We start from the raw sequence: 57,671 nt of genomic DNA on the forward strand, positions 1-57,671 counted from the left end.
GTGCTCGAAGACGGTCATGTTGCGGCCGATCTCACCGAGGCCGCCCAGGGCGGTGACCCGCAGCCCTCCTTCGGGAAGGGGCGGTGCGGCTTTGAGGTCGGGGTGTGGATGACTCATACCCTGACGTTACCCGGTGAGCGGGAGGGATGATCCATCGAGGCCGCCGTGACCGCGGTGTGCCCGTGCCGGACGCTTCCGGTCCCGGCCCGCACCACCCCTCGTCCGACCGCGGAGCGATCGCTTTCGGACGTGTCACGGCCGCTCCGCTCACCGCGGTATGCCGTCGTGTGCCGACGGCGGCGGCCCGGCGGCAGGAGAGGGAACTGCCGTTTCGTCCGACGGTGACCTCGCCCGGCTCCGCGGTTCCCCCACCTCGCCGTTCCGGGCGCCACCGCACCGAGTCTGAAACTTGCTGCAAGACTTTTCATGCAGTGCCGGGTCCCCCGTACGCTGACGCTGTCCGTTCGACAAGTGAAGGGGAGCACTGTGATGAAGCGGCCTGTACGTTCAACTTTTGTGGCGTGCTCGGTGGTCCTGGCCGTGGCGTCGTCCGGCACGGCGGCTCACGCCGGACCCGCGGAGAACACGGGGAGCGAGACGCCCGCACCCGCGTGCGTGACCTTCAGCGCGGGCTGGCGCTACACGTTCGTCACCAACGGCTGTCCCACCACCCACACCGTGCGGGTCGTGTACGGCGACGGAATGCAGGTCCCTCACCGCGAGGTGCCGCCGGGAGCCGTGGTCACCTTCCCGGGGTACGGCACCACGGGGAACACGGTGCAGGGCGTCGTGCTGTACGACGGCACCGACGGATCCTGACCGGCCGGGGTGCGGGGCCCCGCCGAGGTGAGGGCCCCGCCCGGACGCGCCCGGCCCGTGCGAGGCACGGGCCGGGGCGCGTTCATACCGGCTGCGCGATCCGGCGGACCTCGATCAGCGCGAGGCTCTCCGGGTGAAGGGTCGGCGCCTGGACGCCGAGCACCGACAGGACGCGGCCCGGCAGTTCGACCCCCTCCGGTGTCCACCAGGGCAGCGGAGCGGTGACCGGACCCCGGGCCGAATCCCCCGGCGGGAGCGGGGCCACGGCGTACCGGGCGTCCTCCGCCAGGCCGGGCAGGCGCACGCGCCCCGTCGGTACCCGCACGCTCGTGGCCGTCTGCACCACCGCGTACACGGCATGGGACCGGTCGGGGGCCACGACGCCGTGCACGAGGACCGCGGGATCATGGGAATCGCCGTGCACCACGGTCCCACCGTGCAGCAGCGGCCGGAGCCGCTTGTGGGTCGCGATCCACTCGGCGAGCCGGCCGCGCTCCGCGGGCGTCGCCCGGGTGAGGTCCCACTCGATGCCCAGGTGACCGAAGAACGCGGTGCCGGCGCGGAAGTCGAGACCGTGTGTGCGGCCCGTGGTGTGCGCGGCGGGGGCGCCGACGTGCGCGCCCATCAGCTCGGGAGGCAGCAGCAGGCCCGTCCAGAGCTGGATCCGCTGCCGTTCCAGGGCGTCGATGCAGTCGCTCGTCCACACGCGGTCGCTGCGTTCGAGGATGCCCAGGTCCACCCGGGCACCGCCCGAGGAGCAGGATTCGATCTCCAGCCCGGGATGGCGCCGGCGCACCTCGTCCATCAGCGCGTACACCGCGGTGGTCTGTGCGTGCACCCCGCCGACACCGCGCGGGCCGCTGCCCGCGTCGACGAGGTCGCGATTGTGGTCCCACTTGAGGTAGTCCACGGCGTACTCGCCGACCAGGGCGTCCAGACGTTCGAGCACATACGCGTACGCCTCCGGCCTGCCCAGGTCGAGCACGTGCTGGTGCCGGGCCTCCGGAGGCAGGCGCCCGGCCGCGGACAGGATCCACTCCGGATGGGCCCTGGCCAGGTCCGAGTCGAGGTTGATCATCTCCGGCTCGACCCAGAGACCGAACTGCAGCCCGAGGGAACGGACGTGCTCGACGAGCGGGTGCAGCCCCTCCGGCCAGATCCCGGGGTCCACGTACCAGTCGCCCAGGCCTGCCCGGTCGTCGCGACGCCCGCGGAACCACCCGTCGTCCAGGACGAACCGCTCGGCTCCGACCTCCGCCGCCGCGTCCGCCAGGGCGGTGAGGGTGCCGAGATCCTGCCGGAAGTAGACCGCCTCCCAGGTGTTGAGGGTGACGGGCCGCACCGTGGCCGGATGGTGGGGACGCTGCCGCAGGTACGTGTGGAAGCGCGCCGCCATGTCGTCCAGACCCCGGCCGTACGAGCCCAGCAGCCACGGGGTCGTGTACGCGGCACCGGGCCCCAGGCGCACCTCGCCCGGCAGCAGCAGTTCCCCACCGCCGAGGAGCGAGACCCCGGAGTTCGTCCGCTCGGCGAAGGTGCGGTGGTTGCCGCTCCACGCGACGTGCAGGCTCCACACCTCACCATCGCGGAAGCCGAAGCCCCGCTCACCCACGGTGTGCAGGAGGGTGGCGTCGACACCGGTACGTCCGCGCCGGTTCTCCCGCAGATGCGTGCCGAGGGTGAACTCGTGCCGCTGCGGGGACCGCTCCCGCAGATGGCGGCCGGTCAGGTCGAGCACGTCGGCGGCGTGCTCCGGCACCGGCAGCGTGAGGTGCAGCGCCTCCAGCGTGTAGGGGCCCTCACCCCGGTTGGTGAGGCGCGCACGCTGGCGGACGAGGCCGGAGGGGGTCAGCTCGAGCTCCCACCGCAGGGCGAGCCCGGCCTGCTCGTCCACGGCCTCGGCCACCAGCGAGCGAGGCCCCGGGAACCGCAGCTCCCGGACGGCGAAGGCACAGGAGAAGTCGGCGCCCTCGCGGTGCCCGGACAGCCCCGGCGTGCCCAGCCAGCCGGCCGACTGCTCGGGCAGCACACTCACGGGCACGGGGACGTCGGGAACGCTGGTACCGAGCTCGGCGACGCTCACCGTGGCGAGCTGGGCGAGGTCGCCCGCGCCGCCGGACGCGTCGTCCCCCAGGTCGCCGAGGTCGGCTCCCCAGTGCAGGACCCGTGGGAGGCGGGGCCCCGAGCAGTCGAGGACCAGGCTGGTGCCCTGCGCGCGGAGATGGAGCAGATGGGAAGATCGGTCGGTGGTCACCTGGCTCCCCCGAGGATGTCCCGGCCTTCAGGCCGGGGGAGAATCGGACCCCTGCGAAGCAGGGCAGGAAACGGGGTTTCGCCGTCAGGGCGAAAGACCGCCCACCCGGCCGGGTGAACTGCACGCCGTACGTTGCGAGAACCAAGCGCGTACGTCGTGCTGATCGAGAACCAGGACAGCACATGCACCTCCGAGCTTTGCTGTATGACCCCGGGCTGGTTTCAACCCGGCTGGTGCTGATCGTGGAAGACCTGTCGGGTCGCTGACCCGCAGGCGGCGTGAGCCAGGAATCCCCTGCTTCAGCTGGGGGAGGATTCAAGTGTCTGCGCCTTCGAGGGGTTGTCCCGTCGGCGGGCCGGTGACGACATGCTCGCCGGGCGACGCCAGGAGATACAGGGCCCGGCTCGTCCGGGAACACGGCTCGAAGCGACCGTGGTCGGACCGGCCCTACCGTCGCCGCGGGCGGCCTCCGCCCGTCCTCCCGTCCGTCCCCGACCCACCGTGTTCCCGGATCACCGCGACATCGCCCGCGCGGAGGCGGATCTCGCCTTCGGCACGTACGCCGCTCAGCAGGTCGGTGCCCGTTGCCGGGACGGACACGTCGCGCGGGGAGTGGTTGATCAGGAACAGGTACGCGGCGTCCGGGCCACGCCTGCGGACCGCCTCGACCCCGTCCGGGACCTCGGCCGCGGCGGTGACCCCGGCCTCCCGGCAGACCCGGGCCAGCCGCGCGCGCAGGGCGTCCGCGTCCGGACGCGTCGCCACGTACCAGGAAACGCCGTCACCGTAAGCGTGCCGGGTGACCGCCGGGTGCCCCGGAACCGGGCCGCCGCACGACGGGTCCTTCGCGAAGGACAGGACCGTGTCGGCCCCTCGCGGTTCGACGAGTTCGGTCCAGACCGTGGCCCGTGAGCCGTCGGAGAGCCGGACCGTCTCCGCCTCCCGGAGCGGGAAGAACTCGTCCACCCGGATGCCGAGCATGTCCCGGTACGCCCCCGGATGGCCGCCGAGGCGGACGTGGTCGTGCTCGTCCACCACACCGCTGAAGAAGCCGACCGCCGCGTGTCCGCCGTCCGCGACGAACCCGTTCAGCGCCGCGGCGTCCGCGTCGCTCGTCAGGCAGAGGCTGGGGACGAGGACCAGCCGGTACCCGCTCAGGTCGCTCCCGGGGTGCACCAGGTCGCAGGTGACGCCCAGCGACCACAGCGCCTGGTACCAGGCGCGGACCAGGTCGAGGTAGCGCACGTCCTGTGAGGGGGTGGCGTCCATCTCGAGGGCCCACCAGGCGTTCCAGTCGAAGAGCAGCGCGACGTCCGGCACCACCCGGGTGCCGCGCACCTCCGCCAGCGCCTGCAGGTCCCGGCCGAGACCGGTGACCTCGTGCCAGGTCCTGGTGTCCGTGCCGCCGTGCGGGAGCATCACGGAGTGCCACTTCTCGGCGCCGGCCCGCGACTGGCGCCACTGGAAGTACAGGACGCCCTCGGCACCGCGCGCCACGTGCGCGAGGCTGTTGCGCCGCATCTGCCCCGGGGTCTTCGCGACATTGCGGGGCTGCCAGTTCACCGCGGAGGTGGAGTGCTCCATCAGCAGCCACGGAGCGCCGCCGCCCATGCCGCGCGCCAGGTCGGCGTCGAGGGACAGCCCGATGTGCGCCTCGGGGTCCGCGGCGGTGAGGTACTGGTCCACGGACACGAAGTCGCACTCCCCGGCGAAGGAGAATCCGTCGACCTTCTTCTCGAGGGTGACCAGGAGGTTGGTGGTGAGCGGCACACCGGGGGAGAGCCGGCGCACGATCTCGGCCTCGCGCCGGTGCAGTGCCAGCAGCGCGTCCGAGGAGAACCGCCCGTGGTCGAGCCGCTGGGTGGGATTCGGCACGGCGGCGGTGGCGCGCGGCGGAAGGACCTCCGCCCAGTCGCCGTACCGCTGGCTCCAGACAACCGTCCCCCACGCCTCGTTGAGACCGTCGAGGCTCCCGTGCCGCTGCCGGAGCCAGTCACGGAACGCCTCGGCGCTGACGTCGCAGAAGCAGTGCGCGTTGTGGTTGCCCCACTCGTTGTGCAGATGCCACAGAGCCAGCGCGGGGTGGTCGCGGTACCGCTCCACGAGCCGTTCGACGAGGTCACCTGCCGCCTCGGCGTACGCGGGGCTGCTCGGGCAGAACGTCTGCCGCGAGCCGTGACTCAGCCGGACGCCGTCGGCGGTCACCGGCAGGGCCTCGGGGTGGCGCAGCGAGAACCACGGTGGTGGGGACGCCGTGGCCGTCGCCAGGTCGGCGGCGATGCCGTTCGCGTGCAGCAGGTCCATGACCTCGTCGAGCAGGCCGAACTCGTACGTCCCCGGGCGCGGCTCCAGGAACGCCCAGGAGAAGACACCGACGGTGACGAGGTTGACGCCGGCCTCACGCATGAGCCGGACGTCCTCGTCCCACACGTCCCGCGGCCACTGCTCAGGGTTGTAGTCACCGCCGTAGGCGATGCCGCCGAGCCGGTCGGACAGGTGCCTCAGCGCGTCGCTCACGCCTTCACCGCCCCCGCCGCGAGACCGGCCTTCCAGTAGCGCTGGAGCACCAGGAAGGTGATGACGATCGGGACGACCGAGAGGAGCGACCCGGTGATGCTGAGGATCTGCAGCGACGGGTCATGGCTGACCTGGGACTGCCAGGTGAACAGGCCCAGCGTGCCTCGTAAAGTCAACACAGTCGCTCGGGAGATCACGGAATCAAACATAAACGTTATCGACCTGATCGGGGTGGAGCGCAATGGTCTCTACCAGTGGGAGTTGGTGTTGCCGATGGCCGGACGGGATGTCGAACGTTGTCAGAGAACGATTCAGCAAACGCGCATACGCAAATCTCATCGGGTGGCGGGGGTGCCCGGCGCCGCCGGGCGGGAGAATGCCGACCATGACCTCCTCACGCGTCCGCGGCCGCACGCAGATCGGTATCGTCGGGGCCGGCCCTGCCGGGCTGATGCTCTCCCACCTGCTCGCCCGGGCCGGAATCGACTCGGTCGTGGTGGATCTGCGCAGCCGCCGGGAGATCGAGGAGACCCACCGTGCCGGGATCCTGGAGCAGGACTCGGTCGACCTGCTGGCGGGCACCGGGGTCTCCGACCGGGTGCACCGGGACGGCCACCGCCACGACGGCATCGAGCTGGCCTTCGGTGGGGGCAGCCACCGGATCGACTTCCAGGGCCTGGTGGGCGCGTCGACCCAGCTCTACCCCCAGACGGACGTCTTCATCGACCTCGCCGACGCCCGGACGCGCGACGGTGGCGACGTCCGGTTCGGTGTCACCGACGTGTCGGTCGACGACCTCGTCTCCGATGCGCCGGTCCTGCGGTTCACCGACGCACACGGCCTCCGCCACGAGGTCCGGGCCGACTTCCTCGTGGGCGCCGACGGATCGCGGAGCCTGTGCCGCCACCAGGTACCGGAGGCGGAACGCACGCAGTACTTCCGTGCCTACCCCTTCGCCTGGTTCGGGATCCTCACCGAGGCACCCCCGAGCGCACCGGAGCTGATCTACAACCACTCCCCGAGTGGCTTCGCACTGATCAGCCGGCGCACCGAGCACCTCCAGCGGATGTACTTCCAGTGCGATCCCGCGGAGGACGTGGGCGACTGGTCCGACGACCGGATCTGGGACGAGCTCCAGTCACGGGTCGGGGCCAACGGCCACCGTCTGCGGGAGGGGCCGATCACCTCCAGGACCGTCCTGCCGTTCCGCAGCTTCGTCCAGGAGCCGATGCACCACGGGCGGCTGGTGCTGGCGGGCGATGCCGCGCACACGGTGCCGCCGACCGGCGCCAAGGGCCTCAACCTGGCCCTCGCCGACGTGCGCGTCCTGGCCGAGGAGCTCGAGAGGGCGGTCGCGGGCGGGGACACCGCTCCCCTCGCGACCTACAGCGAGCGGGCACTGGACCGGGTCTGGAAGGCCCAGCACTTCTCCTACTGGATGACCAGCATGCTGCACAGGTTGCCCGACGCCACCCCGTTCGACGTCCGTCGCCAGGAAGGAGAGCTGGCCGCCGTGACCGGCTCCACCGCGGGGTCGACCTACCTTGCCGAGGCCTACACCGGATGGCCGCGAGGACGATCGGCGGGCCCCCGGCGCTGAGCGCGGGCGGGCAGTCCCTCTCGTGGTGTCCGGTTCTCACTCGTACGGGGTAAATGCCTGGACCGGGAACCGCCCCTGACGGGAAACTTCCGACCTCCGAACCTCCGGGAGTGTCATGGGGACCACCGAGACACCAGGGCAGGCGCCGGGTAGGAGCGCGGTCCTTCTGGCGCTGCGCCGCTACTGCCGGGAACTGCTGCGACTGCGACTGCTGGCCCTGCCCGCACTGCTGCTGCCGGCCGTGGGCAACATCGGCATCCGTTACATCGCCCCCCTGCTGATCGCCAAACTGGCGGGACAGGCCGCCGGTGACGGGGGCCTCACCCTCGCGTCGGCGCTGCCGTACGTGCTGGGCTTCGGCGTGACGCTGCTGGTCGCCGAGGCCGTGTGGCGGGTCGGGCAGCACTGCCTGAACCGGGTGGACGCCCTCGGCATGGAGCACCTGTATGTGCGCGGCATGGACGAACTCCTCGCCAAGGACGCGGCGTTCTTCCACGACAACTTCGCCGGCTCCCTGACCAAACGGGTGCTCAGCTTCGGCAAGCGCTTCGAGGACTTCGTCGACACCCTGACGTACCGGATCGTGGGCAGCCTCGTCCCCCTGCTGTTCGGCGCCGTGGTGCTGTGGAGCTACGAACCGCTGCTCGTCGCCGGTCTGCTGGTGATGATCGCTCTCACCGTGGTGGCCGCGACACCGTTGATCCGTCGCCGGCAGAGACTCGTCAACGACCGTGAGGCCGCGATCGCCCGGGTCTCCGGTCACGTCGCCGACAGCCTGATGAACATGGAGACCATCCGGGCGTTCGCGGCCGAGCGGCGGGAGGCCGGCGAACACCGGAGCCGTGTCGCGGACTCCCGGCGCCTGATGCTGAAATCGTGGGACTACGGCAATCTGCGCGTCGACACCCTGATCGCCCCCATGTCCGTGCTGACCAACGTGCTGGGCCTGTTGGTCGCGATCGCCTTCGGCGGCCCGGGCCAGGGAGTGGAGGAGATCGTCGTCGCTTTCACCTACTACTCCAACGCGACCCAGATCATGTTTGAGTTCAACCAGATCTACCGGCGCCTGGAGAGCTCGATGACCGAGGCCGCACAGTTCACGGAGCTGCTGCTGGACCCGCCGACCGTGCTCGACCCGGAGGAACCCGAACCGCTCGCACCGCGGGACACCGGCATCCGCTTCGAAGCGGTGACCTTCGCCCACACGGCCGCGAAGCCGATCTTCCGGAAACTCGATCTGGACGTGCCCGCGGGCGCACGGATCGGACTGGTCGGCCGGTCCGGCGGCGGCAAGACCACACTCACCCGGCTCCTGCTGCGGATGGCGGACATCGACGACGGCCGCATCATGATCGGCGGGCAGGACATCAGCAGACTGCGCCAGAGCGATCTGCGCTCACTGATCGCCTACGTTCCGCAGGAACCCGCGATGTTCCACCGCAGCCTGCGGGACAACATCGCCTTCGCCCGGCCCGGCGCCACCGACGCGGAGATCCACGCGGCGGCCGCGGCCGCGCACGTCACGGAGTTCGCGGGCCAACTCCCCGAAGGCTTCGCCACCCTGGTGGGGGAGCGGGGAGTCAAACTCTCGGGCGGCCAGCGCCAGCGCGTCGCCCTCGCCAGGGCCATCCTGCGCGACGCCCCGATCCTGCTGCTCGACGAGGCGACCAGCGCGCTGGACTCGGAGAGCGAGCTCCTGGTCCAGGACGCCCTGTGGCGGCTGATGGACGGACGTACGGCGCTCGTGGTCGCCCACCGTCTGAGCACCGTCGCCGGTATGGACCGTCTTGTCGTCCTCGACCGCGGAAGCGTCGTCGAGCAGGGCGCCCACGACGAGTTGCTCGCCGCGAACGGCGCTTACGCCAGGCTGTGGCAGCACCAGTCGGGCGGCTTTCTGGGGGAGAGTACCGGGTCGGACCTCGGACGCCGGGCCCCGGAAGCAGACCCCGGCGGGGCACCCGAACCGGCTGCACGCGGTGTCACGCTGATGCGCCCCCCACGTGCGGCGAGCGGTGGAGTGCCGGACCTCCGCGCGGAAGGAGCCGTGGGCGAAGCGTGAACGACGTCGCGGAGGCCGGCAGATCCGTGCCGATCACCCGGGGCCCTGGGTTTGAGACCTCCCCCTGCGTGGGCGGTGCCGGAGGGCCTGCCTCCATCACCGGTGCAGCATCACTTCGGAAGATTTCGTCTACATCGAAACCTCCCGTTGTGTTCGTGGCGCACAATCATCCGCGTAGCGGACAATGCGCCCCCCACCGTGTTCTCGGCGCGCTTGGCCACCTTCAGGACCAGCTTCAGCCCGGATGGAACCGCCACCGGCCTTCAGAAATGACATCCACCTTGCCGTCCCTGACGCGAACGGCTGTCTCGTCGTCGATGAAGTAGATCGGGAAGTTGGCCCGCGCAGCGACGCGATCAGCCCAGGCGTCGTCCCGCTCGGGGAAATCCGGCGAGTACAGATGGGGCTTGAGGTACCAGTCGAAGAGGCCGAACGGCGGCTCCACGGTCGTTGTGCCGAGCACGTGGAGATCCGCGGTGTCCCCGATGATGTCGGCGGAGTGCCCAGTGAGATTACGGCTGAAGATCATTGAACCAGCGCTGACCCCCACATAGACCCGGTCCTCCAGCGCCTCCAGGAAGCCGTCGGCCAGGCCGTTACCGGTGATACTGCGCGCGAGGTGGTACTGGTTACCGCCCTCGACATAGATGACATCGGCGTGGAGCAGCCGGTCGAGCACCATCTGCCGGGGTAGGCCGTTCAGCTCCAGGACGTCGAACTCCCCCCAGCCGAGGCCGTGCAGCCGGTTCATGTCCGCGACGAACCACCCGTGATCCCCGGCCTCGGCGACTGATGCCGTAGGAACGAACACGACGTTCGCCGACCCGAACGGCTTTCCCAGCATGTCCCGCAGCGCATCCCGCAGCGTCTCGTTGCGCAGGCCGCTCGCCGTCAACAGAAAGTTCACCGGATGATCGAAGCACGACTGACGGGCGCGCACAACAAGGTCATGTTCCCGGTAACCACCACCTGGTCGGACATCCAGCAGAGTTGGGGTGGCTGAGCTGGACTGATCTCGGGGGCCCGCGATTTTGGTTGCTGATCGAGGGGCGGGCATGGCTGGGGCCCGACGCTGGGGTCGGGTGCTCCGGGGTTCCTCGTGTCGCGGATGGGCAGGGACAGTGCTGTGGGTCGGGTGGCTGGCCGGGCCAGGGCTGCGAGGCGGGTGAATGCGCTGGTCAGCTCGTGTCGCCAGGGCCAGATGGCGGAGATCCGTAGGTGGAGTCGGCGGCCTCCGTGCGTTCTCTGCACCAACGCGGTTGTCGGGGGTGCCCGGTGACGGGCATCGAGCAGGTCGCCACCCTGGTGACGTTCCGACCGCCACGAAGTAGCCGACTCCCCGTACCGCGCGGCGTGCTCCCTTGCCGCCTTGGGCGTCTGGTAGCCCCCGGGTGTCACCGGCCAGTTCGGTTCTCCCCATGTCACCCGGGCCGGGCGGCGTTCGCCGACCACACCGCCGGGCCCAGCGGACGGGCCGGTCAGTCCTGGGCCGGCATCACCCGGGTCACCTTGCCCTTCAGGTCGGCATCCAGATAGCCGGTGCCGTGGTCGTCGGCGAGATAGACGGCCAGTCCCAGCGGGGTGCCGAACGTGTCGTCGGCGGGGCGGACCAGGACGTAACGCATGGTCGGCCGCTTCACGTTCAGGTCTTTGTCTGCCCGCTTCAGCAGGGCAGGAAGGACGGTCCAGTCGAAGTCGTCCAGGCTGAACGGGCGGTCACCGCCGATCAGGGCGCCGCTGATGATGCCTTTCTCGACGCCCTGACCCGGGCGGTAGGTGTAGCTGTCGTACTTGGTGTCGCTTCCCTTGACCATGATCTCCGCGGACACGTAATCCGGGTAGATGGTGAGGTCGCACGCGCGGTCCGTGCCGGTCGCGGCCTTGATCTCCTTCACCGCCGTCCGGATGCCCTCCGGGGTGAGCAGATCGGTCTTCGCGTCGGCCTGGGGCACCGACGCCGCACGGGACGCTCCCGGCAATGCGGAAGTCGGGCTGTTCGTCCCGGTCGAGGACGCGTGAGGTGAATTGGCCACCCCTCCAAGATCGTTGTCCGCTCCGTCCGGCAGCAGGGTCCACACCAGGACTCCTGCCAGCACGATCCCGGCTGCGGACGAAGCCATCGCGACCCGGCTCTTCGCACGGCCGCCCGCTCGCGGCGGCGTCGGCCGTGTGGGTCCCGCCGGGTAGGGGGTCGGCGGCCCGGCCGGACCGGACACAACGCCGTGCAGAGCCGGCGGTCCGAATCCGGCCGGCGGTCCGAATCCGGCCGGCGGCCCGAATCCGGCCGGCGGCCCGAAGCCCGAAGACGGTCCGGACCCGGCCGGTGCGGAGGGCGTGGGTGTCGGCGCCGACGGAGGCACCAGCCGGTACGAGGTGGCCCCGCACACCCCGCCGGGAGCGCTCGGGACCGAGTCGCGGCCCTTGGCCGCTTCCGCGAGCATCCGGTCGGCGGTCTCCGCGTCTGCCCGCTCGGTCAGGTCCTTCACGAGCACGGCGTTCAGGAAGCCGGTCAGCACTCCGGCCTGGAGCGGCGGCGGAAGCTCCTCACTCAGAAGGGCAGCCAGCGTCGCGAGGGTGCTTCCCCTGCGCAGCGGGTGGTCACCCTCGACGGCGACGTACAGCATCATCGCCAGCGACCACAGGTCGGAGCCCGGGCCGCCCTCGTGGCCGGCGATCCGCTCGGGCGCCATGTAGTCAGGGGTGCCGATGATGGACCCTGTCGCGGTCAGGGCGGTCGACTCCCTGATGGCAGCGATACCGAAGTCGGTGAGGACCGGACGCCCGTCGGGCCTCATCAGGACGTTGGCGGGCTTCACATCCCGGTGCTGGATGCCGACGTCGTGCGCGGCGCGCAGCGCGGCCAGCACCTCGCGGCCTATCAGGGCGGCCTCCACGGGCGCCAGCGGCCCCTTCCCCAGCCGGTCCTGGAGCGAACCGCCGGTCACCAACTCCATGACCAGCCACGGGTAGACGTGCTCCCCACCATCAACCACATGGTGAATGGTCACCACATTGGGATGGTCGACACGGGCCAGCGCCCGTGCCTCGCGCAACACCCGAGCCCGGAGCATCGCCGCGCCCTGCGGATCGTATTCGGCAAAACCCGGATCGGGCGGCCGCACCTCCTTGAGCGCCACGGCCCGGTCCAGGACCAGATCGCGCGCCCGCCACACCAAACCCATGCCACCGCCACCGAGCCGCGCCTCCAGCTCGAAGCGCCCGTCGATGACCCGTCTGCCGGATTCCCCGTCACTCATGACCGGGAGCCTACGAGATACCGGTGACACGGCCGCGCGCAGGCGCCTCCAACGCCCCCGGGCCGGTGCGTTCCACGCCGACGCGCGCGCGTCGTACCGAGGATCTCGCCAAGATCCGCCTGCGCCCGACGTACTCCAGGACCGTCCGGTACACGGCTGGCCGGCGTGCCTGAGTGGGGGGACACAGGCGATATCCTCGTCCAGGACGTCGTGCTCCCGTTCCTCCGCGGGGGGAGCCCGCAGGTGCGTGCATCCGGTACGCCTGCATGATCTGTCCGCGCCTGCCGTGGCAGATGTCCCGAGCGAGCCATCCGTCGCTGTCCTGTCGAAGTGCATCTGGCAGACGATGGGCCCTTGACTTGCCCCGGTGCCAAATCCTTCGAGAACGCGGAGGATCGGGGTTCTCAAACGATCTGGCTTTCGCGGAAGCCTCGTTTCGCGCCAGAGGCAGAACCTCCGGCAGGCGGCCCTGGGAGCCCTGGCCCGGCTCGTCGTGCTCCCCGAGCTGCACCTGTGCGGCTACGACCTGCCGCGGCTCGCTCACGACCCGGGTGACGCGATCGTGCGCGCCGACCGGGGCCAACACGTCGCGGATCCCCGTCTGGACCCGCTTGCCCACACCGCAGTCCGCCACCGGATCACCGTGCTCATCGGCGTTGCCGTGCGCCACCACGACGGCAGACTCACCAACTCGGTCCTGGCGGTCCGGCCCAGCGGCATCGTCACCTTCCCCTACGACAAGCAACACCTGTGGCACGCCGAGGAAGCGGTCCTGTTCTCGGCTGGCACCCGGGCGGCGGCCCTGACCGTCGACGACTGGCGCCTCGGGCTCGGGATCTGCTACCGGGACTATTCGCAGTGCACCGGGCTTCGGCCCGGTGGTGAAGCGAATCTGAGAACTGCTCTGACCTCAGCTATGTGCATGGATCCGCACTGTTCACCTCGGCCCAGGTCGGAGCGGCCGATTTTGCTGCTCGATGTACTGCTTCACGAGGCTGAGCGGTGCGCCGCCGGCCGACCCGGCGAGGTATGAGCCGGACCACAGGCGCCGTGCCCGCCGGTAGTGGCGGACGAGGTCGGGGAACTCTCCCCCGGCCTTCGGCCGGGAGGTGCCCCCGGCCGGAGCCTGCGCGAGGACACGCCCTTGAGGGAGTTCACCAGCCTGGAGACGGCGGCCTTCGGCGGGAAGTCCACGAGCAGGTGGGCGTGGCCGGCCTCGCCGTTGAACTCGACCAGTTCGGCCTCGATGTCCTCGCACACGGCCCGCGTGATCTCCTCGCACCGCGTCAGGTGCCGGTCCGCGAAGACGGAGTGCCGGTACTTTGTCGCGAAAATCAAATGGACGTGCATGCGGAAGACGCGTGACGACCTGTACGAACGTTCTCATCGATACCCATAAACCAACTGTGTAGCGTGATCGGCGTGCAGCTTCGGTACAGCTTCCGCCTGTACTCGAGCGCCGGTCAGCGCAGCGCGTTGTCGAGGGCGTTCGGGTGTGCGCGGGTGGTCTACAACGACGCGCTCCGCGCCCGGGAGACCGCCCGCAGCCAGGGGCTGCCGTTCCCCAGGACCGGCGACCTGTCCAAGCGGCTCATCACCGAGGCGAAGAGCACCCCGGAGCGGGCCTGGCTCGGCGAGGTCTCGGCGGTCGTCCTCCAGCAGTCCCTGCGCGACCTGGACGCCGCGTACAAGAACTTCTTCGACGGCCTGAAGGGCAAGCGCCCCCGCACGGGTGCGCCCCAGTACAAGTCGAAGCGGGACACCCGGCAGACGGTCCGCTTCACCGCGAATGCCCGCTGGTCCATCACCCCGGGGCAGAAGCTGCGCTTGCCGAAGATCGGCGATGTGCGGGTGAAATGGTCCCGCGCTGTGCCCTCCACCCCGTCCACGGTGACCGTGGTCAAGGACAGTGCGGGCCGGTACTTCGCGAGCTTCGTCGTGGAGAGCGGCCCGGAGGAAGTCCTGCCGCAGACGACGCCCGAGATCGGGATCGAGCTCGGGCTCGGGCACTTCGCGGTCCTCTCCGACGGCACGAAGATCGACAGTCCGCGCTTCCTGCGCCGGGCCGCCAAGCACCTGAAGAAGGCCCAGCGTGCCCTTTCTCGCAAGGAGAAGGGCAGCAGGAACAGGGACAGGGCCAGGGTCCGCGTCGCACGGGCACACGCCCGGGTCGCGGACGCGCGCCGTGAGTTCCACCACCAGCTCTCCACCCGGCTGATCCACGAAAACCAAGCGGTCGCCGTGGAGGACCTGGCGGTGAAGGGACTCGCGCGTACGCGCCTGGCCAAGTCCGTGCACGACGCCGGATGGTCGGCGTTCGTGGCCATGCTGGAGTACAAGGCCGCCCGGTACGGGCGCACCCTCGTGAAGATCGGCCGGTTCGAGCCCACGTCGCAGGTGTGCTCGCAGTGCGGCGTCAAGGACGGCCCCAAGCCCCTGCACGTCCGTGTGTGGACGTGCAGGGCATGCGGGGCCGACCTCGATCGGGACATCAACGCGGCGGTCAACATCGCCAAGGCGGCCGGACTGGCCGTGACAGCCTGTCGAGCGCGGGTAGGACCGGGACGCGTCCCGGCACCGCGCAGCGAAGCAGGAACCCACCCGACACCGCAGCCTGCAACGGCGCGGTAGGCGGGAATCGCCGTCCTTCAGGGCGGCGAGGATGTCAAGACATGTCCTTCCCCGAACACGCCCGCGCCGCAGCGGTGTCGGGTGCGCACGTCGTTCTGTACCCGGCCGCCTTCGCCACCGGAACCGAACACCGGGCCGCCGTCTACCTCAGGGCCCGGGCCCTGGAGAACACCGTCTACACCGTGTTCTGCAATGCGCTCGGCGGCCCCGTACACCGCCCGTGCGACGGCGCCGGAGCGGTGTACGGTCCGGACGGAGCCACGGTGTCGCACGCGGAGCCCGGACAGGACACCGTTCTCTTCGCCGACCTCGACCCGAGGACGCTCACCCGCGTACGCGGCCACCTCCGCATGCTGGCCGAGCACCGGGCCGCCGTGGCCTCCGGGCGCGTGGCAGAGCCCTCCTGAGGGACGCGCGGGAATCTCGCGGGCGGCTCGCTCCCGGCCGGTCGCGCCTGTCGACACCTCGACGCCGCCGTTGCCGCGGGGGCGTGACGCGTGCCGTCGGCGGTCCCGAACACAGCCACGGCGCCCGACCCTCGGCCTTCCGGGTACGACGAGGTGCCGTATCGCGTCCGGGGTGTTCTGATGGCTGCCCAGGGCCCGTCCGGCCCATCAGGAGCGCCGGGGCAGGGGAAGGACGACCATGGAACTGTTTCCACCGATCCCGCTGGCCGAGTGGCGCGACACCAAGGAGACCCTCCACCGGTTCGCGCAGATCGTCGGGAAGATCCGTCTCGCCACCGGCATCCGGCGCAATCACTGGTGGAATGTCCCGCTGTACCTCACGGGGCGCGGCACCACCACCCGCCCCATGGGGCGGGCCGACAGCAATCCGATCTTCGCCATCGACTTCGACTTCGTCGCCCACCAGCTGGTCATGTCGGCCATGAACGGGCGGCAGGTCTCCTTCCCGCTCGCCGGCCAGTCCGTGGCCTCCTTCTACCGCGCGGTCATGGACTCACTGGCCGTGCTGGGCGTGCGGGTGCGGCTCGCCGTGCCCCGGCCCTTCGACCTCCCCGACTCCGCCCGGCCGTACGCCGAGGACACCGAGCACTCGGCCTACGACCCCGTGCAGGCCAACCGCTACTGGCAAGTCCTCGGCCAAGTGGCCTCCGTCCTGGAGGAGTTCGCCGCGGGGTACTCGGGCAAGGTCAGTCCGGTGCACCACTTCTGGCACACCTTCGACCTCGCCCACAGCCGGTTCTCCGAGCGCCACGTCGAGCAGCCTCGAGACGTCGACCCGGTCACGAGGGAGGCGTATTCCCGCGAGGTGATCAGTTTCGGCTTCTGGTTCGGCGACGACACCTTCCCCGAGCCCGCGTTCTACTCCTACACCGCCCCGGAACCGGCCCATCTGACCGAGGAACCGCTCCGGCCCGCGGCCGCCCGCTGGCTCGACCGGAGCGGCAGCCACCTGGCCGTGCTCCCGTACGACGAGGTGCGTGGCGGGCCCGACCCGCGTTCCGCCGTACTCGCCTTCTACGAAAGCGCCTACCGGGCCGGCGCACGGCGCGCCGGCTGGGAGATCGAACGGATGGCGTGCCCCGGCGGAGTGACGGATCCGCACCAGTGGGCCCACCGGCCGGGCGACACGTCCGGTTGAGGCCATGCGCACGCCCCCGGGCGGGGGACGACTCCGTAACGGTCCGACCCGGTCCCGCCCCGCGTGCTCTCCTCCGCGAGCCGCACCACACCCCGCCCGACCTCGATGTCCCCCGACGGCCCAAGTGCGATGGTGTCCGCGGCAGGTACGGCTCATGGTCGAGAGAACGTCCTCTCACGAGAACGGAGCGATTCCTTGCAGCGAGCCGCGCAGCTCCCACCTCAGGTCATGGAGTCGATCTCCACTCCCGAGCAGGTCGAGACGCACCTGGGCACTCTGGAGTTCCCGCTGGGCGTCCCCACCGAGGAGACCGCGAACCGCGTCTACGACCACGTGGATCACGTGCGCGCGGTCAGCGCGTTCCTCGACGCGTATTCCGGCGTCAGCCTTTGGGCGAGCCGTAGGGGATTCCTGGAGGCGGGGGTCCAGGACCACGACGTCCTGCTCTTCTCGGAGTTCATGGATCCCAAGACGCTCGTGCTGACCGGGAACGCGGACACCGTCTATTTCGTGACCTTCCTCGACCTGACCGAGGGCCCTGTGGTGGTGGAAGTGCCGCCCTTGGCTCTCTGCTTCCTCGATGACATGTGGTTCCGCTGGGTCGCGGACCCCGGCATGGCCGGTCCGGACCGCGGGGCCGGTGGCCGGTACCTCTTCGTGCCGCCCGGCCATGAGGGCCCGCTTCCCGAGGGCGGCTTCTTCACGTACCGGACCCGTACCACGCGGCTCATCCTGGGCGGGCGGGCGTTCCTGGAGGGCGACGACCCGAAGCCGGCCGTCGAGCGGGTCAAGGAGGGCCTGCGCATCCACCGCTACGTCCCCGGGTTCTACGGGACCAGTGTCGGAGAGATCGTCACCGGCGGCACGGCCCCGCCGCTGCCGTGGACCGCGCAGACCTGGACCGCCGCTCTGCACCGCCCCGACCCGCCGCGCTTCGTCGAGGGCTCCGGGCTTCCCCTGAACACGGTGCCGCCCGGGGACGCGACGTACTTCGACTTCGCGAGTGAACTCGTGCACGACCAGCCGGCCGAGGCGCTCGATCCGGAGATCGCCGGCGCCCTGGCCGCGGTCGGCATCGTCAAGGGCAGGCCCTTCGAGCCGGACACTCGGATGAGGAAGATCCTCACCGAGGCGGCCGCGGTCGGCAACGCCACGGCCCGCACCCTCGCCTGCCGCCCGCGCCCGGCCGAGGGGGCGCACTACTACGGTGCCTCCTCCCGGTGGCTCAACGGCCTGCTCGTGTCCGGCCACGAGTTCCTGACCCCGCCCGCGGACATCACCGAAAGGGGCGTCGAGCCCCGTCCGGACGACGGCGCCCGGAAGCTCAACCTGCGGTCCTGGTGGTGGTACCTGGGCGTGGGCATCAGCCCGGCGTTCACGGCGCCGCTGCCCGGCATCGGCTCGCAGTACGTGTTCTCGTTCGCCGACCGGGAGGGCCGGTGCCTCGACGGCGGCAGGCGCTACTGGCTGGTCCTTCCGCCGGACATCCCCGCCGCCCGGTTCTGGTCGGTCACCGCCTACGACAACCAGACGCGGTCGATGATCGACACCCCGCAACGGTTCCCACGGGCCGGCAGCCAGGGCTACCCCACCCCGGCCGCGGTCCCCGACGCCGACGGCACGACGACGGTGCACTTCGGGCCCGACCGGCCGGGCGGCGTACCGGAGGGCAACTGGATCCGGACCGCACCCGGCCGGGGGTGGCTCGCGGTCCTGCGCCTCTACAGCCCGCTGCCGCCGTTCTTCGACAAGACCTGGCGACCAAGCGAGATCGAGGCGGCGTGAGGTAGGCGGCGGTGGGCGAGGCGATCGGTCAGATCCTGTCCTACGGCGTCGCGGTGGCGCTGAGTCCGTTCCCGGTCATCGGCGTGATGCTGATGCTCGCGACGCCCAGGGCGCGCTCCAACGGGCCGGCCCTGCTCCTGGGGTGGGTCCTGGGCCTGGCCCTGGTCGGCACGATCGTGCTGCTGGTCTCCGGCGGCGCCGGCCCGGCCGAGCAGGGGCAGCCGGCCGGCTGGGTCAGCGCGCTCGACCTGGCGCTCGGCGTGCTGCTGCTGTGGGTGGCGGTGAAGGAGTGGCGTGGCCGGCCGCGCGGTGACGAGGAGGCGGAGCTGCCGCGAAGCTGGTGGGCGACGCCATCACCGATCTCTCCACCTGAGAGCGCGGGGCCCGGACGGACCGGACCCCGCGCCAGAGGGTGCTCACGCTCCCTCGCACCTCGTGCTCACGGCGTGTCGAGCACTGTCCCCGTCAGCACCGGCCGGTCGGGCAGCGGCTCGGCGTCGTAGTCGGTCAGCGCGAGGCGCATCGACTCGGTCGGCTCGGCCACCTGGTCCCGCACGGTCGGCACGACGAAGTCCTCGCCGGTGCTCCCGGCCGGGATGGTCAGCCATACCCACAGGTTCGCCTCGGACAGCGGCCGCTCCGGGTCGGGCGCGTCACCGGAATAGTCCTCGAGCCACTGCGGGTCCACGTCCTTGGTGGACAGCTCGGCGCCGTCGGTGACCGGAAGCACCCGCACGGGCTGCCAGATGTCCACCGCCACGGGTGCGTCCACGGACAACCGCCAGGTCAGCGTCTCTCCCTCGGTCACCCGGTCCGCGACGGGCGACAGGGTGATCACCGGCTCGGGGTCGTCGTTCTCGACGGTGACCCCACCCCGGTGCTTGCCGACGACGGCGTTGTGGACGGCCTTGACGGCGATGTCGTGCTGCACGTCGTCGCCGTAGGCGGTGTCGCCCCTCACCTCGACCGGTACGTCGATCACGTCGCTGCCGGGCCGTACGGTCACGAGACGGTTCTCGGCCCGGCCGCTGCCCGGGGTGAGGACGTACACGCGGACCTGCCCGCTGCCGTGCCCGGAGATCTCGACAGGGATCCGGTAGGTGCGGGTGCCCGAGTCGCCCTCCTCGACGATCGTGCGGCCCACGTCGACACGCGGCAGTGCGTGCGCCTTCACCGCCGAAGTGCCGGGCGCCCAGCCCCAGGCGTCCATCAGCCAGGCCTGCCCGGACCGCGAACGGGGCGTCAGTTCAAGGGACGTGACATGCCGGAGATCGAGCCCGGCCCGGGACGCGGCCGACAGCGGGACGCGCAGCTCCTGAGCCCAGTGGGAGGCGGTGTGCGCGGAGCCCGGGAGCCCGTCCACCCGGACCGAGCCGAGTGTCACCCGGCGCCTGGAGGAGTCGGTGACGGACACGTCGAACTTCGTGCCGGTCGTGTTCGGCGGTACGAAGACCCGGAGCGCGAGCTTCTGGGAGCCGCGCAGGGAGAGCGGCTCGGCCGGAGTGATACGCGCGGCCTTGCCCGGCACGGACCACTTCAGGTCCACCGCGCCGCGGCCGGTCTCCTGTTCCGTCTCCCACCACGCGAAGTGCGGTGACGATCCGGGAGCCTCCGGGTCCAGACAGGCCACGGCCGGGTCGGGGTCGATCGCCGAACACAGCCGGGCGCCGGTCACCTTCGCCCCGCCGTCCGGCAGGAATCCACCGCTGCGGCGGCCGCCGACCGCGTGGGTCAGCACCCGGGCCGGGTCCGCGGACCGGGCCCGCTTGCCGGAACCGTCGAGCAGCGGACGCACCCGATCGTCCCCGGCGACGAAGAGCCGGGCCGCCGCGGCGATGTACGTGGCGCCCGCCTTGTGCTGCTGGGCCGCGGTCAGCCGGGTCGCGGCACCCGGCGTGCACACCGGGTCCGGCTCCTCCGGATCGCTCCAGAAGTCGTCCATGGCCGGTGCCACGGCCTCGCCCGGGGTCCACTCGCTGTTGAAGTAGTTGTGGTTGGCGCCGACCATGTAGACCGCGCTGTGCAGTGCCGCGCCCCGCCCGATCCCGCGCGTCCCGTCGACGAAGACCTCACCCTGCAGGTCGGACACGTCGCCGTCGCAACCGGGCAGCAGCGTCACGGACGGCACGTCGGCGACCGGATTCTGGCCGAAGATCGTCGGTCCGATGAGCACCGTCCCGCGCACCTTCCAGCGCACCGGGCCCCGGTAGCCGTCCTCGGCGGCCGGCGGCGGGTAGAGGCTGTCCATGACGGCCCGGTTGACGCCCTCGCCACCGCGCGAGTGGCCGACGAGCAGGACACGGGAGAGATCCGCCTTCGCCGCCTTGCGTACGACAGCCGGGGCGGAGGAGCGATGGGCGGTCCAGTCGGCCCAGCGGGCGAGGTGCTGCCTTACCAGCGAGGAACGCGCCTGCGCGCCGGCGTCCTCGGCCTCCCAGTCCTGGGCGTTGATGCCGTTCGCCGAGATCGACACCGTCACATAACCCTGAGAGGCCAGCAGTCGCTGGTCGCGCAGATAGCCGAGGTGACTCGGGATCGGCTTGTAGCCGTCCGCGCAGGGCCAGTCGCCGGTCACGTCGTCCTCGGAGCCCGGCTTGTAGCAGGTGCCGTGACGGCCGTGCAGAAACAGCGCGAGCGGCCGGCTGCCGGTGGCACCCTTCGGCGCCACCACCTCGGCGGTCATCTCCACCGGGGTGTCGAACCCCGGCAGGCGCACCGGGTCGAGGTCGTACGTCCCGGTGACCGTGCGGTACGGGCCGGCCCTGCCCGGATCCACGCCGTTCGCCGGTGCCTGCGCGGGCACCCGTGGCACGCGCGAGCGGGACCCGCGGGTGTCGTCGGCCGCCGCGTCCAGCCGACGCCCCGCGGCCGTCACCTGAAGGTCCGTCAGCTGCTCGGACCGTGTCTCGCCGAGTGCGAGCCGGAAGGTCCGCCCGTCCCTCGCCGGCTTCGGCACCCCGAGCAGCCGGTCCCCGGTACGGAACTCGACCCGGGCATCCCCCATGGGCACGGCCTTCGGCGCACGCCAGACCAGCTCAGGCGCCCCGCCCGCCCCGTCGATCCGCCAGCCCGGCGGAAGCGGGTTGTCGTCCGTCGCACTCAACTGCCTTAACTGATACGGCTGTTCAGCTTGTGCCAGTCCGGGCGAACCCGCCAGGGCCGCCAGCACCGCCACGGCGGTCACACATATTCGCCGAGTACGGATCAATGATCCTCTCCTCAAAAACCCTGTGCGCAGACGTCCCGTCGGTCCCGGGCGCCCCTCGCGTCATCTAGGACGGGGGAGGGAGTCCGTGGGTTGTCTTCGAGGAGGCGTCACGCCGGTGCGGATTCGCGGGCGAGGACGGGTGAGGGACGAAAGCCCTTGAACGTGAGCCAGAGACCGAGCCCGAGCTCCCAGGCCGCGATCGGGAGGGTGAGCAGCAGGGCGCCGACGGAGCGGTCGTCCATGCCGCCGAAGGCGACCACCAGGGTCCTCGCGACCAGAAGGGGCGCGCCGAGCAGTCCGAGGACGGGAAGCGAGCGGGGGACCAGGCCGGCGCGGTACAGCACGGTTCCGAGGAACAGGGCGTTGACGGCGGGCATGATTCCGGGGCCGAACAGGAAGGTCCAGTCGCGGACGTCGACCAGGGCCTGGGCGACGGTGGTCAGGCCGGCCGGTGCGTCGGGGCTGCCGCCGAGGTCCTGACGGAGTGTCACGACCGACAGCACGCTGACGACACCGACGAGGATGAGGCCGGCCTCGACCAGGCGGGAGGAGAGGAACCCGAGCGCCGCGGTCCTGTCGACTCGCCGGGTCACCGGGTGGAGGGCGAGGGCGGTGGCGACGCAGGCGAACGCGGTGACCACTTCCATGACGCCGCCGAGCACGACCTGGGTGTCCTTGCCGGCGCCTAGAACGTAGTCGGCGTGGTCGGTGACCGGTTCGAGCAACGGCAGCGCGGGGATCGAGGCCGCGAAGGTGATCAGGTAGGCGATGCCCCCGAGGAGGGCGACACGGCGACTGTTGCTCATGAGCTGCTCCTGGACGTGAGGACACTGATGCGGATCTTGCGCAGGTGCGGCACGAGGCCGCGGAAGACGACCGGGACGGCGACGGCGGTGAGCACGAGGGTGCGCGGCAGCACGGACAGGGTGCTGAGCCAGCCTGCCAGCGCCGCATCGCGCAGGGCCAGAGGGAGAACACAAACGGTCCGGCGAACGCGCATGCCGGAACACCCGGCGCCGACCGACCGGACACGCGCATGGTTGTACGCGACTGCGTACTGCGGCGGCGGAGTACCTGGCGGCCACGGGAAAGTCCCGGTCCCGGTCCTTCCGACGATTCCCGAGCGGCCTGTGTGACAGGGGACGGGAGCACGGCCGCGGCCGCGGTCAGCGGCGGGTGTAGATGAAGCCGATCTTGTCGATCTCGTCGCCGGAGCGGCCGTGGAAACCGGTGATCTGCCAGCCGGGGGGCGCCGTGCGGGTGACACAGTCGGACGTGGGTGAACCGCCGGCCAGGGTGCGGCCCAAGTTCGTCGTGAACCTCGTGTGGAAGATCCGGGTGTGGCCGTCCTTCTCGGCCTGGCACAGATACGCGGTCGTCAGGTACTCGGTGGTGCCCAGCGTCAGGGAGGAGGCGGTGCCGCCGGAGCCGCCGTGGGAGAGCGTGGTGCCGTTGCTGAGGGTGATGCCCATCCGGTCGACGCGGGATCCGGCGCGCAGGGTCAGGGTGGTGGCGCGGGCCGATGCGGGGACGCTGTCGATGTCGTTGAAGTACGTGCCGTGCGGGCCGCCGAACTGGTCGCTGAGCCGGAAGCCGGCGGCGCGCGACCAGGAGAACCCGACTGCGATCGGGTCGTGGTCGGAGAGCATGAGTCCGTCGCCGGTGAGGAACCGGGCGTGCTCGTTGCGGTACGACGTGGCGTCCAGTGACACGAGCCTGCTACCGCGGTAGAGGACCTTGTCGACGACCTCGCACGTGTCGGGCACGGTGGGCTGCGTCCGGTCGCAGACGAGTGCGTCGCTGCCCTTGGCGGGCGGGGTGCCGCCGCGGACCAGTTTCACCCACGCGTCGGTGAGGCCGTGGGCGGCGGCGAACTCGGCGATGGTGTCGCCGGAGCGGGTGTAGCGGGTGTTCGTGTCGCCCATGACGACGACCGCGTTGCCGGCGGAATGGCTCTGGATGAAGGCGCTGAGCTGGTCGAGGTTGTCCGCGCGGGAGGAGAGGTCGCCGGAGCTGGTCCCGGCGTTGGTGTGGAGGTTGTAGAAGTCGACGTAGACGCCCTCGGCGAGCCGCTGGCGCATGAAGGTGAAGCCCTTGGGGGTGAGGCAGTCGCCCGAGTCGTACTGGCAGGACTTCCAGCGCACCCGCTCGAAGTCGTCCTCGTCGTAGGGGAGTTTCGACAGGGTGTTGAGTCCGCTGCCGATGCCGGCACCGCCGCTGGTCGGGGTGCGGTGGGCGTGTGCGGTATCGGCCGCGTAGAGACGGGCGTGGTAGTTGAAGTCCTCCTGCACATGGACGATGTCGTACGGCGCGATCCGCCGGCCGATCTCCGTGGTGCCGGAGTCACGGGGCGTCGGGGCGCTGGAGAGACTCCCGGGCAGGCCGGCGACGTTGTAGCTGAGCACGCTGAACGTTCCCGAGTCGGCGGCCGACGCGGAGGGGGCGGCGGCGGTGAGTGAGCCGAGGGTGACGGCAGCCGCCGCGAGGCAGGCGAGGAGCCTTCGCATGGGGAGTGCCTCCTGGGAGTGCGCGGAGCAGTGAGGGACGGGCGCGATTGCAGAGTACATGTCAAGTAATCCGACGTGGTGCGCCGCGGCCCGCCGCGCACGCGGCGGGCCGTGACGCGGGCGATGCTCACCCGGCCGTCTCCAGTGGTTCGTTCCCGCGGTCAGGCGCAGGCGTTCCCGTCGAGGGTGAAGGCCGTGGGGGCCGGATTGTTGCCCCCGCTGAGCGATCCCTGGAGTCCGAAACTCGCCGTCCCCCCGGCCGCGATCACCCGGTTCCACTCCACGTTGCGGGCGACGACGGCGGTGCCGCTCTGCGTGACGGTCGCGTTCCAGGCACTGGTGACGCGCTGGCCGCCCGGGTAGCTCCAGCCGAGCTGCCACCCGTCCACGGCGGCCGGGCCGGTGTTCTTGACGGTCACCGTCGCGGTGAACCCATCACCCCAGGCGTTGTCCACCGTGTAGGTCACGGCGCAGGCCGCACCGGGCTGCTCACCGGTGGACGTCCGCTCGGCCGCGAAGGCGGCGAGCCAGGCCAGCGGGGCGTTCCAGTTGATCGCCACCTCGTTGGTCGAGTACGAGCCGATGTCGTCGACGTAACACGCGGCGGGGGCGCAGCCGGCCAGCCTTTCCTCCGCCACCGGGTCCTGCAGTCCGCTGTTCGGGCCGCCCGCGAGCGAACCCGCCGGCGGGTTGGGCAGCGAGGCGTCCGCCTGGTGCGCCCAGAAGCGGTGGTGCTGGTTGCGTGAGGACGTCTCGCCGTAGCCGGTGACATAGGACTGCCCGAGGGCGTTGCGTCCGAGCAGGTAGTCCATCGCCTCGAGCGCTCCGGCACGGTAGCGCGCGTCACCGGTCAGCTCGTCGGCGACGGCCAGCACGATCGCGTTGGCGGCGAGCGCGCTGTTCGACCCCCAGAAGTAGCCGTCCGTGGGGAGGGGCATTCCGTACCCCTGCCCGGCCATCGTGGACAGGTGGCTGTCGGCGGCCGTGGTCACCGAGGAGCGGATGCGGGACAGGTCGGCGGCGGGAAGCTCATTGGGCACGGTGGCCAGGGTGAGCCGCCCGAGCGCGGCCGTGTCCGCCCAGCCGAAGCCGTACCGGGTGAAGGTGCCGGCGGAAGTGTGCCAGGACGAGGACGTGACCGCGTCGCGGTAGGTGCTCTCCCCGGTCGTCGCGTACAACTCGGCGGCCGCCCAGTAGAACTCGTCGGTCACCTGGGTGTCGCCGTAGGCCCCGCCGCCCGTGCTGTCCGAGTCCGGGGCGTAGAGGGCCGGTTCGGCCCGCGCCGCCGTCCAGGCCTTGCGGGCGGCCGCCAGACAGCGGTCGGCGAACTCGGCGTCGTAGGGCCGGTAGACGCGGGCGCACTGCGCGGCGGACGCGGCGAGGTTCAGGGTCGCCGCCGTGGACGGGCGGTGCAGTTCACGGATCTGGGCGTCCTGCTCGGGGCGGGTCGGTATCGCGGTCCACTCCGCGTCGTGCACCTTGTGGAACGCCATGCCCGCGTACGGCTTGCCGTCGGGCACCTGCATCCTCATCAGGAAGTCCAGCTCCCAGCGGGCCTCGTCCAGGACGTCCGGCACCCCGTTGCCGCGCTCGGGGACGCGCAGGGTCGAGTCGCCCAGCGCCTCGTCGGTGCCGGCGCGCTGGGTCCGCTCGAAGGAGTTGACGACAAGCCAGGTGGAGATGCCTCCGTTGACCACGTACTTGCCCTGGTCGCCCGCGTCGTACCAGCCGCCCCTGACGTCCCGGGTGTAGTCGCAGACCCCGGACTGGCAGGGGACGGACGTGTCGCCCTTGTTCGGCGCCACGCCGAGGTGCCCGGCCGGGTGCGCGTAGGCGGAGCCCACCAGGGAGGACTCGATGGCGATGCCGCTGCGCTGGTGGTAGAAGAACGCCATCGCGTCCGAGCGCAGACGGTCGTAGAGGTCGGCGCGGATGTCGAACGGGTCGCTGCTCCGGCCGTCCACCGTCAGGACGTATCCCGAGCCCGTGTCCCGGTACGAGGAGAAGTCGGCCACCTGGACGGACTGCCCGGAGGCCTGGTCCGCGCCGTGCGGGACGGTCGAGCCGGAGGCGGCCACCGCGCCGGAGGAGGTGCGCAACTGCCAGGTGAGCGCCTGCGACGACGTGGTGACGACGGTCGCGTGCTTGGGGCCGTCCGGCAGATAACCGACCTGATTGACGCGGACGGCCGTGGTCGCCGCCGCGGCGGTGGGGAGCCCCGTTGCGGCCGGAGCGGTCAGCAGCCCGCCGACGAGGAGCGAACCGGCCAAGAGGGCGGCGGAGAGGGTTCTGTGCCGGCGTAACGATACGGAGGGGGACATGAGCGGCTCCTGGATCGCTGGGGGACACTCCGTAATGGGAGCGCTCCCATGGTGAACCCGCCGGGGTGGGAGTTCAAGGGTGGGGACGGGGGGCGTCCCGGGAGTGCGGTGACGTGGGCGAGGCGAGGTGCCAGTCGGACACGCCCCAGAAAAGGGTGAAAAAGGACAAACATGCCCCGTGTGATTAGTCTGCCCGGAATGAACGGTGACCTGGCGATCACGACCCTGGCGGAGCGACCGGAGTTGCGCGCAGCGCTGTGGAGCATGCCGCACACCTGGCCGGCGTTCATGGAGCACGAACTCGTCGGGGGTGACAACATCGAGTGGATCGCCGCCGAGTTCCCGCAGCACGTGCTGGTCGCCACCGGTCCCGAAGGCGACCTGAGGGCCAGGGCGTTGAGCGTTCCGTTCGTCCTCGGCACCGAGGGACGGAGGGAACTGCCCGACACCGGATGGGACCAGACGCTGCGCTGGGCACTGACGGACTGCGGCACGGCCGTACGCCGGACACGGTGAGCGCGATCGACATGACCGTCGCGACGGGAGCCCAGCGCAGGGGGATCGCCGGTCGCATGGTGTCCGCCCTGCGGGACAGCGCCCGTGCGGGCGGATTCAAGGAACTCGTCGCGCCCGCACGGCCGAGCGCCAAGCACCTGGAACCGGACACGCAGATGGCCGAGTACGCCGTCCGCGACCGCCAGGAGGACGGGTTGCCGCACGATCCCTGGCTGCGGGTGCACGTGCGGGCAGGCGGTGCCGTCGAGTCGGTCGCCCCCGCGTCCAGGACGGTCGTCGGCTCGCTCGGTCAGTGGCGTCGCTGGACCGGGCTGCCGTTCGACTCCGAGGGGCCGGTCACGGTCCCCGGCGCGCTGGTGCCGGTGTACTGCTCCCTCCGGCACGAGCACGCCGTGTACTGCGAGCCCAACGTGTGGGTCCGGTACCGGCTCTGAGCGTGCGTACGGACACGGTCGGCCGGGCCGCCTCGACCGACGGGCCGGGAGACGCCCGTATGCGCGGGCTCCCCGGGCGGGCGGTGAGCCACTCCCGGCAGGCGAGGCGGGCGGAGGGGCCCGGGGCCGGGATAACCCGGTCGGTGCCGTCCCGTGGCGGCACCGGCGGCGCGGTACCAGCATGGACCGCACGTCCCCGGCGGGCAGCCGCCGATCGCACCGACCACGTGGTCGGAGAGGAGGCTGCCATGCGTGGCACGCTGCGGGGCCTGGCCCTCTTGCTGGTTCTCGCCCCCTTCCCGGCACTCGCCGTGGCCTGCGCCGAGCGCGGAGCGGGAACACAGGCCGAGCAGGTGAGGATCGGGGTCCTGGAGCCGGTCTCGGGACCGGACGCCTCGGCGGGCAAGGACGCACGCAACGGCGCACAACTCGCCGCGGAGATCGTCAACGGGGAATTCCCGGAACTGGCACTCCCGCTGGCCGGCGAGCCCGGCCTGCCGGGCCTGGGAGGGGCCAGGCTCGAGCTCGTCCACGCCGACACCGGGGGCGACCCGCGGACCGGGGCGAGCCAGGCGCAGCGGCTGGTGGCCGGCCAAGGGGCCGTCGCCCTGACGGGCGCCTACCACTCATCCGTCACCAAGACCACCAGTGAACGCGCCGAGCAGCTCGAAGTGCCGTTCGTGAACGGTGACTCCTCCTCGCCCGCGCTGACCGAGCGCGGCCTGCGCTACTTCTTCCGCACCGGCCCCAGCGACCTCACCTACGGCCGGGCCTTCTTCTCCCTGATCGAGGACCGCAAGGCCGCCGGGGTGCCGATCTCGGACGTCGGCATCCTGCACGTCGACAACGAGTACGGCAACGAGGGCGCCGCGGTCACCCGCCGGCTCGCCCGGCAACACGGCCTCACCGTGGGCGCGGACGTCGCTTACGACGCCACGTCCTCCGACCTGGTGCCGTACGTGCGGCAGATCCGCGCCAAGAAGCCGGACGTGCTCTTCGTCCTGTCCTACACCAGGGACGCACTGCTGCTGCAGCAGGCGTTCACCCGGCTCGGCTACCTCCCGCCGGCGGTGCTCGGCTACGGCGCCGGCTTCTCCGACCCCGAGTTCGTGGCCGGCCCGGCCCGCGCGGCCGACGCCGAGGGTTTCCTCCGCCGCACCGCGTGGTCGGCCGAGTCGGCCGAACGCGACCCGACGGCCAGGAAGGTCGCCCAGAGGTTCGCGGCGGAGTTCGGCGCCCCCATGACCGAGAACTCCGCGCGTGCCTTCACCGCCGTGATGACCCTGGCCGTGGCGGTGAACGAGGCGCGCTCCACCGACCCGGAGAAGATCCGCTCGGCGTTGCGCGCCGTCAGCCTGCCTGGCCGGGACCTGATCATGGGGTCCTGGGACCACGTCCGGTTCGACGCCAGTGGGCAGAACACCGGTGCCCGGGGCATTGTCGAGCAGTTCCTCGACGGCCGCTGGCGCGTCGTCCACCCGGACGATCTCCGCAGCCGGCAGGTCGTCTGGCCGCTCTCCGCGGCGCGCGACCGAGCGCAGATGGCGCCCACCGCGGGCAAATGACCACGGGCCCGGCCGTGTGCGGACCCGGTCGGCCGGTGACTCGGCCGGGAACCTCGCCCGCCGTGCCGGGGCCGGCGGGCTCAGGGCCTGCGGTGACCGTCGCCCGCCGGGCAGCACCCCGTGACCATCTCGCCGACGGCCGGGTCAGGCGGCCAGGGCAGCCGATGTCCGCGGCCCATGTCGCAGTGAGCGTCTTGCCCCCTTCGGGCAGTTCTTTCCAGGTCGGCGGTCCGTCGCGCATCCCCACCTGGCGCCACAGGCCCTTGTGCCGTTCCTTCCGGCGCCCCCCGGACGGGGAAGCCGGGGCCGGGTTTCCACACTGGAACCACACTGGGGCTCACGGTGGGGTGAGCACCCCCAGGACTACGTCGACCGGGTGGCGTTACGGCTGCGGACGACCGCGGAGGTCCGGGCGCCTACACGCCCTCGGTGAGGGGGCGCCGGGCGGCGCGGCGCCGCAGGCGCAGCGGCAGCACGTACCAGCACAGGCCGAACCACAGCATCACCGCGCCGACGAGCACTTCGGCGAGGACGCCCGGAACCACGAAACGCAGGATGAGGAGCAGCGTGCAGCCGATGGTCAGCGCGAGCAGGACCATGCCGCACACCATCAGGCGGCCGGCCGCCTCGACCATTTCGTCCTTCATCCGCTGGCCGGACAGGAAACGGTGGATGGAGACGGGCGCTATGAGTGATCCCGTGGCCGACGCGCCCAGGACCACGGTGGTGACGTAGATGACGCGGTCCACCGTGCCCAGTTCCCGGAACAACGGTGTGAAGGCCACGCTCAGCAGGAAACCGAAGAGGATCTGCACGCCGGTCTGGGTGACCCGCGTCTCCTGCAGGATCTCGTTCCAGCGGCGGTTGACCCGCTCACGCGGGGACTCCGGCGTCTCGGCACCGGAATCCGGGCCGTGACCCCCGTGGTGTGCGCAGCAAGCGCAGGTCTCCTCCGCCGACGTGGCGGACTGTTCGGTCATCGTCATGGCACCCTCCCCTTCTCCCAGGCCGACCGTCTGCCCCGTCTTCACCGTCTTCATGCAGGTCATGGGCGCGGAGGGCCGATCCGGCCGTCCGGGTGCGGCGGTCGGCCGCGCCGCGCACGACGGCGGCGTCGTGGCGGGTGTGTTCGGAGGGAAGCGGAAGTCCGCGTCAATTCCTCGGGCGCGTCGGCCGCCCGCGACCTCGTCGTCCGGCTGGTGCGTGGACGCATGCGGGAGGAGAAGGAGGACGGGCCCTCGGCTCGCCCGGCGGTTCAAGGAACAAAAAGAACTGGTCCAACCAGTTGACCAGTCCTGGCCTCAGGGCACACGCTTGGCGTCATGTCAGAGGAACCCCTTCGACGGGAAGCGATCTCCGACCAGCTCTACGCAGTGCTCCGGCAGCGCATCCTCAGCGGTGCCCTGGCCGCCGGTACGCCCCTGACGGCGGAACGGGAGCTGGCCGCCGAGTTCGGGGTCAACCGCCACGCGGTGCGCGAGGCGGTGAAGCGCCTGCAGCAGGCCCGCCTCGTGGAGGTGAGCCATGGGGGCCGCACCATGGTGCTGGACTGGCGGCGCACGGCCGGACTTGACCTGGCCTTGCAGATCGCCGAGAGCGGTGGGCCGTCGGACGCCTACGACCTGCGGCGTGACGCGTTGGAGATGCGGGCGTGCATCGGAGCCGACGCGGCCCGTCTGTGTGCGTCACGTCGTTCGCCGGCGCAGGCGTCCGCCATCGGGGCGGCAGCCGCCGAGTACGCGAGCACCGGCCCGGACCTCGTGGCGCTCGGGGCGGCGGACGTCGCCTGGTGGCGGCTGATCGTGGAGGGTTCGGGCAACATCGCCTATCTGCTGGCCTTCAACAGCCTTGTGGGTGGCACCCTCACCGTCGCCGAGGTGCCCTCCGAGTGCCGCGCGGAGGAACTGCTCGACGTGGCGGCCCATCTGCGGCTCGCAGAACTCATCGCGGCACGGGACGAGGAGGGTGCCGAGCGTCTTGCCCGGGGACTCCTCCGGCGTAGCGTGACCGCCGAATCCGAGAGGAGCGCGGGCTGACGTGATACCCGCCGTGGTGTACGCGATACCGTTCTTCGTCCTCCTGGTCGTGGTGGAGGCGCTGTCCTACCGCTTCCTGCCGGACGACGACGAGCGCGGCTACGAGCTGCGCGACACGGTCACCAGCATGTCCATGGGAGCCGGCAGCCAGGTGATCGGACTGCCGTGGAAGGCGTTCGCGGTCCTTGCCTACGCCCTGGCCTACAGCCTGGCCCCCTGGCAGTTGTCCGCCTCCTCGGTCTGGACCTGGGTCCTGCTCTTCTTCGCCGAGGACCTGGCCTACTACGCCTTCCACCGGGCGCACCACCGGATCCGCCTGCTCTGGGCCGGCCATGTGGTGCACCACTCCAGTGTGCGGTTCAACCTGTCCACCGCCCTGCGCCAGAGCTGGACGCCAATGACGACACTGCCCTTCTGGCTGCCGCTGGCCCTGCTCGGCGTCCCGCCGTGGATGATCCTGCTGCAGCAGTCGGTCAGCCTCGTCTACCAGTTCTTCCTCCACACGGAGCGGGTGGAGCGACTGTGGAGGCCGGTCGAGTGGGTGTTCAACACCCCGTCGCACCACCGGGTGCACCACGGCTCCAACAGCGCATACCTGGACCGCAATTATGGGGGCATCCTCATCGTCTGGGACCGGCTCTTCGGCACCTTCGAGGCGGAGGGCGAGCGGGTCGTCTACGGGCTGACGAAGAACATCAGCACCTACAACCCGCTGCGGGTCGCCTTCCACGAGTACGCGGCGGCCTGGCGCGACGTGCGCACGGCCCGACGCTGGCGGGACAAGGCGGGGTATCTCGTCGGTCCTCCAGGGTGGTCCCCGAAGGCGGGGGCGTGAGATGCCACTCGTGCTCTTCGTGTTCGCCGGGATCGCTTCGCTGAACCTGGTCGGCGTGACCCTGCAACTGGACCTGCTGGAGTGGTTGACCAAACCCCTGCTCGCTCCGGTGCTGGCCCTGTACCTCTGGCAATCCGCGCACCGGCGTCACGCCGCCGTGCTGGCCGGACTGGCCTTCGCGACAGCCGGCGACGTGTTCCTCCTGCTGCCGGGTGAAGGCGCCTTCTTCACGGGCATCGCCTGTTTCCTGGGCACTCAGCTCTGTTACATCACCGCTTTCGTCCGGCGGGGCGCTGGCGCACGCCTGAGGGCGCGGCCCCTTCTCGGCGCGGGATTCCTTGTCGCCTGGGCTGCGATCAATGCGGCACTGCTGCCACGTGTGGGTCCCCTGGCCTGGGCGGTGGCCCCCTACAGTGCCGCACTGGTGACCATGACGGCCACCGCCTGTGTCATGGGACGGACAGCGGCGTGGGGCGGAGTGCTGTTCCTGGGCTCCGATCTGCTGATCGGGCTGGGCGCGGCCGGGGCGGAGTTCACCGGCCGTCAGACCCTGGTGATGGCCACCTATGTGGTCGCCCAGTTCCTCCTCGTCCATGCGTGCGTTCGTGCTCCTGCGGTGCAAGGGCCGGATCCCGGTGGACAGCCGTCCCCGGGGCACACTGCTCCTGAGGCCGGCGCCGGGGGCGACACCGGCACCGGACGGCTGCCGGAGCGACGTGCCCCGGTCGAGGGAGAAGGGCATCCTGCCGGGCACCGTGCGGACCAGGCCTGCCAGGCAGGAGAGGGATCCGCGCGGTCGGGCTCCTGAACGCGCGGGCAACGGCCTCAGCCGACATCGATCACGATCTTGCCCTCTGTCGTGCCGCTCTCCACGGCCGCGTGGGCGTCGGCCACGTCGCCGAGAGCGAAACGCCGGGGGTCGAGCAGCGGTGCGAGTGCCCCGGTGTCGGCGAGGGCGGCCGTGTGCCGCATGATCTCCCCGTGATGTGCCCCCCGCGTCCGGTGAGCAGCGGCAGGAGGGTGAAGACCCCGGAGTAGGTCGCCCCGCGGAAGGACAGCGGCGCGATGCTGTGGGCTCCCCAGCCCAGGGCGCTCGCGACGTGACCGGTGCAGGTGCGTACCGACGTGAAGGAGTCGTCGAGCACGGATCCGCCGACGGTGTCGAAGACGACGTCGAAGCCCTCTCCGCCGGTGTGCTCGGCGACGTACTCCTCCACACGCGTTGTGGTGTAGTCGATCGGGGTGGCTCCCAGGCGCTCAACGGTTTCCAGCCGCGCGGGCGATGCGGTCGCGACGACCTCGGCACCGCGCGCGGGCGATCTGCACGGCCACGTGGCCGATTCCGCCGGCGCCGCCGTGAATGAGCACCTTCTGCCCGGCGTGGACCTTCGCCCGGTCGACCAGTCCCTCCCAGGCCGTGATGGCGACCAGGGCAGGGCCGCGGCCTCGCGCGGGGTGAGTGCGTCGGGCCTGTGGGCGAGCAGACGCGCGTCCACGGCGGCGTACTCGGCGAGTGAGCCCTGCACGCCACCGACACCACCGGTCATGCCGAAGACCTCGTCGCCGGGGGCGAAGCCTTCGACGTCCAAGGGCTGTCTAGGCTGCGTCGCAGCGCTGTTGAGCGCGGTAACTCGTCCCCATGCAGAGTGGATTGCCCGTGAGTACAGACGACACAGCCCGACCGGCCTTCCTTCTGGTGCACGGGGCATGGCACGGCTCGTGGTGCTGGGAGCCGCTGACCTCGGTGCTCCATGCCGACGGCTGGGAGACGCGGACCGTGGACCTGCCCAGTGCCGGGCGGAAGGCCGGCGTACAGGACGACGCACGAGTGGTGCTGGAGGAGTTGGCGCGCATCGACGGCCCGGTGGTCGTGGTCGCCCACTCCTACGGCGGGGTGCCGGTCACCCAGGCCGTTGCCGAGGCTTCGAGCGTCGCGCACATCGTCTACCTGGCGGCATATCAACTCGAGCTCGGTGAGAGTGTTCTGGGCCGCCACGGCGCCCCCGTGCCCCCGGACCCCGACGGGTTCCGGCCCGTACCCGACCAGCCTGTACCGCTGTTCTACGCGGACGCCCCGGAGGCCGACGCCGAGGCGGCCGCCGCGCGGCTCGTACCGCAGAGCACGAGGTCCTTCACCGACACGGTGACCGCGGCCGGATGGCACACGGTTCCCTCGACGTACATCGTCTGCGAGCAGGACAGGGCGCTGTCGCCGCGGTTCCAGGAGGACATCGCCACCAGGGCCGGGGCGGTCCACCGCCTGGCCGACAGCCACTCGCCGTTCCTGTCGATGCCCGGGCGGTTCGCGGCACTGCTGACGAAGATCGTGCAGGAGTCGGCCCGATGACGCCGGACGCTGGGCACGGCCGACGGCTCGTCCGCCGGACCGGCATGATCATCGCGGTGACCAAACTGGCTGGCCTGTCTGTTTCCGCACAAGGTCCCCCCCGCAGCGCATAGGGCGCGACGCTCATGTCGCGGCCCGGAGCGCGGGCCTGATCCCGGCCGTCGGGCTCGGTGTACGGCACGTCACTGCTGGGTGTCGACGAGCACGTGAGCCTCATGGCCCGAGTCCCCAGCGGCCCGAGGCCCCTGGCAGGCCGCCGCCGTCCCGGCGAGGGCCTCACCGGCGGCTCCGTGGGATGGCGGCATGGCTTCCACCTGGTGCGGTGATCACTCGGCAGGCGGTCGGCGGGGATTGCGGCGACGACGCCCTGGTGGCGCGGGAACTGGCCTACGGCTACTGGTACGGCGTGTACCGCCGTCCGGCAGCGCCCCCGGCCACCTGAACTCCCGACCTGGTCAAGGCCCGTGGGCCCTCCTTCGAGGCGGGATACGAGAGGCCTGGGTCGGCTGACCCGGGGCGGCGCGTGGTCCGGCTCCCGGTCAGAGAGCCGTCGCTCCTGACTACCGTCCGGACTGTCTGCGTGACGGTGATCACGGACGTCCTTCGGGGGTGCTGCGTAGGCTGGGGGCCGTCGCCACGGTGGGGTCGGCGGGAGGGGGGCGAAGCCCTCTTCCCCGGGCTGCCTGACGCGGCGTCAGGAAAGTCGCCAAAGTGGTCCGCGCGAGTCCTGAGGAACCTGGGGACGGCAGCCCGGACATGCGACTCGTTGTAGGGTGTGGAAACAGCCCTTGACCTGCAAGAAAGCAGGCAGGGAGCCTACTTTTGGGAGTTCCCCGATGTTGCGTACCATGTTCAAGTCCAAGATCTAGCATCTGGGTATTTGTGCAGGTCAGAGGCGTGATCAGGTCGCTTGGGTCAGCAAACGGTCAGCATTGGGCGCGGAAGCGTCCTGGCTTGCTGACCTGGTGACCGCCGCGGCGGGGACCAGGGCGCAAATGCCTGGCTCCCGTTCAGAAGGTTGGTTACGTGGCTCGTCAGCGCGCCCCCGGTATGGGCTCGTTCTTCAGGGACTGCGGCTGTGCCAGGCCGACCCGGTGCCCGCACCCGTACACGATCCGTTTCCGCAACGGTTCGGGGAAGCAACTCGATCGGTGCCGATGACTCGTTACCGCTACCGAGGGGCGAGGATTCCCACGCCGTGGAACGCGGAGATGCTGAACGAGTAGCAACGCTCACCCGCATGCCTGTGGAGAGCCCGGGGCAGGGACAACTTGCACGCCGGGTTCAGGAGGCGGTTCGGGGAAACCTACCAGCAGCAATGCCGGCAGGGCCCCCGAACCGACCTCACATCGCTCAGGGAAAGCACCACACTCAGGCTCTGCTCTGTCTCGCCAGACGCAGGGCCGACGTGCTCTTCGCGATACTCCGCTACGGCGCCTTCTGCGAAACCCGACTCGCCCCCACGAGTTGACGAGACTCCATAGGGCTCCCGGGGCAGGGCGGCTTCGGTGGCCGGGGAGGAGTGCGGACGGGCTCACGTGTGCCAGGAACCGGACGGCGGATTCCCGATCACCTTGACGCCGTCGGGCTCGTCCTCCTGGATGTGGCTGGCCCCGAGCATGGCCACGTCCCACACGTCCAGGTCGAGTTCGAGGCCGGCCAGGACAGCGGCGAACTTTCGCCAGGGCAGCAGCTCGCCGCGGTCGGTGCCTTCCAGCCAGGCCAGCACCTGACCGGCCGGCTCAGCGAGCTCAGGACGCTCGGCGGCCCGTTCCCGGACAGCCTGCCTGATGCGCTGCACGGCGGCATCGCGGTCCAGCACGGTGCCGCCGAACTCACCGGAGTGCAGCACGTGGTCGAGGATCGCCGCGTCGGCGGCCCCAGGAGCACCGTCCGCGAGCCGGGCGAGCAGGCGCTCACGAGGCTCGGGGTCCGCCAACAGATTGAGCTCGCGGACCAGGTCGGCCGGCTCGTCGGCGCAGTGGATCATGCTGCACAGCCGGTTGGGGCGGCCGATGATGCTGCGGAGGCTGTCCGTGGCCTGCTGGGTGATGTCGGCCTTGCCCTTGAGCGAGCTGAGGTGCACGGTCGCGGGAAGGGAGTGGCCACCGCGCCGGCGCAGGAGCAGCATGAGGGAGGGGCCGGCCTGGAGCACGATGTCGTTGACGGCCAGCCGGTCGAGGCTGGCCAGGGTGTGCTGGTGGCGCCAGAGTTCGCGGCCGGTGTGCCGGTTGAACCGGAACAGCTCCGCGCCGACGATCGAGAAGCCGTGGCCCTCCAGGAAGTCGCGGATGGCCTTGAGCTTGCCGGTGGCCATGCCATCGGGCTTGACCAGCATGAGGGCCGAGCGGTGGAGGATCTCGGTGGTCCGGTCGCCGAAGGCCGTGCTCATCTCGCCGTATCCCTCACGGAAGCACGTGTCGAGTTCGTAGTGGTACGCCTTGACCGGCATACGCGTGAGGGTGGACCAATTGACGATGCCCATCGTGGGATTCGCTTTCTCGTAGGGTCTTGTTCGTGGTGGTGCGGGCGCGTCAGCCGTGCAGGACGGACGCCAGCCGGGCGTGGTTGGCGTCCAGGTCCGGGGAGAGCCCGAACTCGAAGACGGCCATGCCGGAAAGCTGCTCCCTCAAGTCGTCTTCGACCCTGGCCAGGACCACTGGATCCTGCTTTCCGGCGGCGAAGTCGCTGCGGCACGACTCCAGCGCGTCCACCACGCGCACCGGCCGGACCTCTCGATGTTCACGGGTCAGGATGAGCAGGGCTTGTGGGCGTACGGCAGGCTGCAGGCGGCTCTCGAAGGCGGCGGGCCACTCGAGTCGGTGCTTGTCCCGAGCGGGGACCGGGGCGGTACGGGCCTCGGCCAGCTCGGGCCGACCCTTGACGAGCGCCGGGTCGAGGTAGCCGACCCGTGGGTAGCCCCAGAAGCGGCCTTCGGGGTCGTCGAGGTGGCGCATCATCGCGTCCTCGCCGGCGAAGTGGGCACCCCGCAGCAGGCCCCAGGCGGTGAACGTGGATTTGCCTACCCCGCTGTCCGCGGTGACCAGCGCGGCCCTGCCCGCCACGGACAGTGCTCCCGCGTGTAGCCCGTAGTGGCGGTCGGAGCGCAGGGTGAGGATGAGGAACGCCTTCTCGACGAGCCATCGGCCCCACACGATGGGGTCGTCCAGATCGTCACGGGACAGGGCCAGGTGGATGGTGTGCCGCGCGGGTGCGACGGCCGCGGTGGACCCGCCGGTGTCGATGACGATCTCGTCGAGGGTGTCCCAGTGCGGCGGGAAGTACGGCGGCGGCACGGTCTCCCGCCCGTGGCCGTCGGTCACCTCAACGGTCAGCTCGACAGTGGCCGCGCCGTGCCAAGGCCCGGTCTCCTCGGGTTCGTCCGCCGCGACCGCCAGCGGGGCGCCGAACAGCCGTGTGATCACGGCCCATGCCTCGTCGGGGGCGGTGCAGGTCACCCGGTAGCCGTAGAACTCGTACAGGTCGTGATGCATGTGTCGTGTCCAATCCGCGCTGCCCCGGGACCCGGGGAAGGACCGCGGCGCACATGGCGTCGCGGTCGATGAGTGCCGCGCCGGATGCGGCATCAGAAGGTGGCGTACGGCCCGTGAGCGCGTGGCTCTCGTGCGTGCGATCTGTCGGCGGCCCGGGCTCGCTGGGCACGGCAGGCGTCGTCGTGCTGCTCGCGCACGAGACGGCGCAGGGCAGGTGGCGCGTCGGCCTGGGCGTCCAGCCACCGGGCGGCGGCCTCGGCCGTGACCGCGTCGGAGAGCGGCGGGAAGAGACCGAGGACGATCTGCTTGGCCATCTCGTGGCTGCGGCTCTCCCAGATGCCGCTGATCGCCTCGAAGTACCGCTCGGTGTACGGGGCGAGGAGAGCGGGGTCGGCGGTCTCGGTGAACCCGGCGATGGCCGCCTTCTGCATCTGGTTGCTCAGGTCGCCGCGGTCGATCACGGCTGCCCAGACCTCCGCCTTGACCGCGGCCTCGGGACGGGCTGCCCGGGCCGTGGCCGCGTGGGCGGCTCCGGCCGGGGTGGGATCGTGCCGTTCCTCGGCGGCGATCTCCGCCTCACCGAGGCGGCCAGCCACGGCCAGCCGAATGACGGCCGCCCAGCGCAGCCCGGGGTCCGGGACAAGGCCGGGCGCGGGTGCGACGCCCTCCAGGATATCTGCGACAAGATCGAGGTGGGGCTGGGTGCGGGCGGATCCGATGAACGCGCGGAGCCAGACGAGCTGGCGGTCGCTGCCTGGTTCGGCGGTGCGCAGCCGTTCCAGAGCCGCCTCGCTCCAGCGGGCGGTGAGGTCCTCGCGGGCACCGGGGTCGGTGTAGTGACGCAGCGCGTAGGCCACCTGGCGGTGCAGCGACTCCACCACGCCGATGTCGGCTTCGGCGTCCACGGCGGAAAGGACCAGGTCGAGGTAGGCGCGGGTGGGGAGTTCGCCGTCGCGCGTCATGTCCCAGGCCGCGGCCCAGCACAAGGCACGGGGGAGCGGTTCGGCGAGAGCGCCGAGCTGTTCGGTTAGGGTGCGCAGCGAAACCGCGTCGAAGCGTACCTTGACGTAGGTCAGGTCGTCGTCGTTGATCAGCACCAGATGGGGCCGAGGGCGGCCGGTCAGCTCGGGGACGTCGGTGAGTTCCTGCGCGAGGACGTCGGTCTCGGCGCGGTGCACGCGGCTCAGGGTGCCGGTCTCGTCCAGGTGGTAGAAGCCGATGGCGATGCGGTGCGGGCGCAGCACGGCTTCGACCGCGGCGTCGGCCGAGAGGGCGGGGGCTTCCTGCCGGACCCGGAAGCCGGTGATCGTGCCGTCGACACCGGTGTCGATTTCCGGCCGCAGCACGTTGACCCCGGCGGTTTTCAGCCACAGTTCCGCCCAGCTGCCGAGGTTCCGGCCGGAGGCCCGCTCCAGGGCCCGCAGCAGGTCGGGCAGACGGGTGTTGCCGTGGGCGTGGGCGGCGATGTAGGCCCGTACGCCAGCGAAGAAGGCGTCGGTGCCGACGTAGGCCGCGAGCTGCTTGAGGACGGCGGCACCCTTGGCGTAGGTGATGCCGTCGAAGTTGACGAGTACGTCTTCCAGGTCGTGGATCCGGGCGACCACGGGGTAGGTGGAGGGCAGCTGGTCCTGCCGGTAGGCCTTGGCCTTCTGGTGGTTGGCGAAGGTGGTCCAGGAGTCTGCCCACCGCGAACCGGGGGCCAGGGCCTGGCAGGCGAAGGAGCAGTACGTGGCGAAGGACTCGTTCAGCCACAGGTCGTCCCACCAGGCCATGGTGACCAGGTCGCCGAACCACATGTGGCTGAGCTCGTGCAGGACGGTCGCGGCCCGCTTCCGGTAGGCGGCCTCGGTGGCGTGTGAGCGGAAGACGTACTTCTCGCTGAAGGTGACAGCCGCCGCGTTCTCCATCGCTCCCGCGTTGAAGCCGGGCACGAAGATCTGGTCGTACTTCTCGAACGGGTACGGGTGTCCGAACCGCTCCGGGAACCAGTCCAGGCCCTGCCGGATGACGGCGAACAGGTCCTCGACGTCGAGGTGTTCGGCCAGGCTGCGGCGGCAGTACAGGCCGAGCGGGAGGGACCGGCCGGCTGTGCGGTGCTCGCTGTGCACGGCGTGGAAGGGGCCGGCGGCGAGGGAGACCACGTATGTGGAGAGCCGCGGGGGGCGGCCGAAACTCCAGGTCCGGACGTTGTCGGCGGTCGCGTCACCGCATGCTCCGGCGACGACCGGCGGGGTGTTGGAAATGACAGTCCACTGGGGCGGGGCGGTCACGGTGAACCTGAACCGCGCCTTCAGATCGGGCTGATCGAAGCAGGCGAACACCCGGCGGGCGTCGGCCACCTCGAACTGGCTGTACAAATACGTGTGTCCGTCGACCGGGTCGGTGAAGTGGTGCAGCCCCTCTCCGGTAGTGCTGTACGCGCAGTCCGCCGCGACCCTCACGTGGTTGCGGCCCGCCACCAGGCCGGACAGCGCGATCCGTGAGTTCCGGAATACCTGGGCGGGTTTCAGGGAACGCCCGTTGAGGGTCACCTCGCGCAGAAGGGGCGCGCGCAGGTCGAGGAAGAGCGGCGCGTCCGGGTCGGCGCAGTCGAAGCGGATCTCGGTCACCGAGGCGAAGGTGCCGGACTCGGCGGCCGTCCGCAGGTCGAGAGCGACGTCGTACGTGTCGACCGCCAGGGCGCGGGAGCGCAGCCGGGCTTCCTCGGCGGTCAGGTTCGTGCCGGGCATGCGTCAGTCGCTCCCGTCGGTGAGCAGCCGGGCGCGCAGGGCGCCGACGGTGTCGTCGGACAGCTTGACGCGGTCCTCGAGGTAGCCGTCGACGGAGCCGTACTTCGCTTCCAGATCCGCAAGGACGAGCCCCATGACCGCTGCGGGGGCGCGGCCGTAGCCGGGCCACCTCAGCTCGCGGCCCGGGTTGGCGGCCTTCCAGTCCGCGATGAGACGCTCGGTGGCCAGCTCGGTGAGCGCGAAGTCGGTGAGGACCGTCTCCCGGTCCACGCCGAGGAGGGTGAGGACGAGAGCGCCGATGAGCCCGGTGCGGTCCTTGCCGGAGGTGCAGTGGAACAGTACCGGGCCGGGGGCGTGGGCGATCTGCTCCAGGACCTGCCGGATCTCTTCGGCTCCGTCCTCGGTGACCTCGGCGAACCGGTCGGCAAGGTAGCGCCAGGGGTCGAGCTCGGGGTCGATCTCGGCCTGGTCGTAGGGGCGGTGCTCGATGCTGAGGTTGACGTAGTGGAAGCGCTCGGGTTCCGGCACCCGGCCCTTGGCCTCGATCTCCCACGGGTAGCGCAGGTCGATCACAGTGCGGATGCCGAGCCCCAGGAACCTCTCCCAGTCGGCGCCCTGGAGCTTGCCGAGTGAGTCGGAGCGGTAGAGGGCCTGCCACGGCACGGTGCGACTGTCGGAAGCGCGGTAGCCGCCCAGGTCGCGGAAGTTGTGCAGACGTTCGAACTCGACGTGCCGCTTCATCGGCTCTCTCCCTCATGCCTCGGCATCGTTCGTGACAATGCCGCCAGTTCCCGGTTGCTCCATGCGGTGCTCCCGGTGATCTCCTCGCCGAACCAGTCCGGTGGTACGAATTCCCGGGCCGTCCCGATGTCGGCGAACTCCACTTCGACCACGCGCAGGCCTGCCAGGGCGCCGTCGTACTCGTCGACCGTCGCCACATGCTCGCCGAGCGGGACCATCCAGCGGAACTTGCTCAGGCACTCGCCGTCGGCCAGTTGCCACAGTTGTTCGAACGCCTCTTCGGTGACGGGGAATTCGACCTTTTGACGGACCATGGCGTCCGAGGCCCGGTCGAAGGTCTTCGCCGTCATCAGCCGTGTACCTTCCCCCGCGCGGACCCGGAACTCCACCGGGGCCCCGGACGGGGTCAGATACGCCTGCCGCAGCCGCTCTCCAGCGGTGCCCGGGGGTACCTGCCAGTCCTCGGCGACCTTGAACTTCCGCTCGATCTCGGTGGTCACCGCAGCGTCACCCGCAGTTCCGTGTCGGTGGACAGACGCGCCCGGTCCAGCTTCCCGGAGGGGGCGAGGGGCATCTCGGAGACCACGGTGATCCGATTGGGCACCATGTGGGCGGGCAGCCGCTCCGCGCAGGCATCCCGCAGCACAGTGGCCGTCCGCGCGGTGGCCGTCTCCCCGTCGAGCGTGGTGTACACGACGAGGACGGATTCACCGCCGGCCGCCTCCTCGGTCACGGCCACGGCGTCCACGACCCCGGGTACCGTGCGCAGGCCTCGGTCAACTCGGACAGGAAGTGGATGAACCGCTCCGCCAAGCGTAGTCGGCGAGCTGTATGTGGCCGGCGTACAGGTGGCGCGCGGGTACGTGGGCAGGCCCGGTCTGACGTCCGAGCGGTTCGTGGCCTGCCCCTTCGGTGCACCCGGCGAGCGGATGTACCGCACGGGTGACCGTGCACGATGGACGACCGACGGCCGGCTGGTATTCGCCGGTCGTGCCGACGAGCAGGTGAAGATCCGCGGCTACCGCGTCGAGCCCGGCGAAGTACAAGCCGTCCTCGCCACACACCCACTCGTCGCCCACGCCGTAGTCGTCGCCCGCGAGGACACCCCCGGTGATGTCCGACTCGTCGCCTACATCGTCACCGACGAGACGGACGACACGGATGCTGCCGAACTGAGCGAAACGGTACGGGAGTCCGTCGCCTCGCGGCTGCCGGATTACATGGTGCCCTCCGCGGTGGTCGTGCTGCCGGAGCTGCCGCTGACCGGCAACGGCAAACTGGACCGCAAGGCCCTGCCCACCCCCGAATACGCGGCGGCGACGACGGCCGGCACGGGACGGCCGCCTGCCACCGTGCAGGAAGAGATTCTCTGCCAGGCCTTCGCCCAGGTCCTGGGCCTGCCCGCGGTCGGCGTGGACGACGACTTCTTCACCCTGGGCGGCCACTCCCTGCTGGCCGTGTCGCTGGTCGAGCAGCTGCGCAGCCGGGGCGTGTCCATCTCGGTCCGCGCACTGTTCCAGACACCCACCCCGGCCGGTCTGGCCGAGGTGTCGGCTCCGGATGCGATCGACGTTCCGGAGAACCGCATCCCGCACGGCGCCGAGCACATCACCCCGGACATGCTCCCGCTGGTCGAGCTGAGTGAGGCCGAGCTGGAGCATGTGGTCGGGCGGATACCGGGCGGGGCGGCCAACATCGCCGACGTCTACCCGCTCGCGCCGCTGCAGGAAGGCATCCTCTTCCACCACTTGGTCGCTGATCAGGAAAGCGGCGACGTGTATGTGCTGCCGATCGTGCTCGAACTGGAGTCGCGGGAGCGGCTGGACGCGTTCCTCGGGGCGTTGCAGCGGGTGGTGAACCGGCACGACATCTACCGGACCGCGATCCTCTGGCGGGACCTGCGCGAGCCGGTCCAGGTGGTACTGCGTGAAGTGGAGCTTCCCGTCGAGGAGTTCGTGGCAGATCCCGAAGGCGACGACACCGTACGGCAGTTGCTGGCGCACGCCGGGGGCAGGATGGACCTGAGCAGCGCTCCGCTGATCCGTGCGCACACCGCCGCCCGGCCGGGCGGCGACCGATGGGTGTGCCTCATCCGGATCCACCAGACCGTCCGGGACCACACGAGTCAGGAAGCCCTGCTGAGAGAGCTGGGCGCCTTCTTGTCGGGCCGGGGCGACACGCTGCCCGAGGCGCTTCCGTTCCGGGAGTTCGTGGCGCAGGCCCGGCTGGGGGTGCCGAGGGAGGAGCACGAGCGGTACTTCAGCGACCTGCTCGGGGACGTCGAGGAGACCACGGCTCCGTACGGGCTGCTGGACATCCACGGCGACGGCACCGACGCGGACCGCGCACGGTGGTCCGTCGACGAGGAACTGGCGGGCCGCGTACGCGAGACGGCGAGGTCGCTCGGTGTCAGCCCGGCCACGGTGTTCCACCTGGCGTGGGCCCGGGTCCTCGCGACGGTCAGCGGCCGGGAAGACGTCGTGTTCGGCACCGTACTCTTCGGCCGGATGAACGCCGGGGCCGGAGCCGACCGCGTCCAGGGGCCCTTCATCAACACGCTGCCCGTGCGGGTACGCGTGGGATCGTCGAAGGTGAGCGACGTCCTGCTCGGACTGCGCGACCAGCTGGCCGAGTTGCTCGTGCATGAGCACGCCCCGCTGGCGCTGGCGCAACGGGCGGGCGGTGTCCCGGGCGGTAGCCCGTTGTTCACCTCGATCTTCAACTACCGGCACCATCAGGCCGCCGCCCGGGCAGCGGAACAGGGCAGCGGCACCATGCCGGACGGGGTGAGCCTGCTGCTTACCCGGGAACGCACCAACTACCCGGTCGCCGTGGCGGTGGACGACCTCGGAACGGGGTTCGCCCTCACCGTCGACGCGGTGGCCTCCGTGGACGCCGACGCCCTGTGCTCCATGCTGCACACCACCGTCGGCAACCTGGTGACCGCGCTGGAAGAGGCACCAGACACACGGTTCGTGGCCGTCGAGGCGGTGCCCGCGCTGGAACTGCGGCGGGTGCTGACGGAGTGGAACGACACCGACGCGCCGGTCGACGCGGTGACGGCGCCGGAACTGTTCGAGGCGCAGGCGGCCAGGACGCCCGACGCGGTGGCGGTCGTGGCCGGCACGACCGAGGTGTCGTACGCGGAACTCGACACGCGGGCCAACCGCCTGGCGCACCTCCTGCGGGACCACGGGGTGGGGCCGGAGTCCGTGGTGGGCCTGTGCCTGCCACGAGGCGTGGAGGCGATCGCGGCGATCCTCGGCGTGTGGAAGGCAGGGGCGGCCTACTTGCCCCTGGATCCGGAGTACCCGGGGGAGCGGCTGGCGTTCATGCTCGCGGACAGCGGGGCCGGTGTCGTCGTCGGGCGGAGCGACCTGACGGGCCGCTTCCCCGCTTCAAGGATCCGGGTGCTGAACCTGGACGATCCAGGGGCGGCGGCCGCTGTGGAGACGGCTCCGGTGACCGCTCCCCGGGTGGCCGGAACGCCCGACCGGATGGCCTACGTGATCTACACGTCCGGTTCGACGGGACGGTCCAAGGGCGTGGCCGTGTCCCACGCCGGACTGGCGAACCTGGCAGCCGCGCAGACGGACCGGTTCGCCGTGGACGGATCGAGCCGTCTGCTGCAGTTCGCGTCGATGAGCTTCGACGCGGCGGTGTCGGACGTGGTCGTGGCGTTGTCGTCCGGCGCCTGCCTCGTCGTGGCCGGGGCGGACGAACTGCTGCCCGGGCCCGGGCTGGCGCGTGTCCTGTCCCGGCACGCGGTGACGCACGTGACCCTGCCGCCGGCGGTCCTGGCCGAAATGGCACCCGAGGACCTGGCACCGGTGACGACCCTGGTCTCGGCCGGTGAGGCGCTCGGCAGGGAGCTGGTGGGGCGCTGGGCGCCGGGGCGGCGGTTCGTCAACGCGTACGGGCCGACGGAGACGACGGTGTGCGCGACGATGTCCCGGCCGCTGGCGGTGGGCGACGCCCCGGACATCGGCGGCCCGATCAGCGGTGTGCGGGCGTACGTCCTCGACGACCGGCTCGCCCCCGTGCCGGTCGGGGTGGCGGGCGAACTGTACGTCGCGGGCTCCAGCCTGGCCCGCGGGTACGTGGGGCGGCCCGACCTGACGGCCGAGCGGTTCGTGGCGTCCCCGTACACCGGGCCCGGACAGCGGATGTACCGGACGGGTGACCGGGTCCGGTGGACCGCCGACGGTCGGCTGGTGTTCGCCGGGCGGGCCGACGCGCAGGTGAAGATCCGTGGCTTCCGGGTGGAGCCGGAGGAGGTCGCGTCCGTACTGACCGGACACCCCGCGCTGGCCCGCGCCGCGGTGACCGTACGCGCGGATGCCTCGGGAGAGGGGCGTCTGGTGGCCTACGTGGTGCCCGGGGGCGACCGGTCGGACGCCGACGACGTCGCGCTCGGCCGGACGGTGCGCGACCACGTCGCGCAGGCTTTGCCGCAGTACATGGTGCCGTCGGCGGTCGTGGTCCTCGACGCGCTTCCGCTGACGGCCAACGGCAAACTGGACCGCGCGGCGCTGCCGGAGCCGGACGTCGCCGCGTCGGCGGGGGCCGGCCGGGAACCGGCTACGGAACAGGAACGGATCCTTTGCGAGGCGTTCGCACGGGTGCTGGGCCTGCCGACGGTCGGTGTCGACGACGACTTCTTCGCCCTCGGCGGTCATTCGCTGCTGGCCACACGCCTGGTCAGCCGGGTGCGTACGGTGCTGGGCGAGGAGCTGCCGATCCGTACCGTCTTCACCTCGCCCACGCCGGCCGCACTCGCGGGCTGGCTCGCCGACCAGGGCGACCGGCGGCCGAAGGCCAGGCCCGCGCTGCGGCGTATGCGCAGGCCCGACGGCGTGTGAGCCGCCGTACGGCCGCCCGGTGACGGCCGGGCCCCCGCGGACGAGCGGAGGCCCGGCCCGTGCGGCGGCGCACCCGAGCGACGCTGCGCACGGCTCGGAGCACGTACGCACGAGGACAGCCCGGCCCTTTCGGGGCCGGGCTGTCCTCTCATGCTGCCGGTGCCGCGTCCTGCGTCACTCGGTGCGCAGGGCCGTGGCCGTGCGGGCCCTGGCCGCCCACCCGGCCGGGATCATCGCGCCCAGCATCGCCAGCACGACGCCGCCCAGCCCCAGCAGGAGCAGCTCGACCGGCCCGTACACGTCGAGGACCGGCGAGGGCATTCCGGTGCCCACCGCGCGCCCCATCACCGGCATGACGACGCCGTGCAGCAGGTATCCCGCCGGCACGCCCAGCAGCCCGCCGACCACGCCGATCGCGGACACCGAGGCGAGCACGAGGCTCACCATCTGCCGCGGCGACATGCCGATCGCCTTGCACACGCCCAGGTCGTGGACGCGTTCGCGGGTGTCCAGGACGACGGAGTTGAGCACGCCGAGACCGGCCACGGCGATCAGCATGAGGGTCAGCAGCACCGCCATCGCGTCCATGATGAGGATGACGCCGCTCTGCTCCGACTCCACGACGGTCGTGGCGTCACCACCCATCGGCTGCACCACCGCCGCGAGCTTCCGGGCGAACTCGCCCGCCGACACACCAGACGTCACGTCGACGAGGAACGTCTCGGGCTGCGCCGACGGGAAGTTGGCCATGTCCGCGTGGACCTCCAGCTCATTGCCGGAGGTGTCGAACGACTCACCCACGATCCGCAGGTCGGCGCTCTCCTTCTCGAACGTCATCCGCACCGTGTCACCGACCTTGGTGCTGGTCCGCTCCAGGAAGCGCGTGGGGACGACGACCTGGCCCTTCCCGGTGATCCAGTGCCCCGAGAGCATCTCGTAGCTGCCGGAGCGCGAGTCGCCCTCGTAGAGGCTGGCCTCCACCGCGCCGGAGACCCCGGCCACGGCGACCTCCGTCTGGAGCTTGCTGTAGTACGACTCCAGCCCCGCCTCGGACGTGACGGCGGCCCGCACCTTCGCCGGGTCGGCCACCTCGGGCTTGGACGAACCGGCCGCCGGGCTGGGGGCCACCGGAGACGGGCTCGCCGCGGCGTCGCCCCCCACGGGAGGCGGGGGCGGCGGGGGAGCGATGTTGTTCATCCTGACCGTCGTGACCGTGACCGCGGCACGGCTCTCGGGGTCCTGCGACTTGCCGACCTCGTTCAGGGACGAGGTCAGTCCCACCGCGAACGTCGCCGCGACCGTGCCGAACGCCACCGCTAGCAGCATCGCGAGGGCACGCACCGGATGCGTGAAGGGAGTGGCGAGCCCGTACGTCACCGGCCGGGGCAGCGGCAGCCGCCCCATGGCCCGGTGCGCCCACTGCCCGCGGCCCGGGCGCGGCGCCCGGCCGACCGCGATGGCCTCGACCGTGTTCAGCCGTCCGGCACGCCGCGCGGGGATCAGCGCCGCGAGCCCGACCACGAGCAGCGCGGCGGCCGGTACCGCGACGTCCACCCACCAGGCCACGGACAGCGAGACGTTGCCGTACACCGACTCCGTGTCCGCCAGCAGCGGCACCGCCAGCAGGTTGCCCAGCACGACACCCAGGGAGATGCCGACCGTGGCCGGGATCAGCGCCTGCGCCACATACGCGCGGACGACCTCGCGAGGCGTGAAACCGATGGCCTTCAGGATGCCGATCCTGCGCAGACTCGTGCCGACCGCACCGCTGATCACACTGCTGACGATGATCACCGACATGACGATGCCGAGCACGCCGAAGGCCATCACGAACGGGACGGTCGCCGCCGCGCCCTGATCCGCGGCCCGCTTGGTGTCCAGCCAGGACTGCGTGCCCAGCAGGGCCCCGGAGTCCACGGTGGAGGCGAGCTCCGCCCGGCCGGCGAGGATCTGCTGCTTCGTGCTCGCGGAGTCGAAGCGGTAGAGCATCTGGGTCGTGAGGGGGCTGCCCAACGCCGCCAGGGCCTCGACCTGCGCCGAGGTCGCCCATGCGTCGGCGGACTTGCCGACCGACACGGCGAACCCGACGACCGACAGGGTCGGGGCGTTCGGGGTGTCCGACGTCTTGAGGGTCGAGCCGATGTCGGCGGAGGGTCCTTGGAAGGACGCGTCGATCACGATCTCGCCAGGCTTCTGCGCCCACCGGCCGGACTTCAGTTCCACGCGGTCGACATCGGCGTCCGCGCCGGACCGCCCGACCACGGTCAGCGTCGGCATCCGGAAGCCCGACTGGTCCACCGGACGGAATGCCGTGGAGGCGTACGGCCCCGCGCTCGCCGTGACGCCGGCCAGCTTCTTGGTGCGCTCCAGCTGCGCCGCACTCGCCTTGGCCGGATCGAACTGCGCGGTGATGTGCGCGCCCTGCTGCTTCTTGAAGGCGTCGTCGAAGGGAGCCGCCGCGGCGACCATCAGGGCCCCGGCCACCACGGCCGAGGCCACGGCCATCATCGTGGCCACGGCGATCACCAGGGTCTGCACCCGCCGTCGGCCGACCCCGGAGCGCACGACCCGGCCCAACGCGCCGCTACCGAGCCGGCTCATCGGATGGCCTGCGCATACGTGTCGAGGGCGAGGTGACCGTCCACCAGGTGGATCGTGCGGCTCGCACACGCCTCCGCGAGTGCCAGGTCATGCGTCACCAGCACGATGGTCTGGCCACCGCGGTGCAGGTCGATCAGCAGCTTGCGGACTTCCGCGCCCGAGGCGGAGTCCAGTGCACCCGTGGGCTCGTCGGCCAGCAGCAGCTCGGGACGGTTGATCAACGCCCGGGCGACACCGACCCGTTGGCGCTCACCTCCGGACAGCCGGCCCGGATAGGCGCGTGCGTGCTTCTGAATGCCCAGCATCTCCATGAGCTCGCCCGCGCGGGCCGCGGCAGCGCGCCGGCTCGTCCCGGTCAGCTGGGCCGGAAGCTGGATGTTGTCGGTGACCGTGAGGTCGTCCAGGAGGTTGAAGAACTGGAAGGCGATGCCGATGTGCTCGCGACGGAACTTGGCGAGGGCGTGCTCGCTCAACTGGTCGATCCGCCGCCCCGCGACGAGCACGGAGCCCTCGGTCGGCTTGTCCAGGCCGGCGATGAGGTTCAGCAGCGTGGACTTGCCGCTGCCGGAAGGGCCCGTCACGGCAAGGGCCTCACCCCTGGCGACGCTGAGCGTGAGCGGTCCGAGCGCCGGCGCACCGCCGGTGTCGTAGCGCTTCGCCACACCTTCCAGCTCGATCACTTGGTTCATGCGGGTTGTCCGTCCTTACGATCGCGAGAGGCACATGCCGTTGCCGACTCTGTGAACCTAGAGGCTGCCGCCCGCGCGGCGCGTCGGCCGCGGAACCAACATCGGCCCCTCCCCGCGGATGATTCGGCCACGGAGTCCTACCTGAGGAGTAGGCCTCGAAGACAACGCCCTGATCAGACAGGTGGACGCGGACCGGGCGACGAGCGCCCCACAATGGACGGATGGAGACGCAAGATCGGCGCCGCCGGCTTCACCGGCTCATCGACGCGCTGCGCCCCGAGGCGAAGTCCGCCCCGCAGCCGAAGCGGGCGGTGCGCTTGGACGTGGTGCTGGCGGTCGTGCTGACCGCCGTCGCTCTGTTCGTGGCGGTGCGGTACCCCGGCAACGGGCCGGTGGATGTGAACCCCCCCGTGATCGACGTCGGAACCGGGGTGCCCGCGCCGCCCTCGCCCGGCCCCGACCAGGCCCCCGCGGAGGAAGACGCTCCGCCCGTCCCCTGGGCCATGGTCATCCTGTCGACGCTGCCACTCGGACTGAGGCGCCTGTACCCGCTGGCCACGTTCGTGACGGTGCTGGTCGCGGCGCTGGCCATCGGCGGTTCCGCCTCCTGGATCACCGTCCTGGCCTGTGTCGTCGGCGCCTACAGCGCCATCGTGTACAGCCGTTACCGGATACTGGCGATCGCCGTCCTGGTGATGGCCGCCGCGCTGTCCGGTTACGCCTTCCGAAACGCCGATCCCCTGCTCCCGGGCTGGTCCAGCCCGGGATTCGTGCTGCTGGTGGCCGGGATGCTGGCCAGTCTCGTGCGGTTCCTGCAACTGCGGCTGGCGTCCAGCCGGGACCGGGTCACCGAGCTGCAGCAGGCGCAGGAGGAGGCCATGCGCCGGGCTGTCGTGGAGGAGCGTGCGCGTATTGCCGCCGAACTGCACGACGTCGTGACTCACAATGTCAGCGTGATGGTGATCCAGGCGGGCGCGGCCCGCAAAGTGATGGACGTAGTGCCCGAGCAGTCCAAGGAGGCGTTGTTGGCCGTCGAGGCGGGCGGCAGGGCCGCCATGGCCGAACTGCGGCACGTGATGGGTCTGTTGGCGGCTCCGGACCACGAGAGACCCGACGGTCTGGAGCCGCAGCCGGGGCTGGCGCAGCTCGACGCGCTGGTCGCCCGGGTACGGGCCGCCGGGCTGCCCGTGAGCGTCGGGGTGTCGCTGCCGTCGGAACCGCTGCCGTCGGGGGTGGACCTCGCGGCGTACCGGGTCGTGCAGGAGGCACTGACCAACTCGATCAAGCACGCACGCGGCGCGGAGGCGTCCGTCGCCATCGGATACACCGACGACTGCCTGGAGATCGAGGTCACGGACACAGGAGGCGTGAAGGACGCCCCGCCGGTGGAGAGCAACGGTCGCGGCCACATGGGGCTGCGGGAACGGCTGGCCGTGTACGAGGGGGAACTGACGGCCGGTCCGACGCCGACCGGCGGCTACCGGGTTACCGCCCGCATCCCGTGGAGCGTGGCATGACCGGGGACCGGCCGCCGCTGCGCGCCGTCATCGCCGACGACCAGGCCCTGGTACGCACCGGTTTCAAAATGATTCTGGCTGCGGACGGCATCGAGGTGGCGGCCGAGGCGGCTGACGGGGCCGAGGCTGTCGCAGCGGTGCGCCGCACGCGGCCCGACGTCGTCCTCATGGACATCCGGATGCCGGTGATGGACGGCATCGAGGCCACCCGGCGCATCCTCGGTGGTGACGGGCCGTCGGAGACCCGGGTCATCATCCTCACCACGTACGACCTCGACCAGTACGTCTATGCCGCGCTCACGGCCGGCGCCAGCGGCTTCCTGCTCAAGGACGTCACCCCCGAACACCTGGTGTCCGCCCTGCGATTGGTGCAGTCCGGCGACGCTCTCCTCGCACCCACGATCACTCGTCGGCTGATCGAGCGCTTCGCCCAGCACGACGAACCACAGACCACCACCCCGCACCGCGATCTCTCCGGCCTGACCCCTCGTGAACTGGAGGTGCTCCGCCTGCTCGCCACGGGCCTCAGCAACGCCGAACTCGCCTCGCGACTGTTCCTGAGCCCGACCACTGTCAAGAGCCACGTCGGCCGCATCTTGTCGAAGCTGGACCTGCGCGACCGCGTCCAGGCCGTCGTCTTCGCCTACGAGACGGGTCTGATCGCCCCGGGCGGGGGTGCCTAGTACTCCAGCCGGACCTCTGTATGCGTCCTGGTCAGCGGTCTGGCGGTGGGAAGTGTAGCGGGGGTTCGGCGTGTGCGGGACGGTCTTGGGGCTTTCCCGCCAACGGGTGCCCGCGCCGCATGTAGTGACAGCGCCGGGCACGTGCTTGGTGACGGCGTCGCCATCGGGACCAGTTCATCGCGTGGTCGCGGCGTGCAGGACGGCGGCGGGGTTCAACTGTCAGCAAAGGGCTCGACAATGACCAGAGTGACGCGTGAGCATGGGAGTAAGACACGGGCAACACCTCAAGGACGGGGAGAGATGAACGGAATTCTTCATTTCGCCTGTCGGTTGTGCCCGGACTCCGACCGAGACCGTGGCCAGGCGTGGTCCGGCAGCGCGGCCCGGTGGTGCTGAGCCGTCCGGGCGCGGCGTGTGTCAGGTTCTGTGAGCTGTCAATCAACGGGGTGGACAGAATGGATCAGGTGCTCGGCGTCTCTCACGAATCCGTGGCTGTGGATTTAACCGGAGCGGCTACTGCCGGAGTTGCCACTCGCGACCCCGGCTCGTGTGCGACATCCGAATCCGCGCAGGTGAAGCCATCGGTGGTGGAGGACGTCCCCATATCCTCGATCATGCCGGGCGTCTCTCTGCGGTCACGAGGGCCGGACGCGGAGCACGTGGCACGTCTGGCAGAAATGGAAGGGTCACGGTGTGGCCGGTCACATCGTGCTGCGGGCGTGGGCCACGATCGATGTGATGTCATGGATCAGGAGTCCGCCGCCCGGATCCGTCTTCAGCCAGCCCTCTTCCCGCCACGGCTTGATCGCCGCACCGACGGTGTTGCGGGAAGCACCGGTCATCTGAGAGAGCTCTTCCTGAGTCAGTCGAACACCGACCGCCGGCTGATTCGTCGCAGCCGCATCCACAAGTCGGCGAAGGGCACCGGCCAGGCGTACGGGAACACACGCGGGAGACCGAGGTGTTCTGGATCCGGTTCCTGCGCTCTTTGCGTGAACGCGGCCTGGGCGGTGTCCGGCTCGTGCTCGGCGATCACCACTCGGGCCTGGTCAAGGCGATCCGCAAGGTCATGATCGGCGCGGCCTGCCAGTGCTGCCGGGTTCATTTCCCCGCAATGTCTTCGGCGTGATACCCGAGGACGCCGCGGAAATGGTCGCGGTGACCATCCGCACCATCTTCGCCCAGCCCGGCCAGGACGCCGTCCGTAAGCAGCTCGACACGGTCGCCGACATGCTGGGCGCACAGTTTCCCCAGGTCAGACAGATGCTCCTGGACGTCAAGGACGACCTCACCGCCTTCCCGGAACGGCACTGGAAGAAGATTCAGTCCACGAACCCGCTGGAGCGGATCAACCGCGAGATCGAACGCCGCGTCGATGTCGTCCAGGTCTTCCCCGACGACGACGCCCTCCTGCGGCTGGTCACCGCCGTGCTCTTCGAGATGCACGACGAGTGGATCGCCTTCCCCCGCCGCTACCTACCCGAAGGCAGCATGGACCAGACAGACCTACCCCACCGAGCCCGGCGAAAGCACCCCCGTGCTCCCGAACACCACCATCGCAACCGACGACTGATCGCCTACACCACGTCAAGGGGCACGCCCCTGGGCAAGCAGCTGGAACACGGCTGCCCACCAAGTGGTAGCGGTCGCGATCGATCGGTCACAGTCGGGGACTCGGTTTGGGTAGCGTCACACGGCTGCCCGGATCGTGTGCTCCACAGGCGTCGGCGGGGCATCAGCCAGTCGCAGGTCCACTCGACCGCCTGGTGCTTTGAAACCGGATGAAGCCCCCGGCTGCCGGGTGTGTTGAACGACTTCCAGGTCGATGCGGAGGATGACTCCGTGCCCGACGAAGTGCCTACCTGTCACATCGTCAGGTGAGTCAGTGTCTGGTCGGCATGAGCCCTCGCACACTCCGAGACAGGTGTTTGGTCGGCGATAGTTCAACAGCCTCATTCTTCGCGGAAGCGCAGACGAGGAGCCTTCTTGCCCGAGTGGGATCGATGTTCCTCAGGATCTTCGAGTCCGAGGGGTGCCGGTGTACAGTGAACAACGCCCTTGACCTGCAAGAAGCAGGCAGGGAGCCGTCTTCCGGGAGTCCAAAGTGCTGCGTACTCTGTTCAAGTCCAAGATCCACCGTGCCACCGTCACCCAGGCCGACCTGCACTATGTGGGATCCGTGACGATCGACGCCGATCTGCTCGACGCCGCCGATCTGCTGCCCGGTGAGCTGGTGCACATCGTCGACATCACCAACGGGGCCCGGCTGGAGACGTACGTCATCGAGGGGGAGCGTGGGTCGGGGGTGATCGGGATCAACGGGGCCGCGGCGCATCTCGTCCATCCCGGTGATCTGGTGATCATCATCAGCTACGCTCAGGTGACCGACGCCGAGGCTCGGGCGCTGGTGCCCCGGGTGGTGCACGTGGATGCCGACAACCGCGTCGTGGCCCTGGGCGCCGACCCGTCCGAGCCGGTGCCGGGGTCGGACCAGGAGCGCAGCGCGCAGGCCGTCACCGCGGGCTGACCGGCGCGAACCGAGGCAAGCGCGGCAACCGAGGCAGGAGCGTGGGGGTGGCCATGGGCGACATCGAGATCCGTGACGACCGGGCGGCGGGCCGGCTCGAAGCCGTGGCGGACGGTGAGGTGGCTGGGCGGATCGAGTACTTCGTGCTCGACGCCCCCGAGCGCGCGCTCGTGCCGGTGCACACCGTCGTGGAGCCCGCCCACGAGGGCCAGGGCATCGCGGGCTCACTCGCCCGCGAGCTCTACGCTCTCGCCGCCCGCGAGGACAGCGCCGTCGCGCCGCTCTGCCCGTACGTCGTCACCTGGGCCGCGCGCCACCCGGACCAGGCCCCCGTGGCCGGCCCGGAGCTGATCAGGGCGGCGAAGGCGTGGCTGGCGGCGCATCCCGGACGGTTCTGAGGGCAGGCGGCGGCGCTCGTGCTCGTCCTCCTGCACACCTCACCGGTTCACGTGCCCGTCTTCGACGCCCTGCGCGACGAGCGGCACCCCGGGCTCGAACTGAGGCATGTCGTCGCCGAGGAACTGCTGGAACGCGCCCGCGCCGACGGTCCCGCCGCGGTCGCCGGTGAGGTACGGGCGAGGGTGCGGGAGGCCGCCGAGGAGGGAGCGCGGGCCGTACTGTGCACCTGTTCGACCATCGGGCAGGTCGCGGAGGCTGCCGAGGCGGGCGTCCCGGTGCTGCGCGTCGACCGGCCGATGGCGCGCGCGGCCGTGGCCGCCGGGCCCCGGGTGGCCGTGCTCGCCGCGCTGGAGAGCACCCTGCGGCCGACGGCCGCCCTGATCGAGGAGGAGGCGGCCCGGGCCGGCCGGTCCGTCCGGGTGCGGACGGCGCTGGTCGAGGGTGCCTGGGGGCGCTTCGACGCGGGTGACGGGTCCGGTTACGTACGCCGGGTGGCGGACGCGGCCGACACGGTGACCGGCGCCGATGTGATCGTCCTCGCCCAGGCGTCCATGGCCCCGGCGGAACGACTCACCACCACCGCGGTCCCCGTGCTCTCCAGCCCTCGCCCGGGACTCGACGCGGCGGCGGCCCTCACCCGGACGGGTGACTGGCGGGTGGCCCGCCGGGTAGGCGGGGAGTAGTCCAGAGCGGATACCGGCCGGTGACCCGGCCGGAGCAGAGCTGGAGGCATGCGCCATGACTCACCCGTACCCGGATCCCGTCCCGCCGGGCCCCACTCCGGGACCCACCCCCGGCCCGGAGCCGTCACCCCCCGGCCCGGAACCCGTGCCCCCGGAGCCACAACCCGGACCGGCCCCCACGCCCTCGCCCCCCGGACCGGTCCCCACACCTCCGCCCTCGCCCCCGCCTCCGCCGCACCCGGTTCCCCCCGAGCCGTCCCCGTCGCCGATCCCCCCGGGCCCCGAACCGGTCCCGAACCCGGAGCCCGGACCGCCACTGAGCTGAGTCACCGGGCGGCGAGCCGGTCCAGGGCGGCGGACGCCATCGCGGCGACGGCGGGACGCAGCGCGCCGGCGATGTCGGGCGCGAAGTACGGGGAGTGGTTCGGGACCAGGGGCGGCGCGCCCGGACCGCCGGCCGTCGCCCGGCGCCAGGTCTCCGCGTCCACCACCCCCAGCATCCAGTAGACCAGGGGCACACCGGGCTGCCCGTGGACGCCGGCCCCCGCGTCCCCGAACAGCGGGAAGTCCTCCGCGGCCAGCGACCCCGGCCAGGGCAGGACCCGTCCGGCGCCGAGGAGGCCGGTGTGGGCGCGTCGCACCGCTTCGGTGGCGGACGGGTCGCCGTACAGGGCCGCGGAGCGGGACACCACGCTCACCTCGGGCTCCCGGGGGGCGCCCGAGGCGGCGCTCTCGGCCCGCACGACACGGCGCACCGAGGCCAGTGCCCGCTCCAGGGATGCCTCACTCGCGGCGCGGACCCCGATACCGAGCGCGGCGCTCTCCGGGATGACGTTGGCGGCCGTTCCGGCCCGCAGCGTGCCCACGGTCAGGGACACCTGGTCGGCGGGCGCGGTCTCGCGGGCGACGACGCCCTGGAGCCGGGTGACGACGGCGGCCGCGGCGACCACCGGGTCCACCGCCAGGTGCGGGGTGGCGGCATGGCCGCCCCGCCCGTGCAGCACCACGTCGAGCACCGCGCCGGCCGCCGCCATCGGGACCCGGTCCGTTCCATGGGCGACCGTGCCGGACGGCAGTGGCGCGGCGTGCTGGGCGAGGACGACGTCCGGCCGGCCGAAGCGTTCGTACAGCCCGTCGCCGAGCATGGCCTCGGCCCCGCTCAGCGTCTCCTCGGCCGGTTGCCCCACGACCACCAGGGTGCCCCGCCAGCGGTCGGTGAGCGCGGCGAGCAGGGCGGTGGCGCCGGCCGCGGCCGCCAGGTGCAGGTCGTGACCGCAGGCGTGCATGGCTTCGCCGTCGCTCGCGTACGCGAGGCCGGTCCGCTCGCGGACCGGGAGGGCGTCCAGTTCCGCCCGCAGCCAGACGCGGGGCCCGTCCCCGTTGCCGAGGACGCCGACCACGCCGTGGCCGCCCACCCCGTGGGTGACCTCGCAGCCCGCCGCCGCGAGCCGCCGGCCGAAGCGGTCCGCGGTACGGGCCTCGTGCCCGGACGGTTCGGGATGCGCGTGCAGGTCCAGATAGAGGTCGAGGGCCGGACGCAGTACGTCACCGGTACGGGCGAGGAGGTCTTCCCCGACGGGACGGTCCCCGACGGGACGGTCCCCGGCGGGGCGGCCCGCGGCGGGCGCCGCGGTGACCCGGGCGGCACGGGACTCAGGGGGCACAGGCGGACTCCGTGGTTCGTACGGCCGGCCCCGCCGCTGCCGCGTGGGGACCGGGTGGTGGACCTGGTGGACCTGGTGGACCGGGGATCACGGGAAGGGGTGCGGGGCCCGGAGGAGTTCGGCGTCGGTGAGGTCGCCGTCCCGGTGCCCGCCACGGCGCGGCGCGGTGCGCAGCCGGGGCATCAGCAGGGCGCGCTGCCGGTTCCAGCCGAAGTCGATCGGCAGCAGCCCCGGCACGACCGTACTCACCGTCCGCAGCCCCATCCGTTCCTGCTCCGGCGAGGTCTGGTCGACGACGATGACGTCATGACCGGCCCGGACCAGTTCGTCGCGGACCACGGCGACGTCGTCCCGCAGATCACCGGTGCGGGGACGGCCGCCCGCCTCCCACCGCCGGTACACCTCGTCGAAGGGGCGGGCCGCGGACGGTGCTAGATAGGCACGCGCGTAGCCGGCCATGCGCGGGAGCCCGTACAGCTGGGGGTGGTCCTTGAGATGGCGCACCAGGGAGAAGTCGTCGGCCATGGCCTCCAGTTCATCCCGGCGTTCGGCGGTCTGCCGGGACAGGTGAGGGATGTAGCTGAGCACCTCGGACAGGGCGCCCTCGACCGCGGACATGGGGTCCAGCGAGGCCGCGGCCGCGAAGGTCAGGGTGCCCGGACCGCCGTCCCGGCGGACCCCGACCGCCGTGACGGCGGGGATCGCCAGGTCGACGCGGTTGTCGAAGGCGTACACGTCGTAGCCCTGCAGGGCGGCCCGTTCGGTCATCGCGGGCACCGTCGGGCC

The 57,671-nt window shown here is 71.2% G+C and carries 44 protein-coding genes and 4 pseudogenes (2 of these 48 cut by a window edge); 22 read left to right on the plus strand and 26 right to left on the minus strand.

What is annotated here, in order from left to right; translation table 11 throughout:
• Positions 1-117, minus strand: partial view of a ribonuclease J gene (locus ACIF9R_RS15790; protein WP_399979686.1) — the start only. It extends 1,569 nt beyond the left edge of the window; only the first 117 of its 1,686 coding nucleotides appear in the window; the start codon lies at positions 115-117; the stop codon falls past the left edge of the window.
• A 372-nt stretch (positions 118-489) separates the two neighbouring features.
• Here ACIF9R_RS15790 and ACIF9R_RS15795 point away from each other — a divergent pair, with 372 nt between their 5' ends.
• A complete protein-coding gene (locus tag ACIF9R_RS15795) occupies positions 490-819 on the plus strand; it encodes an alpha-amylase (RefSeq protein WP_399979688.1) in 330 nt (109 codons plus the stop codon).
• 82 nt (positions 820-901) lie between these two features.
• Here the strand turns inward: ACIF9R_RS15795 and ACIF9R_RS15800 are convergent, their stop codons facing one another.
• The 3 genes from ACIF9R_RS15800 to ACIF9R_RS15810 form a co-directional block, all read right to left on the minus strand.
• Positions 902-3,073 (minus strand): alpha-galactosidase, encoded by a 2,172-nt coding sequence (locus tag ACIF9R_RS15800; RefSeq protein ID WP_399979690.1) that lies wholly within the window; start codon positions 3,071-3,073, stop codon positions 902-904.
• Between the two features lie 447 nt (positions 3,074-3,520).
• The gene (locus ACIF9R_RS15805) at positions 3,521-5,590 is read right to left on the minus strand and encodes a beta-galactosidase (RefSeq protein WP_399979693.1); all 2,070 of its coding nucleotides are present in this window, start codon (positions 5,588-5,590) and stop codon (positions 3,521-3,523) included.
• Positions 5,587-5,769: a hypothetical protein gene (locus tag ACIF9R_RS15810; RefSeq protein WP_399979695.1), complete on the minus strand. Its 183-nt coding sequence runs from the start codon at positions 5,767-5,769 to the stop codon at positions 5,587-5,589. Before ACIF9R_RS15810 ends, ACIF9R_RS15805 begins: the two co-directional genes overlap by 4 nt.
• A gap of 206 nt (positions 5,770-5,975) precedes the next feature.
• On the opposite strand from ACIF9R_RS15810, the gene ACIF9R_RS15815 reads away from it, so the two are divergent.
• Together ACIF9R_RS15815 and ACIF9R_RS15820 are read left to right on the plus strand one after the other, a co-directional pair.
• The gene (locus ACIF9R_RS15815) at positions 5,976-7,190 is read left to right on the plus strand and encodes a 4-hydroxybenzoate 3-monooxygenase (protein WP_399979697.1); all 1,215 of its coding nucleotides are present in this window, start codon (positions 5,976-5,978) and stop codon (positions 7,188-7,190) included.
• Positions 7,191-7,305: 115 nt separating this feature from the next.
• The gene (locus ACIF9R_RS15820; RefSeq protein ID WP_399979699.1) at positions 7,306-9,249 is read left to right on the plus strand and encodes an ABC transporter ATP-binding protein; all 1,944 of its coding nucleotides are present in this window, start codon (positions 7,306-7,308) and stop codon (positions 9,247-9,249) included.
• 235 nt (positions 9,250-9,484) lie between these two features.
• On the opposite strand, the gene ACIF9R_RS15825 is transcribed toward ACIF9R_RS15820, so the two are convergent.
• Positions 9,485-10,156, minus strand: coding sequence for a peptidase E (locus tag ACIF9R_RS15825; RefSeq protein ID WP_399979702.1), 672 nt, complete (start codon positions 10,154-10,156; stop codon positions 9,485-9,487).
• Between the two features lie 571 nt (positions 10,157-10,727).
• The gene (locus ACIF9R_RS15830; protein ID WP_399979704.1) at positions 10,728-12,506 is read right to left on the minus strand and encodes a protein kinase; all 1,779 of its coding nucleotides are present in this window, start codon (positions 12,504-12,506) and stop codon (positions 10,728-10,730) included.
• A gap of 367 nt (positions 12,507-12,873) precedes the next feature.
• Between ACIF9R_RS15830 and ACIF9R_RS15835 the strand changes: the two genes are divergently transcribed.
• Positions 12,874-13,539, plus strand: a complete 666-nt coding sequence (locus tag ACIF9R_RS15835) for a carbon-nitrogen hydrolase family protein (protein ID WP_399979706.1) — start codon at positions 12,874-12,876, stop codon at positions 13,537-13,539.
• On the opposite strand, the pseudogene tnpA reads toward ACIF9R_RS15835, so the two are convergent.
• A pseudogene (gene tnpA, locus ACIF9R_RS15840) lies at positions 13,444-13,856 on the minus strand (IS200/IS605 family transposase). The gene ACIF9R_RS15835 and the pseudogene tnpA overlap by 96 nt on opposite strands.
• Positions 13,857-13,928: 72 nt before the next feature.
• Between tnpA and ACIF9R_RS15845 the strand changes: the two are divergent.
• From ACIF9R_RS15845 to ACIF9R_RS15865, 5 genes are all read left to right on the plus strand, one after another.
• A complete protein-coding gene (locus ACIF9R_RS15845) occupies positions 13,929-15,137 on the plus strand; it encodes an RNA-guided endonuclease InsQ/TnpB family protein (protein ID WP_399979708.1) in 1,209 nt (402 codons plus the stop codon).
• Between the two features lie 41 nt (positions 15,138-15,178).
• Complete coding sequence (locus tag ACIF9R_RS15850; protein WP_399979710.1) at positions 15,179-15,544, plus strand: carbon-nitrogen hydrolase family protein; 366 nt, start codon at positions 15,179-15,181, stop codon at positions 15,542-15,544.
• Between the two features lie 238 nt (positions 15,545-15,782).
• Complete coding sequence (locus tag ACIF9R_RS15855) at positions 15,783-16,742, plus strand: DUF5996 family protein (protein ID WP_399979711.1); 960 nt, start codon at positions 15,783-15,785, stop codon at positions 16,740-16,742.
• Positions 16,743-16,970: 228 nt separating this feature from the next.
• Complete coding sequence (locus ACIF9R_RS15860; RefSeq protein ID WP_399979713.1) at positions 16,971-18,527, plus strand: DUF1254 domain-containing protein; 1,557 nt, start codon at positions 16,971-16,973, stop codon at positions 18,525-18,527.
• A gap of 11 nt (positions 18,528-18,538) precedes the next feature.
• Positions 18,539-19,030, plus strand: coding sequence for a GAP family protein (locus tag ACIF9R_RS15865; RefSeq protein WP_399979716.1), 492 nt, complete (start codon positions 18,539-18,541; stop codon positions 19,028-19,030).
• Here ACIF9R_RS15865 and ACIF9R_RS15870 read toward each other — a convergent pair.
• The 5 genes from ACIF9R_RS15870 to ACIF9R_RS15890 form a co-directional block, all read right to left on the minus strand.
• Positions 18,967-21,711, minus strand: coding sequence for a hypothetical protein (locus tag ACIF9R_RS15870; RefSeq protein WP_399979993.1), 2,745 nt, complete (start codon positions 21,709-21,711; stop codon positions 18,967-18,969). The two genes, ACIF9R_RS15865 and ACIF9R_RS15870, sit on opposite strands and share 64 nt — an antisense overlap.
• A gap of 131 nt (positions 21,712-21,842) precedes the next feature.
• Entirely contained in the window at positions 21,843-22,541 is a 699-nt protein-coding gene (locus ACIF9R_RS15875) for a DUF4386 domain-containing protein (RefSeq protein WP_399979718.1), read from the minus strand.
• Positions 22,538-22,735, minus strand: coding sequence for a hypothetical protein (locus tag ACIF9R_RS15880; RefSeq protein ID WP_399979719.1), 198 nt, complete (start codon positions 22,733-22,735; stop codon positions 22,538-22,540). Before ACIF9R_RS15880 ends, ACIF9R_RS15875 begins: the two co-directional genes overlap by 4 nt.
• Before the next feature lie 166 nt (positions 22,736-22,901).
• Entirely contained in the window at positions 22,902-24,242 is a 1,341-nt protein-coding gene (locus ACIF9R_RS15885; protein WP_399979722.1) for a jacalin-like lectin, read from the minus strand.
• Between the two features lie 161 nt (positions 24,243-24,403).
• Positions 24,404-26,563, minus strand: a complete 2,160-nt coding sequence (locus ACIF9R_RS15890) for a glycoside hydrolase family 9 protein (RefSeq protein WP_399979724.1) — start codon at positions 26,561-26,563, stop codon at positions 24,404-24,406.
• Between the two features lie 198 nt (positions 26,564-26,761).
• Between ACIF9R_RS15890 and ACIF9R_RS15895 the strand changes: the two are divergent.
• Together ACIF9R_RS15895 and ACIF9R_RS15900 are read left to right on the plus strand one after the other, a co-directional pair.
• A pseudogene (locus tag ACIF9R_RS15895) lies at positions 26,762-27,513 on the plus strand (N-acetyltransferase).
• 248 nt (positions 27,514-27,761) lie between these two features.
• The gene (locus ACIF9R_RS15900) at positions 27,762-29,078 is read left to right on the plus strand and encodes an ABC transporter substrate-binding protein (protein WP_399979727.1); all 1,317 of its coding nucleotides are present in this window, start codon (positions 27,762-27,764) and stop codon (positions 29,076-29,078) included.
• 416 nt (positions 29,079-29,494) lie between these two features.
• On the opposite strand, the gene ACIF9R_RS15905 is transcribed toward ACIF9R_RS15900, so the two are convergent.
• Complete coding sequence (locus tag ACIF9R_RS15905) at positions 29,495-30,064, minus strand: DUF6328 family protein (RefSeq protein ID WP_399979729.1); 570 nt, start codon at positions 30,062-30,064, stop codon at positions 29,495-29,497.
• Between the two features lie 336 nt (positions 30,065-30,400).
• On the opposite strand from ACIF9R_RS15905, the gene ACIF9R_RS15910 reads away from it, so the two are divergent.
• Genes ACIF9R_RS15910 through ACIF9R_RS15920 form a run of 3 tightly spaced genes read left to right on the plus strand, consistent with a single transcriptional unit; the run spans position 30,401 to position 32,757 of the window.
• Positions 30,401-31,114, plus strand: a complete 714-nt coding sequence (locus ACIF9R_RS15910; RefSeq protein ID WP_399979731.1) for a FadR/GntR family transcriptional regulator — start codon at positions 30,401-30,403, stop codon at positions 31,112-31,114.
• Between the two features lies 1 nt (position 31,115).
• Positions 31,116-31,949, plus strand: coding sequence for a sterol desaturase family protein (locus ACIF9R_RS15915; RefSeq protein ID WP_399979733.1), 834 nt, complete (start codon positions 31,116-31,118; stop codon positions 31,947-31,949).
• A 1-nt stretch (position 31,950) separates the two neighbouring features.
• The gene (locus tag ACIF9R_RS15920) at positions 31,951-32,757 is read left to right on the plus strand and encodes a lysoplasmalogenase (protein WP_399979736.1); all 807 of its coding nucleotides are present in this window, start codon (positions 31,951-31,953) and stop codon (positions 32,755-32,757) included.
• Positions 32,758-32,774: 17 nt separating this feature from the next.
• Here ACIF9R_RS15920 and ACIF9R_RS15925 read toward each other — a convergent pair whose 3' ends face one another.
• Positions 32,775-32,921 carry a zinc-binding dehydrogenase gene (locus tag ACIF9R_RS15925; RefSeq protein ID WP_399979739.1) on the minus strand — a complete coding sequence of 49 codons (147 nt, stop codon included), beginning with the start codon at positions 32,919-32,921 and terminating at the stop codon, positions 32,775-32,777.
• Positions 32,922-33,091: 170 nt separating this feature from the next.
• Positions 33,092-33,658 (minus strand): annotated as a pseudogene (locus tag ACIF9R_RS15930) (zinc-binding dehydrogenase); the annotation flags it as partial.
• Between ACIF9R_RS15930 and ACIF9R_RS15935 the strand changes: the two are divergent.
• On the plus strand, positions 33,607-34,296 hold the full coding sequence (locus ACIF9R_RS15935) for an alpha/beta fold hydrolase (protein ID WP_399979741.1): 690 nt from the start codon (positions 33,607-33,609) through the stop codon (positions 34,294-34,296). The pseudogene ACIF9R_RS15930 and the gene ACIF9R_RS15935 sit on opposite strands and share 52 nt — an antisense overlap.
• 1,534 nt (positions 34,297-35,830) lie before the next feature.
• Here ACIF9R_RS15935 and ACIF9R_RS15940 read toward each other — a convergent pair.
• The 6 genes from ACIF9R_RS15940 to ACIF9R_RS15965 all read right to left on the minus strand — a co-directional run bounded on the left by ACIF9R_RS15940 (position 35,831) and on the right by ACIF9R_RS15965 (position 42,200).
• A complete protein-coding gene (locus tag ACIF9R_RS15940) occupies positions 35,831-36,781 on the minus strand; it encodes a nucleoside-diphosphate kinase (protein WP_399979743.1) in 951 nt (316 codons plus the stop codon).
• Positions 36,782-36,830: 49 nt separating this feature from the next.
• Positions 36,831-37,790 (minus strand): hypothetical protein, encoded by a 960-nt coding sequence (locus ACIF9R_RS15945; protein ID WP_383143846.1) that lies wholly within the window; start codon positions 37,788-37,790, stop codon positions 36,831-36,833.
• A 92-nt stretch (positions 37,791-37,882) separates the two neighbouring features.
• The gene (gene pepN, locus ACIF9R_RS15950; protein WP_399979745.1) at positions 37,883-40,519 is read right to left on the minus strand and encodes an aminopeptidase N; all 2,637 of its coding nucleotides are present in this window, start codon (positions 40,517-40,519) and stop codon (positions 37,883-37,885) included.
• 3 nt (positions 40,520-40,522) lie between these two features.
• Positions 40,523-41,260, minus strand: a complete 738-nt coding sequence (locus ACIF9R_RS15955; protein ID WP_399979748.1) for a tyrosine-protein phosphatase — start codon at positions 41,258-41,260, stop codon at positions 40,523-40,525.
• Positions 41,257-41,760 (minus strand): hypothetical protein, encoded by a 504-nt coding sequence (locus ACIF9R_RS15960; RefSeq protein WP_399979750.1) that lies wholly within the window; start codon positions 41,758-41,760, stop codon positions 41,257-41,259. The genes ACIF9R_RS15955 and ACIF9R_RS15960 overlap by 4 nt, the downstream gene beginning before the upstream one ends.
• Entirely contained in the window at positions 41,757-42,200 is a 444-nt protein-coding gene (locus ACIF9R_RS15965) for a hypothetical protein (RefSeq protein ID WP_399979752.1), read from the minus strand. Before ACIF9R_RS15965 ends, ACIF9R_RS15960 begins: the two co-directional genes overlap by 4 nt.
• Between ACIF9R_RS15965 and ACIF9R_RS15970 the strand changes: the two genes are divergently transcribed.
• A complete protein-coding gene (locus ACIF9R_RS15970) occupies positions 42,094-46,122 on the plus strand; it encodes an amino acid adenylation domain-containing protein (protein WP_399979755.1) in 4,029 nt (1,342 codons plus the stop codon). The two genes, ACIF9R_RS15965 and ACIF9R_RS15970, sit on opposite strands and share 107 nt — an antisense overlap.
• A gap of 174 nt (positions 46,123-46,296) precedes the next feature.
• Here ACIF9R_RS15970 and ACIF9R_RS15975 read toward each other — a convergent pair whose 3' ends face one another.
• Together ACIF9R_RS15975 and ACIF9R_RS15980 are read right to left on the minus strand one after the other, a co-directional pair.
• On the minus strand, positions 46,297-48,723 hold the full coding sequence (locus ACIF9R_RS15975; RefSeq protein ID WP_399979757.1) for an ABC transporter permease: 2,427 nt from the start codon (positions 48,721-48,723) through the stop codon (positions 46,297-46,299).
• Complete coding sequence (locus ACIF9R_RS15980) at positions 48,720-49,412, minus strand: ABC transporter ATP-binding protein (RefSeq protein ID WP_399979759.1); 693 nt, start codon at positions 49,410-49,412, stop codon at positions 48,720-48,722. Before ACIF9R_RS15980 ends, ACIF9R_RS15975 begins: the two co-directional genes overlap by 4 nt.
• 221 nt (positions 49,413-49,633) lie before the next feature.
• On the opposite strand from ACIF9R_RS15980, the gene ACIF9R_RS15985 reads away from it, so the two are divergent.
• Both ACIF9R_RS15985 and ACIF9R_RS15990 read left to right on the plus strand, forming a co-directional pair.
• Entirely contained in the window at positions 49,634-50,929 is a 1,296-nt protein-coding gene (locus ACIF9R_RS15985) for a sensor histidine kinase (RefSeq protein WP_399979762.1), read from the plus strand.
• Positions 50,926-51,612 carry a response regulator gene (locus ACIF9R_RS15990; RefSeq protein WP_399979764.1) on the plus strand — a complete coding sequence of 229 codons (687 nt, stop codon included), beginning with the start codon at positions 50,926-50,928 and terminating at the stop codon, positions 51,610-51,612. The genes ACIF9R_RS15985 and ACIF9R_RS15990 overlap by 4 nt, the downstream gene beginning before the upstream one ends.
• Positions 51,613-52,313: 701 nt before the next feature.
• Here ACIF9R_RS15990 and ACIF9R_RS15995 read toward each other — a convergent pair.
• Positions 52,314-52,520 (minus strand): helix-turn-helix domain-containing protein, encoded by a 207-nt coding sequence (locus ACIF9R_RS15995; RefSeq protein ID WP_399979766.1) that lies wholly within the window; start codon positions 52,518-52,520, stop codon positions 52,314-52,316.
• A 53-nt stretch (positions 52,521-52,573) separates the two neighbouring features.
• Between ACIF9R_RS15995 and ACIF9R_RS16000 the strand changes: the two are divergent.
• The 4 genes and pseudogenes from ACIF9R_RS16000 (at position 52,574) to ACIF9R_RS16015 (ending at position 55,221) form a co-directional block, all read left to right on the plus strand.
• Positions 52,574-53,397: pseudogene (locus ACIF9R_RS16000) on the plus strand (transposase).
• A 319-nt stretch (positions 53,398-53,716) separates the two neighbouring features.
• Positions 53,717-54,139, plus strand: coding sequence for an aspartate 1-decarboxylase (gene panD / locus ACIF9R_RS16005; RefSeq protein ID WP_399979769.1), 423 nt, complete (start codon positions 53,717-53,719; stop codon positions 54,137-54,139).
• A 53-nt stretch (positions 54,140-54,192) separates the two neighbouring features.
• Positions 54,193-54,537 (plus strand): GNAT family N-acetyltransferase, encoded by a 345-nt coding sequence (locus ACIF9R_RS16010; protein ID WP_399979772.1) that lies wholly within the window; start codon positions 54,193-54,195, stop codon positions 54,535-54,537.
• Between the two features lie 18 nt (positions 54,538-54,555).
• The gene (locus tag ACIF9R_RS16015; RefSeq protein WP_399979774.1) at positions 54,556-55,221 is read left to right on the plus strand and encodes an aspartate/glutamate racemase family protein; all 666 of its coding nucleotides are present in this window, start codon (positions 54,556-54,558) and stop codon (positions 55,219-55,221) included.
• Positions 55,222-55,547: 326 nt separating this feature from the next.
• On the opposite strand, the gene ACIF9R_RS16020 is transcribed toward ACIF9R_RS16015, so the two are convergent.
• A complete protein-coding gene (locus tag ACIF9R_RS16020) occupies positions 55,548-56,885 on the minus strand; it encodes an amidohydrolase (RefSeq protein WP_399979777.1) in 1,338 nt (445 codons plus the stop codon).
• Between the two features lie 87 nt (positions 56,886-56,972).
• A protein-coding gene (locus ACIF9R_RS16025) for a TOMM precursor leader peptide-binding protein (protein WP_399979995.1) crosses the window boundary here: on the minus strand, positions 56,973-57,671 show its 3' end. It continues 1,227 nt past the right edge of the window; 699 of the gene's 1,926 nt are visible here — the last part of the coding sequence; the start codon falls outside the window, past its right edge; it ends in the stop codon at positions 56,973-56,975.

Origin of the sequence: Streptomyces sp. NPDC086080, assembly GCF_044540255.1 — a bacterium.
Classification (GTDB): Bacteria; Actinomycetota; Actinomycetes; order Streptomycetales; family Streptomycetaceae; genus Streptomyces.

What these genes read in the sequence shown, in the direction of transcription:
- ACIF9R_RS15990 (WP_399979764.1), top strand. Translation starts at nt 50,926, where the DNA reads ATGACCGGGGACCGGCCGCCGCTGCGCGCCGTCATCGCCGACGACCAG.
- pepN (WP_399979745.1), bottom strand. Translation starts at nt 40,519, where the DNA reads ATGCCCGGCACGAACCTGACCGCCGAGGAAGCCCGGCTGCGCTCCCGC.
- ACIF9R_RS15815 (WP_399979697.1), top strand. Translation starts at nt 5,976, where the DNA reads ATGACCTCCTCACGCGTCCGCGGCCGCACGCAGATCGGTATCGTCGGG.
- ACIF9R_RS15885 (WP_399979722.1), bottom strand. Translation starts at nt 24,242, where the DNA reads ATGCGAAGGCTCCTCGCCTGCCTCGCGGCGGCTGCCGTCACCCTCGGC.
- ACIF9R_RS15975 (WP_399979757.1), bottom strand. Translation starts at nt 48,723, where the DNA reads ATGAGCCGGCTCGGTAGCGGCGCGTTGGGCCGGGTCGTGCGCTCCGGG.
- ACIF9R_RS15905 (WP_399979729.1), bottom strand. Translation starts at nt 30,064, where the DNA reads ATGACGATGACCGAACAGTCCGCCACGTCGGCGGAGGAGACCTGCGCT.
- ACIF9R_RS15875 (WP_399979718.1), bottom strand. Translation starts at nt 22,541, where the DNA reads ATGAGCAACAGTCGCCGTGTCGCCCTCCTCGGGGGCATCGCCTACCTG.
- ACIF9R_RS15795 (WP_399979688.1), top strand. Translation starts at nt 490, where the DNA reads ATGAAGCGGCCTGTACGTTCAACTTTTGTGGCGTGCTCGGTGGTCCTG.
- ACIF9R_RS15850 (WP_399979710.1), top strand. Translation starts at nt 15,179, where the DNA reads ATGTCCTTCCCCGAACACGCCCGCGCCGCAGCGGTGTCGGGTGCGCAC.
- ACIF9R_RS15940 (WP_399979743.1), bottom strand. Translation starts at nt 36,781, where the DNA reads ATGGGCATCGTCAATTGGTCCACCCTCACGCGTATGCCGGTCAAGGCG.
- ACIF9R_RS15820 (WP_399979699.1), top strand. Translation starts at nt 7,306, where the DNA reads ATGGGGACCACCGAGACACCAGGGCAGGCGCCGGGTAGGAGCGCGGTC.
- ACIF9R_RS15890 (WP_399979724.1), bottom strand. Translation starts at nt 26,563, where the DNA reads ATGTCCCCCTCCGTATCGTTACGCCGGCACAGAACCCTCTCCGCCGCC.
- ACIF9R_RS15880 (WP_399979719.1), bottom strand. Translation starts at nt 22,735, where the DNA reads ATGCGCGTTCGCCGGACCGTTTGTGTTCTCCCTCTGGCCCTGCGCGAT.
- ACIF9R_RS15855 (WP_399979711.1), top strand. Translation starts at nt 15,783, where the DNA reads ATGGAACTGTTTCCACCGATCCCGCTGGCCGAGTGGCGCGACACCAAG.
- ACIF9R_RS15920 (WP_399979736.1), top strand. Translation starts at nt 31,951, where the DNA reads ATGCCACTCGTGCTCTTCGTGTTCGCCGGGATCGCTTCGCTGAACCTG.
- ACIF9R_RS15980 (WP_399979759.1), bottom strand. Translation starts at nt 49,412, where the DNA reads ATGAACCAAGTGATCGAGCTGGAAGGTGTGGCGAAGCGCTACGACACC.
- ACIF9R_RS15830 (WP_399979704.1), bottom strand. Translation starts at nt 12,506, where the DNA reads ATGAGTGACGGGGAATCCGGCAGACGGGTCATCGACGGGCGCTTCGAG.
- ACIF9R_RS15955 (WP_399979748.1), bottom strand. Translation starts at nt 41,260, where the DNA reads ATGAAGCGGCACGTCGAGTTCGAACGTCTGCACAACTTCCGCGACCTG.
- ACIF9R_RS15860 (WP_399979713.1), top strand. Translation starts at nt 16,971, where the DNA reads ATGGAGTCGATCTCCACTCCCGAGCAGGTCGAGACGCACCTGGGCACT.
- ACIF9R_RS15945 (WP_383143846.1), bottom strand. Translation starts at nt 37,790, where the DNA reads ATGCATCACGACCTGTACGAGTTCTACGGCTACCGGGTGACCTGCACC.
- ACIF9R_RS15985 (WP_399979762.1), top strand. Translation starts at nt 49,634, where the DNA reads ATGGAGACGCAAGATCGGCGCCGCCGGCTTCACCGGCTCATCGACGCG.
- ACIF9R_RS15910 (WP_399979731.1), top strand. Translation starts at nt 30,401, where the DNA reads ATGTCAGAGGAACCCCTTCGACGGGAAGCGATCTCCGACCAGCTCTAC.
- ACIF9R_RS15900 (WP_399979727.1), top strand. Translation starts at nt 27,762, where the DNA reads ATGCGTGGCACGCTGCGGGGCCTGGCCCTCTTGCTGGTTCTCGCCCCC.
- ACIF9R_RS16010 (WP_399979772.1), top strand. Translation starts at nt 54,193, where the DNA reads ATGGGCGACATCGAGATCCGTGACGACCGGGCGGCGGGCCGGCTCGAA.
- ACIF9R_RS15925 (WP_399979739.1), bottom strand. Translation starts at nt 32,921, where the DNA reads ATGCGGCACACGGCCGCCCTCGCCGACACCGGGGCACTCGCACCGCTG.